Origin of the sequence: Frankia sp. CcI49 (assembly GCF_001983215.1) — a bacterium.
Taxonomy (GTDB): domain Bacteria; phylum Actinomycetota; class Actinomycetes; order Frankiales; family Frankiaceae; genus Parafrankia; species Parafrankia irregularis.
Genome location: NZ_MOWP01000035.1, coordinates 1 through 57,671 on the forward strand (window position 1 = coordinate 1; position 57,671 = coordinate 57,671).

A 57,671-nucleotide genomic window follows, 5' to 3' on the forward strand; every position below is an offset into this window, starting at 1 on the left:
CCGCCGACCTCGAGGTCGTCTACCAGCAGAAACATATTCTGATCAAGTCCGAGCACTCAAACGCATGAGCCTCCGGACATGCCGGGGCGATTCACCTCGACCTCTCGCATGGCAACGAACGATGYCGTCTCGAAGTCGCCTCGAAGGAACTGCGGCCGGACGCGGGCCTGTAGCTCGGGTAGGAGGTCGACGTCCAAGCGGTGGATCGCACGGAGCATCGGCAGGCCGTCAGTAAGGATCTGATCGCCAAGCCGGGTCACGAAGATCGCATGCGGGCTCTGCATCTGATCTGGATTCCAGGCAATAAGGCCATGGGAGCGGAGCCACTCCCCGGCCTCGCCTAGCGCTCGCAGCGCTGGCCCACGGACCCCTCGGTTCCGGAACTTGATCAACCAGTTTTGCAGGCTCCACTCGCCGGTCGACTTGAGGTTCTGGAGAACGCGGAAGGCGAGTTCGTCCACGGAAAGATCGACAACCTCTTGCTCGGAGAGCTCCCACTCGGTGGCCACAGACAGATTCTGACTGCCGCCACTCGCAGCTCTCGGGCCGCAGGCCGGGTCTCAACCTCCCGGGGCGCAACGAAGTACGTCTGAGCGGCCACGATCTTCGGCTTGCCGGGGTCGCCGCTCATCGTGACCAGGTCGGCTCGAAGCGGGAAGGACGTAGGCACCCACTACAAGCAGGGCTGCGCCTTCACCGGCACTGCCTCAACAGGTAGCCAATTGCCATGCCTCACAGAGGTGAACGTCTGTTCGATCTCTACTGTCGGCTCCTCAACCATCACCCGGGGGGAACCGATGCGTAGAACGATCTTTGCCGTGCCCGCGTTCGCACTGGCAGCCCTTGCCGCCGGTTGCAGCAGCTCCGACGACACCAGCAGCACGTCGCCCGCCGGAGCGGCTGCCGGCGGAGCGGCCCAGCAGGCCGCCGCCGGCCCGCCGTCCGCCGTCGACCTGATGACCCGCGCCGGCTGCCAGGGCGGGATCATCGAGCCGCAGCTCTACTCCCGCGAGGTCGGCCGCTGCACCCTCAACGGCGCCGAACTCGACGTCGCCACCTTCGACTCCAACGAGCTGCGGGACCAGTGGGCCCAGTTCGCACGCGACCTGGGCACCACGGTGCAGTTGGCCGACCGGTGGGCCGTGTCCGGGATGGGCGCCGCTGGGCCGGAAGCATTCGCCGCCGCAGCAGGCTGAGGGTCACCGGGCCGAGCTGAGGATGTTCGCGGCCGTCTCCCGGTAGTCACCGCCGCCCGGAGTACCTCGCCTTCGCCGCCAGGCACCCCGGTCTCCACCGATCCTTCGTGCCTACCCAACGGCAGCGCGGCGAGCCGCCAGCCCGATGGCGTACAACCTCCCCCATGGCGGACAACGGGGGAACGCGCCGGCGGACCGGTCGTCGCTGGGTGCTGTGGATCGTGGCTGGGATCGCCGCGGCTGGCGCGGTGGTGGCGGTGCTGGGGATCTGGCATCTGCCCGCGCGGATGTACCCGCACGCCGGTGATGCCGAGGCGCGGGCGGCGTTGCAGGGTGGGCTGCTGACCGCGGCCGCGGCGCTGATGGCGGTGGCCGGTGGTCTGATTGCGCTGGACGAGACCCGACAGGCGAACGCGAACACCCACGTGCGGGAGCTGTACGCCACCGCGATCAGCCAGCTCGGCGCGGACAGCCTCGACATCCGCCTGGGCGGGATCTACGCCCTGGAACGCATCGCCCACGACAGCACCGCCGACCAGCGCACCGTCGTGGAGGTCCTGTCCGCGTTCGTCCGCGAACACACTGGTACCGGCGACCCCCCACCACCCCGGCCCACCACCGATGTACAGGCCGCTCTCACCGTCCTGGGCCGTCTCCCACACCGCCGCGGCATCCCCCGCGCCGATCTCACTGGCGCCCACCTCGTCGGCGCCAACCTGATCGGGGCGAACCTCACCAGCGCCCAGCTGGGCGGGGTGAACCTCGCCCGCGCCGACCTGATTTCGGCGAATCTCAGCGGCGCCCGGCTGACCATGGCGAATCTCACCGGCGCTTTGCTGCACGGGGCGAACCTCACTGGCGCTGGGCTGTTCGCGGTGAACCTCACCGACGCCCGGCTGCCTATGGCAGATCTGACCCGCGCCGAGCTGGTCGCGGCGAATCTCACCGGCGCGTGGGAGCTGACGGCGCAGCAGGTGGCGGAGACCCGCGGGGACGCACGGACGCGGCTGCCCGACGGGGTGGAGCGGCCGGCGTCCTGGCCGCCGTACGACCCCGTTCCGGGCCCGTCGGCGGGCGGTTCCTGACCGTTCCAAGACTCAAGGCGGTTTACCTGTTTTCACTGGTCCGCCCGAGCCGGAAGGGAGGCCATCGGGCGGCAGCGGTACGGAGAGAGCAACGGGACCCGGAGGCCCCGCCCCTCGCCTGACGGGGTGGGGCCTCCGTACGCTCGGCGGTCAGGCTTTGTCTGGGCAGATGTGCTTAACGGCCAGGTCCACGATGGCGTAGTCGCGTTCCTCCACATACGGAAACACGGCGTTCCTGGTGAGTAGCGGCAGCATCTGCGCTCGCGCCGCCACACGGTCCGGCATGGCCTTGCAGACCGTGATCCCGGCCTGCGCAACGTTCCACGCGATGCCCTTGCCCTTCAGATCAGGGTAGGTCGCCCACAGTTCGTCGACGAATGCCTTGGTGCCCGCCACGCCTGCAATGTCATCCGCAGCAGCCTCTCGCGTGGGGGCGGCGGTAGACGTCGATTCCTCGGAACCTCCGCATCCCGACAGCGCCGCTGCCGTAGCGGCAATCGCCAGTATGGACATGCGTGTCTTCATGGTGGGGTCCCCCTTGTCGGACTTCGCACGCGCATGGTGGTTGACCTGCGCGGATCGTGCCTACTCCGTGCTGGTCAGAGGCCGAGCGAGAGCTCGAACGTCCACTCATCGGCGTCGAGCTCAGCAACACTCTTGGTGATCTTTCCGCGTCGGCTGATCTCGACCGAGTAGAAGCCGCTCTCGACCTCGATGGGCAGGAAGGTGAACGGGAACGTGCAGTGCGCGCTTCCGCCGTGTGTGCCGTTGCCGATGCGGGTCGTACTGACGATGGTTCCCTCAGCATCGGTGAGGGTCGCTTGCGCACCCCGGTGGATATCGCTGTAGCCGCCGCTTCCGTCGCAGCTTCTGACGCCGACGAGATTGGTGGTGGCTGGGAAGGTGAACGTGCCGTGGATGGCGCGCGTTTCGACCTCGTCAGCTCCACCGCAGCCTGCGGCGATGGCCGCGATAGCCGCGAGCGCGCATACGGCGCCACGTATCCCCATGTGTCCCCCCGAGTGAAGGGGACAGAATAGCGACCGTGCCCAGTCAGCCTGTGTCGGCGGGGTTGCTGGCCTTCCGGCGGGCAGCCCAGTCGTCGCGGTTGATCGCGTAGATGGAGTAGTCGGCTCCTTGGAGCGTCTGCGTGCGGTCGTACTTCAGGCCGAGCTTGCCCGCGACGTGGATCGAGCCGATGTTGTCTGCCGTCATGATCGAGATGATGTGATCGCGGTCGACGGCGTCAAAGGCGAACTCCAGTGCGGCGGCTCCTGCCTCGGTGGCCAGTCCTTCGCCCCACCGTTCCCGGCGGATCGTCCAGGCGACCTCACAGCCTGGCCAGCCGAGCGCCTCGTACAGCCCGGCGCGGCCGAGAAGCTCCCCGCTTCCCCGGTCCTCGACCGCCCACATGCCGTACCCGCGCAGCGCCCAGTGCCCGATCTGAAAGGCGGTCTGCGACCACGCCCCCGCCTCGGTGCTTGGCTGGGGCGTGTGGTCGGCCATCCCCTCGCCGGACACGATCTCGAAGTAGGCGGAGACATCGTCGGGGTGCCATCCGCGCAGCACCAGCCGCGGTGTGAGTACCGTCGGGACGCCCTGGGCGTTTGGCTGGCCGAGGGTGAGGGTCATCCGCTGCTGCTCCCTGCTGGTAGTGCCCGCCGGTGGTCTTGGAGCCGGTCGCCGAGTTCGACGACGGCGCGTTGCCCCTCCCAGCGTGCTCCCAGCTCCTGCCAGATCTGCCCGGTTCGCTGGATCACGGTGCGGGTCGGGCGTCCTTCGAGCACCGCCAGCGCGGCCGTGGCGGCATCCGCGGCCTGTTCCGGGTCTGGGTGGCGTCGGCGCAGGTGGGCCTGAGCGAGCGCGTTGTAGGTGCCGCCGATGTCCTCGTAGCCTCCGCCGGTGGTCTGCAGGATCGCCAGTGCCCGGCGGGCGTGCGGCTCAGCTTGCTCGCCGTCTCCGAGCCGCCCGGACACCACCGCGACGAAGGTGTGCATGAGTTCTTCGCCGAACGGTTCGGTGCCGACCATTGGCTCGCCCACCCAGACCGCTTCCTGCATGTCGCGCAGGGCTTGGCGGGCCTGGTCATGCTGGCCGGCGGCAGCGCGGGCACGGGCCTCGTACGCGGCGAGCCTGGCCCGCAGATAGGGGTGGGCGCCGACCCGGGCCTGGGCTGCGATCTCGGCCGCGGAGGTGTGCCGGCCGGTGTAGTAGGCGATCGAGGTTTGCAGGGTGGCGACCGAGCCGGTCAGCAGCGGGTCGTTGGCGTCACGGGCGTAGAGCTCGGCGAGGGACGCGAAGCGGCGGGCTGCCGCGTCGTCGCCCAGGTTGAATGCGAGCCGGCCGCCGTAGAACGCGAACTGGCCAGCAACGAGGGTGAGCCGGGCCCGGACGCGGCTGGAGAGCCGGCTGTCCAACTGCCGTTCGGTGTCCTGCCATCCGCTGATGATCAGCGGGGCGAGGGTGGTGTGCGGGGTCATGGTGTAGACCGCGCCGATCTGGTCCAGCCGCTCGTCGAGCTCGTCGAGYGTCAGGGGGTCAGGGTCGCCTCCGGCGATGCGCCGCGAGACCTCGCCCGCAAGTCCTGCGGCGACGGTCAGAACACCGAGCTCGACTACTTCGCGCCGGTCCGTGGTGTCTCCTTCCCGTGCCCGCGGGATGCCGGGCAACTCCTCGTCCAGGCTGCGTGCCAGATCTTCGAGTTTCGCGTCCTTCCACATGCTGATCAGCTCGCCGCGGGTACTCAACACCCGTTCCAGGCTTCTGATCAGGTTCGCTGACGGTATCTGCTTGCCTGCGATCGCCTCGCTGATCTGAGGCCGCTTGTAGCCGGTCGCGTCGGCGAGGGTCTGGCGGCTGTGGCCGCGACGCTCCATGAGCTCGCCGAGATGGCGTGCCAGGCGGCCACGGGCGTCTATGTCCTCGTCAGAGTGCATCGAGAATCCCCACCCTCGGCGCCGTAACCGCCCGGCTTACGGCCGTAACAGAAGTTGCGGGCTGTCGTGCTCCTACTGCGGAGTGTGTCATGAGACGTGCGCGGCGGGAAACACGCCGGCCACTTCCCCGGACCTGCAAAGGAGCGCACGTGACGACAGCAGATGCGCCTGGCGGGTCCGCCGGCCGGAGGTCCGCCGCGGGCCGCTCGCCCCACCGGAACGCCCAGCTACGCGCACAGCTGGGGGCGGGCGAGGCGGCCAGGGTGGGGAGGGAGCCGGTCATTTCGCGCGTTGACAGTGCTCCCTCCCCGCCTCTCCCCGTGCGGGTGCCGCACACGCATTGGCCTGGTCGCAGCACCAGGGGGACGTCGGCGCCGTCACAGCCGACGATCCCCCGCCCACGCCGGCAGAACTGACGCCGCGCCGCCGGCTGGCGGCCCTCAAGCGTCACCCCGCCCTTGTTCCGCATGACCAGCCCTGGGCGGGGTGGCTTTCTGACTTCCGTCCTGCCCGTCCTGGGCTGACGCATGTCCATCGGGCGCCAGCCCACACCCCTACGAGCGAGCCAGGAGGCTCCCATGAACCACGGCTCCGCCACCGCCGTCGCCACCCGGGAGGACGAGCAGGAGGCCCTGCCCGACCCGTTCGCCGTCGCGCGCCGCGCGGTCGAGATCTTCGACGCGATCCGGGCCCACCGCGAGTACGACCGGCTCCGCACCAGCACGCTGAAGTACCCCGACTGCTGGGCCACCTTCACTGGCTACCCGATCATCGCCGAGTGGGACCTTGACCAGGACGGCCCGCACCTGTTCGACGAGGCGTTGAAGGTCATGGCCATGAAGGCCGCGGTGTACGAGGAGACCGGCGACGAGCGCCTGGCCGAGCTCGACATTTCCGCCCCCGTCGACGAGATGGTGCACGCGCTCACCGCACAGTTCACGGTCCTGTCCCGGATGCAGGCCGGGCTGGGCCTCGTCTTCATCCACTCCACGGACAACGAACGCTTCCAGTACGACGAGGACGGCTACACCGACCAGATCTACGCCGCGGCGAACTGGGGTGTGATGCCTCGCCGGTACTGGATCGGCCAGGCCGAGACCGAGCGCCGGCTGAGCGTTCTCCTCGAGCACTACGAATCCATCGGCATCGAGAACGGCGGCCGGTCCCACAACTTCACGTTCAGCTACACCGCCGGCTAGCCGGCCGCGGCCAGCGCAGCCCGCAGCGCGTCCACCACCACCGCCGGCGGGAACCTGCTCGCCGCGGCCTGCTCGGCTGCGGCGAGCACCTGATCGACCTGCCCCGGGCCGGCGTGGCGAACCACCGCCGTCATCCACCCGGCGAGCTCCTCCGCCACGTCCGGAAGCGGACCCGGGGCAGGTCCCACCGGCGCGTCCACCGGCCACGGCTCACCACCGGAGGCGTACCGCCCTGGCGGGAAACCGATCTTCTCCGGGTGGACGCACACCGGCACCCCGGTCTCCAGATCGCAGCGGTAGCCGCGGCTGGTGTCGTACCGGCTGGCCGGCCCCGGCCCAGCTGCGATGTCGAACCTGCCTGGGTCGTGAACCTGCCCGGGACATACCGCGCACAGATCATCCTCATCCCAGGGCGGATCCATGTCGTTGCCATCGGCCGTCACCGGCCCATCATCACCAGCTGACACTGTGGAGCCGGCGCCGGCTCGGCGATCCGTTCTCGCGCCGCCTCGGGCGCCGGTGGTCGACGCCGCCCTGGACATCGCGCGGCGATGGTGCGCAGGCCACGTGATCGACGGAGCGCCTGCGCTCGCCCACGCGGTCCAGGTCGCGCTCACCCTCGGCCAGCATGTTCCCGACGCCGCGCCGGAGCTGATCGCCGCGGTCCTGCTGCACGACGTACCTGACTACATCGACCCGGAGAAGGTCGGAACCGAGATCGTGGATCGATGCGGCAGCGAAACCCTCGTCGCGCTCTGGTTGATCCACGGCGAACACATGGCGATGCAGCTGCACCGTGAGAACGCTGACGAGGCCGCTCGCCGGCTGGCCCAGCTCCGCCCGGACATCGCGGCTGCTCTGGCCGCGGACAAGGTGGTCAGCATCAGCTACGTGCTCCGTGGCGCCAGCCAGGCCGCGAACCTCCGCGCCTACTGGGCGGACCGCCGCGCGTTCCTCCTGAGCGTCCCGTACTTCCGTGCGTTCCTGGCGGCCACCGCCGAGCGGCTCCCCGAGGGCCTGGCCGACGAACTCGGAGGGCTGGTCCGTGAGGCACGTCGCGCGGTTGTTCTTGCCGCCCGGGAACCGGCGCATCGACCACATCCGGTGCACCCTGCCTTCACCCAGCCCTGAAAGGACTGATCGTGGTGTCGACCGCAACCGCCGCTCCCGCAGAGGCCGCCCAGGTTCCGCGAACCCTCGCCCTGGAGGTCACTGGCAGGTGTCAGCTCGAATGTTCCCCGTGCTACGCGGGGTCGGGGCCCAAGGGCGACCACGGCACCATGACGGTCCTTGACTGGTGCTCGCTGATCGACGTCGCGGCGAGGGCCGGGATTCCTCGGGTGCGGTTCATCGGCGGGGAACCGACCCTCTTCCCAGGGCTGGCCGACCTGGTGCGGTACGCGCTCGACGCTGGTCTCAAGGCCGAGGTGTTCACGAACCTCGTGCGTGTCACCGCCGGCCTGTGGGATGTGTTCGGTCTGCCCGGGGTCCGGGTCGCGACCAGCTATTACAGCCCCGATCCGGCCTGGCACGACCGGGTCACCGGCCGGCCGGGGAGCCACGCCCACACCCGCGCGAACATCATCACGGCGCTGGAGCGAGGGATACTCCTGCGCGTGGGGCTGATCAACACTGGGACTCAGGCCGACGTCGACGCCGCGCACGCCGAACTCCTCGCGCTGGGCGTGAAGACCATCAGCCGCGACGACGTCCGGCCTCTGGGCCGAGCCGCGCACGGGGCCGAACCGAACCCCGCGGCGCTGTGCGGAGGGTGCGGCATCTCCCAGGCGACGGTCCTCCCGAACGGGGAGCTCGTGGCGTGCGGGATGGGCCGCTGGCTGTCCGGCGGCAACGTGCGGGACACCCCGCTGAACGAGCTGTTCGCAGGCGAGCGGTGGCGGGAAGCGCTGGCTTCCATCCCGCGCCCCATCGACGCGGAGAAGAAGTGCATCCCGAAGCTGGACGGGGAGGACTGCGCACCAGCGGAAGAGGCCGCGTGCGGCCCGGACTACCCGACATGGTCGTGAGCGCATCCGAGAAATGGCGTGCCCACGCCCGCGCCCTGGCCGGCCAGGTCACCCATCCCGGGTCACGCTGGTACCAGCAGGTGGCCGAGGTTCCGCGGCATCTGTTCGTGCCGGCCTGGTGGGACGACGACGGCGGTGACGGATGGGAGCTGCGCCGCGGTGACCTCGCGGGGGCGTACGCGAACCAGTCGCTGGTCACCCGGATCGGCCCCCTGCACGCCGACCATGCCGACGCAGACGACGAGCCCCAGGGGCTGCCGACATCGTCATCAACCCTCCCGTCCCTGGTCCTGACGATGTACCGGTACGCCCATCTGGCTCGGGGCCTGGACATCTGCGACGTCGGCACCGGGTCCGGGTACGGCGCGGCGCTCCTCGCCCGCCGCTACGGCTCCCAGTGGGTCACCAGCTTGGACGTGGACCCGTATCTGGTGGCCGCGGCCCGCCACCGCCTCGGCCAGCTCGACCTGTCGCCCGCCGTCACGACGGTGGACGCCACGGGGCCGCTACCCGGCCAGTACGACCGGATCGTGTCCATGATGTCCGTCCCCAGCATCCCGCCGAGCTGGCTGGCCGCGCTGCGCCCCGGCGGCCAGCTCGTCACGACGATCCGCGGCACCTGGATGATCCTCACCGCCACCAAAACGGCTGACGGGGTGTTCGGGCAGATCGAACGGGACTGGGCCGGCTTCATGTCCGCCCGCACCGGCCCGGACTACCCGGCAACCATCCCCGTCACCTGGAGTGTTCTCGCCGAGCAGGACGGCGAGAAGGTCACCCTCGGCCGGTATCCGGTCCTCGACATCGCGAACGCCTGGGAGCTCTCCACCATGCTCCACCTCGCCGCCCCGGACATCGAGCACCGCTACTGGCACGAGGACGACGGCCGGCACACCGCGCTGATGGCCCACCCTGACGGGTCGTGGGCGAGGGCAACCGCTGTCGGTGTCGAGCCCCCTACCGTGCATCAGGGAGGACTCCGCCGACTGTGGGACATCCTCGACGGTGTGCGGGACGACTGGCTCAGTCACGGCATGGCCCCGTTTCTCGGCGCCCGGATCATGGTCCGTGAGGACGGAGCGATCGCACTGCGCCGCGGAACCTGGAGTGCGGTCATCCCCGCAGCCCCAGGCCCGTAGTGGTCCGATCGCCGGGCTGCGCCGCGCCAGCCTCCGCCGACCGCTACCGTCCCGGCATCCATGCACGTGCGGGAGGCTTCATGACAGTTGACGCGCTGTACGTCCTCGGCTGCCCCATCTGCCGGCGGGAACGAGGGCAAGCCAGCCGTCGGGCAGGCCTCGGCATACGGGGCCTGCCACCGCTGACCGTGCGCACCGGGCCCCCACCGGAGCCCGGCCGCTGCCCCCACGGCAAGGTCCACAAGCGGGTGGACAGCCCGGCCAGACCGGACGACGCGGGGTAGGCCCTCGTCCCTGGTCGCCCGGTCTGGCTTCGTCAATCACTGGCATAGCCGCAGGCGCAACGAGGCCCGGGTAGCCTCTCCGGGCTATGGGAGATTCACCCGCCGCCCCACGTGTGATCGGCTACGTCCGCACCAACCGGCACGGCGAGGACACCGCTGCCCGCCTCGCCGCGCAGCGCGCCACTCTGGAAGCCGACTGCTCCCGGCGAGGCTGGGCTCTCGTCGAGGTGTTCAGCGACGTGGCTTCCGGGYGGGGCCTCGACCGTCCAGGGATGGGTCGTGCGCTCGCCATGCTCGACGGCCAGGCCGGCGAGATCTTCACGGCCGTCTCCCTGGACCGGGTCAGCAGGGCCGCAGGTGACATCGCAGCGCTGCTCCAGCGGGCAGCGGAAGGCGGCTGGAACCTTGCCACGGTGGACGGCACGGCCAACCCCGCATCGGAGGGGCAACTGGACACGCTTCTCGCTGCTGGAGCGTGGTCGACTTCGAGGCCTGGACGGTTCGGCGCTGCTGCTACCGCTGGAGATCGAACCGGTCGAACACGGGGGCTGCGGCCAGCTTCCACCGGTTCGCCTTCAGCCGGCTGCTGACGGCGTCGGCGCTCCTCGCCGGCCCCAAATGCCCTTGTGGGCGCGACCGACGGCGGAGACCCTGGCGACCTTGCACAGCCCGGCGTGGCTGCCAGTGCGGCGGTTGCGAGTAGCTGACCGGGCGAGGACGCGGGCAAGCGGGTCAGCCGCCGCGGATCACCCGCTGCATCTCCCGCATGACGGCGTCGGCTTCCTGGTCGTCGGTGGTGGTGTCGGGCTGGCGCCAGCCGTCGATGACCGTGACCTTGGCGGTGGCATACCAACTGTGATGGTCGCCAGCGCGGCGCGCCTGGTCTAGGCGGAGCGCGAGGTCGTCGTCCGCGTCTTGGGGAGTGGTGTGTAGGTCGTCGAGGATCTCGGGTGGTTGGCCAGGTTGGCAGTGGAGGGTCACGTACATCTCAGTCGGCGGGGCCGGCTCCAGCAGGTCAGCCATCGGTGGGGTCCTTGTCTGTGGTGGTCGTGCTTCTCGTTCCCACAACCGCTACACCAGCCACTGTGAGTCGAACCGGTCGGGATCGAACACAGGGCCGCGGCGGGCCGCGCGGTTCACGATGATGTGGGACACGCAGGCGGTGACGATCGCCCGCCGCTGCGAGACGTTCCGCGCCTCCCACACGGGCAGCATCTCCTCGTAGTTGCCGTCCAGCCCTTCCAGGGCACGCAGCGATGGCACCGCAGCGAGCTTCCGCCGGTTCGYCTCCAGCCGGGCGGTGACCGTGTCCGCCATCTGAAGCCAGCGGGCGCGGCTGATCCGTCCTGCAGTGCGGTCCTCGTCGAGCTCGCCCAGCAGCCGTTCGTCGTTCTTCACCGAAGTCCGGATGGCCGGGTCTATCTTGGCCCGCCGGTGCAGCCGTTCGCGGAACTCCGGGCTGTCGAGGGCCAGGAGCACCGTGTCGCGGATGTGGATGTCGGTGCGGTCCATCCCCATCGTCAGCCGGCCGCACGAGGTGGAGCCGGGCGCGCCGGGGCAGTAGTAACGGCGGCCTCGACCAGTGTTGTGTCCGCTGATCCGTCCCTCGCAGATGCCGCAGCGCAGGATCCCGGATAGCAGGTAGACGCGGCCGGTCGCCCCGGTTGTCCGCCCGGTTCCTGTGCGGCCCAGGAGGGCGCGGAGCTCGTCGGAGTCGGCGGCGCTGATGATGCCCGGCCACACCGCGTCGGACACGATCTCACCGATGATGGCCGTCGACGACTTTCCGGGCCGGTGTTCGCGCCGTCCGGAGACGCGGGCCGAGCAGAGCATCTGCCGCAGGGTGAGCGGCTGCCACCAGTTCCCGGCCGAGGTCCGGACATCACGGGCCTCGAAGTCACGGCAGACGGAGGCGATCGTTTCGCCTGCGAGGACACGGTCGGCAGCTTCGCGGATCAGCTCCGCTTCCGGCTCGCGGATCGTCAGCCCGTCCCGCTCGTAGCCGAACGCGCGGTGCCCTCCCCCGGATACCAGGCCCTTCTCTGCCGCCTGCTGCTTCTGCCTGCGGAGCCGTTCCGCCTTCTGCTCGGACTCGTGGCGGGCCATGGCACCAACGATGCGGGCAGCGGCCCGGCCGGTCGCGGTGGACAGGTCGACTTCGCCTGCGGTGACGGTGGCGAGGTCGACGCCTTTCCGCTCCACCAGGTTGATGATCATTTCGAGTTCCATGGGCTGGCGGGTAAGCCGGTCCGGGTGCCAGCAGACCACGACGTCAACGTGTCCGGCTTCGATGTCGCCGATGAGCCGCTCCCAGGCGGGCCGCGGCTTGCCCGCGTAGGCGCCCAGGTCGTTGTCGGAGTACACGTCGATGACGGTCCAGCCGCGCCGCTCGCAGAGGGCCTGGCAGTCCTCGGTCTGCCGAGCGACGCCGTGGCCTTCGCCTGCCCGGTCCTGGCTGATGCGCACGTAGATGGCCGCCCGGAGCACCTGCTGCCGTGTCGCCCGGAGTGCCCGCACTGTCCCCATAGGTCCTATAGTCGCATAGTCGTGAACACGAACCTTCGGATCGCGCTGCGGGTCACTGATCCGACCGAGAGCACGGATGTGCTGGGGCTTCCGGACGCGGCGCGGCTTCCGGTGTCGGCACCGGGCCGCGCGATTCTTCGAGTCGGGCAGGACCCTCCGGTTGTCTTCCAGACCGCCCGGATCGGAGGCGCACGCCGACGCGACGATGCACCGCCCGCCTCGCCTTCGGCTTCCGCTTCGGCTTCGGCGGAGCCCCTCGTCATCGAGCTGCCCTGGCCGCCCGCCGACGAGGTGCTGGCGTCGGTCATCCGGGCCGAAAGCGAGGCGCGCTCGTCACGCCAGGTGCTACTGAACCCGCCTGCGGCGGACGAGCCGACGGACCTGCGCCTGCTGGCCGACGCTCTGCAGGAGGCAGCCCGGGTCTGCCGCCTTCCGAGCCCGCGCCGGCCCTGGCTCGCACCGCTGCCCATCCGCACGACCATCGCCGCACTGCCCCCGATCGGCGCGTCGGACGAGGGCACACCGGACGGAACCACGCCCGAGGTGGGCACGCCGAAGCGCAGTGGCCTGCGCGTGCCACTCGGGCTCGCCGACCTGTGCCGGGCGCAGGCCCAGCCCACCCTCGCGCTCGATCTCGAAGGCGGATCGCACCTGCTGGTCCTCGGCGCGCCCCGGTCCGGGCGGTCGACGGTGCTGCGGACCCTCGCCGGATCGGTCTCGCTCGCCGCGCCGCCAGCGGATGTCCACATCTACGGCCTGGACTGCGGGAACAACAGTCTGGCGCCGGTCGCGGACCTGCCCCACACCGGAGCCGTTGTCACCGTTGCCGAAACCGAGCGGGTGCACCGTCTGCTGGCTCGGCTGGCAGCGGAGGTGGCGCACCGGCAGATCCTTCTCTCCCAGGGTGGCTTCGCCGACCTGGCCGAAGCGCGGCAGGCACAGCAGGCTCGGTGCACCCACGGGGCAGCATCCTCGGCCCTGCCCTATCTCCTCCTTCTCCTCGACGGCTACGAAGGCTTTCTCGCCTCCTTCGAGAACCTGGACGGCGCGGCGGCCATCGACCGACTCCTGGCACTTGCCCGGGACGGCCCGGCGGTCGGGTTGAGAATCGTGGTCACCGCTGACCGGCGCGGACTCACTGGGCAGCTGGCGTCGACCATCGATCAGCGCCTGGTGCTGCGCATGGCGGAACGCGCCGACTACGGCCTCGCCGGGCTGGCCGGCCTGCGCGTTCCCGAAGCCCTTCCGCCCGGAAGGGGATATCTGATCGGCGGGTCCAACGGATCCACGGAGCGTGTCTGGGCCGAGTCAGACGGTCCGGTCGAAGTCCAGGTGGCCTTGCTGACCGACGATCCATCCGGCCCAGCGCAGGCTGGCATGCTGCGCCGGCTGGCGGCCGCCAGAGCAGGGCCGGCGCGCCAGCGGCCAGAACCCGGCGGTACGCCGTCGGACGCGGGTTCGCCAGGGCCGCAACCGGCCATACAGGCCGGGCCCGCCGTACAGGCCGAGCCTCGCCCGTTTCGGGTCGACGGCCTGCCTGCCCGGGTCGGTCGACGGGCCCTGCGGACCCTGAGCGGCTCCGAGACCGGTCGCGCTGTCGACGGGCGACGACTGCCGATCAGTCTGGCGGTCGGGGGTGACGAGCTGGCACCCGTCAGCATCGACCTCGTCATGGATGGACCAGGCTTCGTGATCGCCGGGCCGCCCCGATCCGGTCGCAGCACCGCGCTGCTCACCATCGCGGGTGAGCTACACACACATGGCTGCCGCACCGTTGTCGTCAGTCCTCGGCCGTCGCCGCTGCGGGACCTCGCCGGAGAAACGGCCACGCAGATCGTGGTGGACGTCTCCGGTGCCGATCAGCTGCGGTACGGGGAGGCAGCGCCGGCCGGTTCCCAGACGGTCTTTCTCGTCGACGACGTCGAATCCGTCASCGGTACTCCGCTCGGCGAGGAGCTCGCGACTCTGCTGCGTGACGACCGTGCCGACGAGAGTCGACTTGTCGCCGCCGGTACCACCGAGGATCTGGTCAACCAGTTCCGCGGCCTCGTGGTGGACGCCCGTCGTTCCCGGTGCGGTGTGCTGCTCACCCCGACCGGCCCCGCGGACGGCGATCTGTTCGGCGTACGGCTGCCTCGAGCGCTGTGCGGCCCGGGCCCACCGGGAAGAGGGCTCCTGATCCGGCGCGGCGAAATCACGCCAATCCAGGTAGTCAACCCACTACTTGAAGGATAAATGATGTCCACACCTTAAGAAAATGCCTCATATCTAGACATCGTCGGTACGGACGGTAGCATCCCCCTGTCGGCTGGTTCACCTCCCGGCTACTGACAGGCTGGATCCCGCCGCCGGTGCCTCCGACCCCTGACCCCGGACGGACGGACCACCCATGCGCACGGTTACCACTCCTGCGGCCCAGAGTGCCGCCGGTCAGATGAGCCATCAGCTCACCGATCTTCAGAGCACGACAGCCAGTCTCGTCGCCCGCGGGAACGCACTCGCGGACCCGGCGAACTGGGAGGGGCCGAAAGCCCAGCTGTTCCGCACCCAGATCTGGCCCGAGGTGCAGAACACCCTGTCAGCGCTGCAGACGAACCTGGCAGACCTCGCTCGCACCGTGACCGAGGTCAACCAACGCACCGCACTTGCCGGCAGCTGACGGCGTGCCGGGGCGGCACGCCGCCCCGGCACGGCTTCCACTGCCCCGGAAGAGACTCAGCTTCAGGAGAATGCGATGACGACTGGATCAGGTCTGACCGTCCGGGCCACCCCACAGGCGTCGGCTGCGGTCGACGAGCTCGCCGGCCTCATCAACGGCCCACTTCTGACGCACTTCAACGGGCTTCGCGCCACCGCCCGGATCCTCCTTGAACCGGAGAACTGGGACGGCCGGACCGCCGCGGAGTTCCGTACCTCGATCTGGCCCGCCTACGAACGAACCCTGACCGATCTGCACACCCAGCTGGACCGACTGCGGGTTCGGCTCGCCGAGATCCAGATCGACATCCAGGCAGCGGGCTGACCCGTTGTCAGAGCGGTGGCGGGACGGCACGGCCCAGCGTCCCGCCACCGGCCCCCACGGCACTGGCACTCAGGCCGCCGCACCCGCGGGAAGCCTCATGTCAGGCCTGTGGGCCTCGTCCCGCATCGGGTTCGCGGCCTGCGGTGTGATCGCCGTCCTGGTCGCGGGCATGAGCTAGATCACGCTCGTGCTCGTGCCGATTCAGGTGATCGTTCAGCAGGGCCACGACATCGGCGGTGTCCAGCTGGATGCACGCGGACCTCGTCCGCACCGTGGCCTCGGCGAGATCGAGCTCCAGGAGCATCCACACGCTGCCGAGATCGAGCAGGTCCGGTGTCGGGTGCCGATCGGTGAACGCCTGCGCGAGCTCCGAGACGGCCCCGCCTGGCACCGGCGCGACCCATCCGGCCAGGGCGACCGAGACCCATTCACAGCCGTCCGCTGACACCGGCCCGCAGATCTGGAACCGGCAGGCCTGGTCCTCGGTGCCCAGCAGGCGTCCGACCGAGAACGGGGCCAGCATCACGAGGCGGGTGGCCGGGACGGCCGCGAACTGCTCGAACAGGTTCGGTTCCGCCGGAACAGGGCCGGCGTGAGTGGCCCCGACCGGCGCCGGATCGGCCATGACGAGGTCGGCGGGGACGGCGTCCGTGGGTGCGGCCCCGCCAGGGCCCGGGTCGTATGCCCCCGGCCGGAGCGTGGACATCCCCGCGGAGGCGATGACCGCGAAGCGCAGGCCGTGCACCAGGCGCCCACCCCACAGGACAAGGCTGCCGTACGGCGCGACGCGGACCAGCTCGCGCGCTGCCCGCCTGGTCGCCGCGAGGACGTCCACAGGCCCCTCGCCCCACGCCCCGTGCGTTGCCCCGGGCCGATCAATCGTGCCGTCCGCCACCTGCTCCACCACCAGTCGATCCACTATGGTTAGGTTTGCCTAATTTAAGGACACCTAACCTAAAGGAGGATGCGGTGCGCCACAAGCCCGTCGCCAAGCTCAGCCGCAGCATCGGGATGCCGCTGACCGACAAGGCGGCCCGCTACTTCGAGAACCGGCCCTACCCGCCCGGCCCGCACGGCCGCGGGCGCAAGACGATGTCGCCCTACAAGGAGCGGCTGCGGGAGAAGCAGCGGCTGCGCTTCCAGTACCACATCAGCGAGAAGCAGCTCCGGCGGGCGTTCGACGAGGCTGATCGTGGGACGGGACGCACCGGCCACCTGCTCATCGAAGATCTGGAGACCCGCCTGGACGCGGTCGTCCTGCGGGCCGGCTTCGCCAAGACGATCTACCAGGCTCGCCAGTTCGTCAGCCACCGGCACATCCAGGTGAACGGAGCTCGGGTGGACCGTCCCGGTTTCCGCGTCCAACCCGGCGATGTCATCACCGTCACCACCCGCAGCCGCACCATGGCGCCATTCCGGATCGTGGCCGAGACCCAGCCGGCCGGGGCGCCGCCGCCCGCGTACCTCGATGTCGACCGCGGCGCGCTGGTGGCCGTGCTCAGCCGGCGACCAAGCCGGCCGGAGATCCCGGTGGTCTGCGACGAACAACTCGTCGTCGAGTACTACGCACGCTGACGAACCGCATCGCGGTCACGGCATCTCGTGGACGAAGGTGAACGTCGCGGTCACGGCGTCGAACAGGTCGTGCAGCGCCACCGCCAGGGCCGTGTTCGGACTGGCACAGGCGATCACCGCTATCCGGTCATACCCCGGGACCGGGACCGTCGTCCGCATCACCAGGTGGGAGATCTCCGCGCCGTCCGTCGACCGCTGCGGCTCGAGCCGCACGGTCCGGGTGGCCAGGCCGACAGCCGGCAGGTCCACGGCGCCGACGCGACGCCAGCGCCGACGCTCCCCCGCCTCGGCGTCGTCGGAGGCAGGACGTTCCTGCCGAGGGAGGTCGGGTATGTGCCGGTCGGTCGGCAGGACGCAGACCATGACACTGGCGGACAGGCCGATGCCGCGGACGTCCTCGATCATGACGGCGCAGTAGGCCGCCCCGGCGCTTTCGGCGCGGGTCGCGGCGTCATGCAGAATCCGGGCGACGGTGGGTTCCCGCCCTGCCAGCAGTGGATGGCCACGCGCCCGCTCCGTGGCCATCCGGGCGATCGCCGCCGTGCTGCGGGCGGCCTGGGTATCCAGCACGAACCAGCTGTCCGGCACGGCTATGGAGAAGCGGGGAGGTTTCCCCCGCCGCCCCGTTGTATGCCTCTGCACCCTGGCCGTCCTGCCCTCTGCTCTGCCCTGACCTGCGAGTCGGTACCTGGGTACGTACGACTCTTGCGGGATCCCGACGCTCGGAACACTCATCTGCATTGGATTCGAACTTCAGCACGTCGGCGTCAGCCCCGCGACTCAAACGATCCAGCTGGCAAAAGTATGCATAATCACTACAAATATGGACTATTCGGACAACGGTTGACGCAGCGGCACATCCAGTGCCTTCAGCCCCAAGAGTGCGTATCGCCTGCACACGGTGCGCCAGCACGCCGCAGCGACGAGTCGCCAGAGTCAGCAAGCCTGTGTCATTCGTGTGAACGCCGCGCCCAGCAGAGTGAAATATGACCTGTAGTGAGACCAGACGTGGTGGACTGTTACAGTGTGGGGGAGACAGGCAGTTCGCGACCACCAGCGAGCCGTGCTACGGGCCGTGTAGCAGGCCACGCCACGGGTCATCCAGCAGGTCATGCCACGCGCAGTCCGGCAGGCGGCTCAGCCGGCGCCGGCGCACGCCGGGGCAGCGGTTCGGCTGCTGCGCTGCTGCTGGCTCTCGGTATTGGCGTGCCCGTCCTCCTCCTCATACTCAGCGGCACTCCGCTGTCCGCCGCCTTCGGTGATTCCGGAGCGTTCACCGGTGAGTTCGGTGCGGCCAACCTGCTGCGCCTCATGGTTCTGGCGGCATGGCTGATCTGGGCTCATTTCGTCGTGTGCGTCATCGCCGAATGGCGGGCCGAGCGGCGGGAGACGGGCCTTGCCCCACGCATTCCGTTCGGTGGCGGCAGCCAGCTCCTGGCCCGCAGGCTGGTAGGTGACCTGCTACCGCTGGCCACGCCACGCGGCGCCACACCACGCAGCACGGCACCCCCTCGCGGCCGCTCGGCTGCCCGGCGCGGCGCCGCGCACCGAGGTGCACCCAGGGTGGGAGGGCCGGCGCCCGAGCTGCCCCGTCCCGACGGTTCCGGGGCTGGCCGGCGCGGCCGTGGTTCCGGCGATGACCAGAGCTCGGTGTCGGCGGCGCAGGCAGCGCCGGATCAGGTGACGGCGGGGGAGGTGGCRGCGGCGACCGGCCGGCTACGCCGATCGGATCCGGCCGCGATCTCACGGCTTGCCCGTGGCCTCACCGCTGCCCAGCCGAACCGGAGCCATCCGACGACGCCCCAGGCGCGCCCCGCGCTGCCCGCAGCCGCACCCGCATCGGCATCCGCGGCCCCGGTGGCTGCGGCTGCGGCAACCCCCTCGTCGACCTCCACGTCACCGCCCGCGCAGAAGCCGTCCGCGCAGCCACCGGCATCGCGGCCGTCGGTATCGCAGCCGCCCGCTTCGCGGCCGCCGGCATCGCCACCCGCGGTGGAAAACGCAGCTGGCACCGGGGACGGGCACAGCCGGCCGAGGAGCGGATCCGGATCACTCGCCCCCCGGAGCCGCGCCGTCGTCAGCACCACCGGGTCCGCCTACGCCGCGACCACCGGGTCGGCCTACACCGGGCCCTCCCCCGCTTCGACCGGGCCGATGCCGATCACGCAGCGCCCGACCGGTGCGGTGGCCGGGGGCCCCGCGTCCGCCACGGTCCCGGCGCGGCGTTTCCGGTGGGATGAGCATGCGTCCGCCCCACGCGAGCTGACCGCGGGCGAGGAGAGTCCCGCCGATCTCTTCCCGGACGGCGTCGACGTCAAGTTCTGCGAGGTTCGCCCGGCCGACGGGCGCCAGCACGACACCCTCTGGGCGATCGCCCGGCGGTTGCTCGGCGACAGCCTCCGCTATCGCGAGCTCTTCACTCTCAACGAGGGTCGCATCCAGCCGGACGGGCAGGTGCTCAGCGCGCCCTCACTCGTGGCCCCCGGCTGGGTGCTGCTGCTCCCCCCGGACGCCGCGGGCGAGGAGGTCCGGACGATCCGGGTCCCACACCGCGAAGCCTCCTGGGTCCAGGAGGTCCATTCTCATTTCGCCGCCCAGCGCGAGGCCGAGACGAGCCAACCGACGGCCCACACCGGGCCCACCGCCCCGGGTACCAGCGGCAGTGGTGCCGGGCGGGCTACCGGCCCCCAGCAGACCGAGCCCATGGGCACGGGCTGGCCGGGCGCCACGGCCGGCGGGGCGAGCACCGCGGGCGGCTGGACCGGCGCACCAGGTCCGGCTGACCATCGACCGGGCCAGCACTACGGCCCCGGCTACGAATCCCAGACCGCCGGCGCCGGCGGAACCACCGCACCGGCGGCCTCGACCGGCCCCACAACCGCACCAGGATCAGCGGGAAGCGCGGGAACGAGCGGGCCCAGGGGCCAACGCGGCGGTCACGACGACCGAACAGGTCCGGCATCGGCCTCAGCGGCCAACCGCACGGCTTCGGGCCGGATCGGCGGCGGGCGGGGAATCAGCGGTGCCGCACTGCTCGCCGCCGGCGTCCTCACCGCGCTGACCAGGCGCAGATCGAGCGACGYCAACGCCGACCCGTTCTCCGCCGAGGTCGAGCACGCCCTGCGGCTCGCCGCGGACCTGCCCTCCGCCCGATTCGTCGACCGGTCGCTTCGGCTGCTTTCCGCCGGGCTGACCGCCCGCGGCCGAGAACTGCCACCTGTGTACGCGGCGATCCTCACCGACTCCGCTCTCGTCCTGCACATGGCGCCCGCCGTCGCCAAACCCCCGCCGAGCCCCTGGCAGGTCGGCAACAACCCCGGCTCGTGGCGCATCGAACGCAACCCCGACGCACCGGACGGGCTCCCCTTCGAGGCCAGCGCCAGCCTGTCAGCGGACGTCCCGGCGCCCTACCCGGCACTCGTCACCGTCGGGCGTGACGACACCGGCTGCCGCATCCTCGTCGACCTCGAAGGCGCCCCCGGCATGATCGCCCTCACCGGGGATCCGGCGGTGGCCAGCGAGGCCGCGATCTCCGTCGCGGTCGAGCTGGCGACAAACATCTGGTCCGACGACCTGCGGGTCTGCCTCGTCGGCTTCGCCGACGACCCCAGCCCGATCGCGCCGGGACGGCTGCGTACCTCGTCCAGCCTGGCCGACATCCTGGACGAGCTGGAAGCCCGCGAACCACGGGACACCGCCTGGGGCGCCGAGCCGGGCGCCGCCCTGCGTGGGCGGCAGTCGCCGACCGCCCCGTCGGATTGGTCGCCGGACCTGCTGGTCCTGGCCGGCCCGCCGGCGCCGGCCCACGCGGAGCGGCTGGCCAGGCTCGCGGGCGGGCGCGACCACACCGTCGGTGTGCTGATGGTCGGTGACAGCCCGGCGGCACGCTGGCGCTTCGACGTCCGGCCCGACGCCCGGATGTCGCTCGGCGTGCTCGGCGTCGAGGTCAACGCCCAGACTCTTGCGGCGGCCGAGTACGCGGCGATGCTGGCGATGTTCCGCATCCAGGCCGGAGGATCTCGCGGCACCGCAGTCCCGCGCCCGCCCTGGGCAAGCACCCCGTCCTACAGCCCGGCCGGCTACGACGACTACGACGACGACCACGGCGACGGCGACGGCGACGGCGACGGGCCAGCCGGCTACGAAGACCACGGCCACGGCTACGAAGACGGCCACGACGACGGGCCGGTCGACGACGGCTCCGGCGAATACGACGGCTACGACACCTACGACGGCTCCGGCGGTTACGACGGCTCCGGCGGTTACGACAACTACGGCGGCTACAACGACGACCGCCGCTGGCCGGCGTCCGACCCCGGCACCGGTGCGCACCTCACCCCCGCACAGCACCACGGGCACGCCACCGGGCCGGTGCGTCTGCCCACCCCAGGCGCTGCGCCGACCTCACCTGATGCCCGCACCGAGCCCGATCACCCCGAAAGGGCCGCGACCGCCTTCCCGGTGGCACCGCCACCGTCCTCAGCTACGCCTCCCCCACCGACGCCGGTCCCACCCACACCGGCCAGGCCGGCGCCGCCTCTGCCGCCGTACGCTCCGACCTCCGGCCCGGCCACCGGCCACGGGAGCACAGGCCCCTACCAGGTGCCCGCACCCGCGCCGACGCCCTCACCTCCGCCGTCTCCGTCTCCGTCAACGCATCCGGAGGGCACCCGCCCACCTCGGGACGCCGATTCGATCCCCGGCCCCGTGCCGTGGGTGCCTCCGCCGAGTTCGGCGCCTTCCGTCATCCGCATGCCCATCGGCCCGCGCCCCGGGGACGACCTCGCCGCTGCGCACACACAGCCGCCTGCCGCCCCGCCCGTCCCACCTGCCCCGGACAGCTACATCCCAGATGGCCACGTCCCAGATGGCTACGTCCAAGCCGGATACGTCCCGGATGGCCGTGATGGCCAGGTCCCGGACGGCTACATCCCGGCCACGCCACCGTCCTCGCCTCCGGCCCCGCCCGCACCGCCATCGCAGGGACCGACCTGGCCCCCGCCCCCGGCGCCGGCGCCTTCGGCGGCGATGCCCCCACCCGCACCACCTCTACCGGCGCCGGCGGATCATCCACCGGCCTATCTGACGCCGGCGGACCAGCCGGTCCTGCGGCCTACGGACGTCCCGAGGGTTCCGCGGACGCTGCTCGTCCCCCCGCCGCATGGCCAGCAGCAGCCGGCGCCAGGCCATCGCCAGCCATCGGCTCAGCCATCGCCTCCCAGCCCCGAGGAGGCCGCGGCCCAGCGACCGCGGGAATACCAGGAGGCCACCGAAGCCTGGGCCGAGGACTACGTCCAGTGGGGCGGTGGTTCGCCACCGTCGCCCCCGCCCCCGCCTCCGCCTCCGCCGCCACCGCCACCGAACGAACTTCCCACCCACCCGTCGACGCACCCGCACGCCTACTACACCGAGCCGCCCTACGGTGCCGCCCCGCCGAGTCAGCCCGATCCCGCGAGCCAGACCGCGGGCGCGAGCCAGACCGCGGGCGAGGCCGGGAACATGGGCGGGAGCGTGACCGGGGCGGCGCAGCCGCAGGACGCGCACTTCCCCCGGCCGGACTCCGCCACCGATGTCCTGGCGACCCTGCCGCAGCTCGAACCGCACCCCGCCGGGCCCACGGAGGCCGAGGTCCATGTGCTCGGCTACCCCTACATCGGCGCACCCGGACCGATCCAGCGCGAGCAGGCCGACCTGCTCACCGAGATCATCGTCTTCCTCGCACTGCACCGGGACGGCGCCTATCCCGAGGAACTGCGCGACTTCCTCGGGCTGGCGAACCCATCGGACCCGGCGGACGGACAGACCACACAGGGGTCAGCGATCCTGCCCGCGCTGATCGCCGCCCGCAGCTGGCTGGGCGTCGACGCCGACGGCCGGCCCCGCCTGCAGCCAGCTCCGGACGGACTCTGGACACTCAGCTCGGACGTCCGCTGCGACTGGGAACTCTTTGTGGCCTACAGCCACCGCGCCGCTCGCCCCGACGACGCCAGCAACCCCCAGGCGGACCTGCGCGACGCCCTGAACCTGATCGGCGGACCACTGTGGTCCGACCGAGCCGACGGCAGATACCAGTGGGTGGAGACGACCCCGGTGGCGCGCACCATGCGCGGCGCCGTCATCGACGCGGCGCACCGCCTCGCCGCCATCACCCTCGAACGAGGCGACACGATCACCGCGATGGCCGCCTGCCGCACCGGCCTGCGCGCCGTGCCGACCGCCGAGGCCCTGTGGCGTGACCTGCTACGCACCGTCGCCGCCCGCGGTGATCGCAAAACCCTGGAAGCCGTCGCCGGCGAGCTGTACCGGGCCATCGCCGCTCCGCCAGGCCGCCCCAACCGGGCCGCTGAGCCGGAGACCGACGCCCTCGTCCAGGAACTCCTCCCCGGCTTCCGCCGGCGCCGCCACTGACATCCCCGTGCCTGAGCCCAGACCGCACGCCCCGCCACTCACCGGACCGCACGCCAGATGACTGAACAGCGCAGGTGGCCGATCGCGCACCGGACCGTGTTCAGGCGCGGGCGACCTCGCGAAGGCCGGCGCGATCGCGAACACTGACTGAATGCGTCTCGTTCTGCTGGCTGACACGCACGTCCCGGCTCGGGCCCGAGACGTGCCCGCGCAGGTCTGGTCCGCCGTCGACGAGGCCGATGTCGTGATCCACGCCGGCGACTGGGTCAGCACCGACCTACTGCATCAGGTCACCGCCCGCGCCCAACGGCTCGTCGCCTGCTGGGGCAACAACGACGGACCCGACATCCGCGCCCAGGTACCCGAAGTCGCCAGGATCACCCTGGACGGACTGCGCTTCGTCGTCGTCCACGAGACCGGCCCGGCCACCGGCCGCGAACGCCGCCTGGCCGCCGCCTACCCCGACGCCGACGTGCTCGTCTTCGGCCACTCCCACATCCCCTGGGACACCACGACGCCACGCCCCGACGGCGCACACCCCCTGCGACTGCTGAACCCCGGCTCGCCCACGGACCGCCGCCGCCAGCCCCACCCCACCTACCTGACCGCGACCATCGCGGACGACACCCTGACCGACGTCGAACTGCACCAACTCCCGACCGCGACATCGACACGCCCCCACCGAGAGCCCATCCGACGATCATGAATGCCAGAACGTCAGGGATCAGGAGGCCGCGGTTCGTAGCACCCGCTCCGCGTGCTGTAAGCTGGCGAAGCCGAACACGAGAGTGGTCGGCAGGCGCTCGTAGCTCAACGGATAGAGCATTTGACTACGGATCAAAAGGTTGGGGGTTCGAGTCCCTCCGAGCGCACGCACGGTTGAGACAGGCCAGAGCCCCGCAGCCCCCATCCAAGGCTGCGGGGCTCTGCCGCATTGCGGGTCAGGTACTGCAGTTTGTACGGCAGTTAGAAACGATCAAGCCTCGTCAGTCGGACCACCTTCATTATCGTCACGCTCCGTATCGGTTGGGTGTGGCATCGCTGAGACAGCCGACCGGGTGGCTGCGGTGTGGGCGGGACCGTCCTTCATCGGCGCATTCGACAGCGATCATGGTGACCCGTCCGACGGGGCAGACCAAGTCCCGTTTGACACCGACGGTCCTGGGGCTGGCCCCAAGAACGCCGTTCGGCCCGATACGCTGATCAGCCGGATCCCATCTCGGTCGTGGCGGAATCTCCTCGGGAATTTTGAAGATCACGCTCCAGTTTCTGGACGCGTCGGCGCGCGCTTGCCACCTGGCGTTCGTGGCGATCGAGGTTTTCTCGGGCCTGGGTTACCGCCGTGACCAGCCGCCGCTCTTCCGCGATGCGGCGAGTCTCAGTGGGAGGTAGCTTCTCGGCGTCGACGATGCCACGGGTCTGGCCGCACTGCTCGCAACGAACAACCGACCGCGAGAACGTGGTATTTGAAGAATGCTGGGTGACATCGGCGATGTGTTCACAGGTCAGTGACAGCCGCCAGGTGTCCAGCTCCGCCGGATTCGGCGTACCGAAGCCTCTGAACAGCTTCGCCAGATGGTCGATCTGCTGGTCACTGAGCGGATGAGGGGGACAGCAATATCCACAGTGTTGGGTTCGCGAGCCTGACACGGTCCATCGGAAAGCGTGACAATCCGCGTGGCGACTTCGGAACTCCGCCTCGCCGATTTCATATTCCTGACGTTCGGACTCGGTCATCTTCATGAGTGGTGGTTGACTGCCGAGACCGTCGAGAATCGGGAGCCCGCACCCACGACAAGGAACCCCTGCCCTCATTTCAGCGTAAGTTAGAAGCATTCCTTTCTCCCGCCATTCACGTTGCCGGTCCTCGTCCCTGATCGCGCGTTCTTCGGCCTCGACCGCGGCCTTACGTCGCCGGTTCAACGCTCGGCGGGCCTTCTCCTCTTCAGACAGTCCGGGCACCTGCCACCTCCCCAATTCCGAGACAACAACCATCCAGCAAGAGGCAAGATCGACATAGGGCAGATTATGCGCTTTGCCGACTCCGCGACCCGCAAACAGAAGATTTTGTGTGATCTTTCGGTGGCACGGCACAGCGATTCGCCACATGAAGGGCTGGAAACGCCTTGCAGCTGCTACGGCACGGCCGACATCCCGGCATCACCGCCACGCGAGACCGGACGGTACGGCCATGACGCAAGACGGACATCGCGGGCTATCAACGGTGGACCAGTGTCCACGACACCCGTCGGGCCACATGAACTTGACGTTGTATTAACTGGAGGTCATACTCGGAAGGTGATCGTCGACTGGACGGAGGAGTTCGACCGCTGGCTCACCCACGCGGAAGAGCAAGGAGGCCGCCTCCTCACTGTCGCGGTCGCGCTGCTACAGGCACTCACGGACCTCCCCGCCAAGCCCGCCGAAGAATCCGCGACCTTCAAACGGGTACGRCAGGCCCGCCGCCACGAGCTGTGGCGGGTCGCCCACCCCTTCGACCCGGCCGTCGCCGTCCGGATCATCTGTTGGTTCCCCACCGACGACCACGCCGTGATCGCGCTGATCGGATTCGACAAGAAGACGATCGGGGAGGTCTTCTACACCAGCGCGACGGCACGAGGAGAGGCGCTGGTCGATGCCTGGCTGCGCCAGAAGGGAGGCCCCGATGACAGATGACGTCACGTTCATCCGTGGCGACGACCGCATCCGCCAGCTCGCCAACCGGCCCGACATCGCCGCCGACGTCGCCCAGGTCCGCCAGGACATGGCCGAGGCAGACCGCACCCACGCCATGGGCCTGGCCGCGCTGCGGCGGGCCGCCGAGCTCACCCAGGTCGAACTCGCCCGGCGCATGGGCGTCACCCAGGCCGCCATCAGCCGGATGGAACAACCCCACGATCTGTTGTTGTCCACCCTCAACGCCTACCTGGCAGCCATCGGCGGACAGGTCAGCATGATCGTCCGTTTCGCGGACGGGCACGAAACAGTCCTCGACCTCGCCCAGATCGCATAGTCGAGATCCACCGGTTGGCCCGACGCCGGGCGAGGCCAACACCAGGGATCGAGACGCCCTTCGTCGCCCGCTGCTCGCCGCCGAGAGCAGTGGACGCAGAGGGCCAATCGTGATCTTGTGATCCCAGGTCCATCGGGTGAAGCAACGCACTGTAACCGCCGCTCTCGTGGCGGTGTACTGCAGTTGTACTGCAACCGGGATGGACACCCGTGGACGTCGGTGTACATCGCCGAGTCCGTGACCTGCACCGGCGGACGTCGGTGGACGTTCGTGGACGGTGCGCCGAGGGCTACGGATCAAAAGGTTGGGGGTTCGAGTCCCTCCGAGCGCACCCGGGTATTCATTGCGCGAACCGTTCCCTTCGGGGCTGTTGTGGCTGGTGGGTGGGCTGCGACGGCGGTCAGGGTGGGTGGCTGGTCGTCGTCGGGGTCGGGTTGTGGGATGCGGAAGACGGGTATGAGCCGGTCGGGTCCGCTGATCTTAACTTCGGCGATGAGTGCTTCGATGAGTGCTTTGCGTTGCTGGTTGGTGCCGGTCTTGATGACGATCGTGATGTTCACGGCGATGGCGTCGAGGTCGGTGGGGGCGGGTGTGACGGGTTCGCGGGCGATCTGATCGGTGAGTTCGGTGTGGCGCTGGCGGAGCTGTTTCTGTTGGGTGCGGAGTTTCGCGAGGCGTTCCCCGATGGTTTCTTCGTCGATGGTGCCATGTTCGAATGCGGTGAGGTAGCGGTCGATCGCCCGGTTGGTCTGGGTGAGTTCGGTGTCGACGGTGGTGAGTTCGGCGCGTAGGTCACCGCGGGCGTTGCGGTGGGCCTGCTGGGCCCTTTTGATGGCGTCGGCGATGAGGGTGTGCTGCCGGCGGTAGAAGTCGGCGAGGGCTTCGAGGACGGCGTGGTCGATGGCGTCGGCGTCGAGGCGGGGGGCGTCGCAGCGGTCGGAGCCGTAGCGGTTGCGGGTGAAGCAGGTGTAGTAGCGGTATTTGCGGCCTTGGCGGCCGGTGGCGCGGGTCCCGAGCATGGTTTTGCCGCAGCGGGGGCAGCGCATCCGGCCGGTGAGGTGGTAGTCGGAGGCGTTGGAGGCCCGGCGGGAGTGGGCTTCGCTACGGGCGGTGAGCAGCCGCTGAGCTTCGTCGAAGATGGCCCGGTCGATGATCGGCTGGTGGGTGTCGACGACGACGATGTCACGGAACGATGACTCGCCGAGGTAGACGCGGTTGTCGAGGTAGCGCAGGACCTGGTGGCCGGTCCACTGGTTACCGCTGCGGGTGCGGTGTCCACGGTCGTTGAGGGTGGTCGCGATCGCGCGGGCGCCGAGCCGGCGGCGGGTGTAGAGCTCGAAGATCGCCCGGATGATCGCGGCTTCGGGTTCGTGCGGGATGAGGGTCCAGGTGGGCTTGTCGACGTGGTAGCCGTAGGGGGCTTGGGTGCTCATCCAGCGGCCTTCGCGGGCTTTGCGTTCCATGCCGGCGACGACGCGGTCGATGATGGTGTCGCGTTCGAACTGGGCGAACATGGCCAGCATCTGCAGGAGCATGCGGCCCATCGGGGTGGAGGTGTCGAACGGCTCCGTGGCGGACCGGAACACGACGCCTGCCTCGTCGAGGTCTTCCAACAGTTGAACGGTGTCGCGCAGGTTGCGGGAGAGCCGGTCGACCCGGTAGACGAGCAGGACGTCGATGAGCCCGGCACGGGCGGCGGCCAGGGCGCGGTGGAGGTCTTTGCGGTCGGTGCTGGCGCCGGAGGCGTCGTCGGAGAACCGCAGCGTGATCTCCCAGCCTGGCTGGGAGTCGACGTACGAACGGAGCCGGTCTTCCTGGGCGTCGAGGGTGTAGCGCTGGTGGTCGTCGTCGGTGGACCGGCGCAGGTAGATCCCGACGCGGACGGTGGCGGGCAGGGTGCTGGCGAAGGCGTCGCGGGTGCGGGGGCTGGTGACGCGGCGGGCGGTGGAACGGGGCATGGCTGGGCGGCTCCAGGGGTGAGACGGGTGGGGTCAGGCGTGTGGCCGGGTCGGGTCGTGCCGGTGGTTCTGGGCGGTGCACGTGTCGGGCTGGTCGGGGATGAGGTCCCAGCCGGGGTGGGCGTCGAGGAACGTGCGAATCCGGTCGTACTGGGCGTCGAGGGAACCCGGGCCGGCGGCGTCAGGCCGCTGCCGCTGGTAGACCCCGACCCACAGCGGACCGGCGGCGGGCCGGCGCCGCCAGGGCAGGTGTGGGTGTGGGTGGGTGAAGGGCATGGCGTTACTCCGCGGGGTGTTAGGCGGCGTCGTCCTCGGCGGGCGGGCCGGACCGCTGCTGGTGCTGCCAGTAGGTGATGAGCGCGGCGAGCGCGCGGATGGCGGCACGTTCCTGGTCCTCGGTCATCGGTTCGGTCTCGATCCGTTCGATCTCCACGTGGCGGGCCGCGTCGCGGCCGATGTCCCGCAGCGGCACCACGCCGCTGTCGTCGTCGGAGTCGTGAGGGTGACCAGGGGTGGTGCCAGCCGGCATATCGCCTCCAGGCGTCGGGAAAACGAGGGGTGCGCAGGGCAGGGGTGAACAGCCGCTGCCGGCGGGGCACGGAGCGGTGTCCGGGGTGGTTCTGGAAAGAGTAACGCCATGCCGGGCCGGATGATGCCCAGGAAAGCAGGGAAAGAAACCCGATTCGGGATCGGATCGTGGACAGAGGAACACCGGAGCCGGGTCCGGATTCCCCTCGCTGGGAAAGCCCGTGGTCGGACCGGGAACGGGTCCGGGTCCGGACCCGGACTCACCCCCGGGTGTTCGTGGGGAATCCGACCGCGGCGGCGGGTCGACCGCTGCCGCCGACGGCCCCCCGGGCGGCACGGGCCGCGGCGGCACGCCGCTGGTCTCCTGTGCTGCAGGTGATGCGGGACGAAGAGCCTGCGGCGGGTGCGGGTGCGGGTCGGGTGGGCTGGTGCGGTCGGGATCGGGGTGGGCCGGGTCGGGCACGAGGCGGTCTCCTCCACGGGCCGAAAATTGCCGTCGTAGAGGAGACCGGATTCTGGGCGCGTTTTTGCCACTCACGCCCCAACTTTATTGATAGATCTTTTTTATGGGTCGCATGCACGGTCCCGCTGCGCATGCCCAGCGGGACGCTGTGCAGCACCCGTTCTTGCCGCTGATTAGTTAAGAATGGCGACCACCCACCGGACCACCAGAGGTAAAGATCGATATGTGCCCTGACGTGCATTCACGGCAATTTCTAGTTCGCATGACCTAGTCCATGTGAACCATGATCGCTGGGCGTGGCAATCACGCAGATGGAGATCGCGACATGCCCTGACAGAAGACGCGGACCGACTCCGTCTGCCGCCGGCAGACCGCAAGCTCCACACCCTGCCGTCGGCCCGCCGCGTGCCGGCTGCTCGGCCGGCCTGCCGGTCGAGCCCATACCCCAAGACTGCCCGCGCACCGTTCCGACCGTCCGAGAGTACGAACGGGATCAGCATCATCATCCGTGGTCCGCACCCCACCCCGGGGGTCCGGGTCCGGACCCCCGGGGTGGGGTCGTAGACCGAGCCGCATCCCGACTGGCCAGGCCGACCACAAGTCGCCCGTAGCCGTCAACTCCGGACCCGCCCGACCGGGACCGGACGCCACGCGGAACACCCGAGCAGGCCAGGCCGGACCAGCGCGACCGGCACCTGACCAGAACCGCAAAGACCAGCGGGACCACCGGAACCAGCGCCACCGGTCGGACCAGCCGGACCGGCGCGACCACCGCCACCGACCCGAGCGGCGCGACGGACATCACCAGCAGCTGCGGCCGGCAAACCAGCGGGACAGTGGTACCAGCCGAGCCAATGCGACCGGCGAGACCGCCGGAAGCGGTGCTACCGGCGGGATTGAAGGGCTAGCGCCTCCGAGCACGATGTTCGGAAGCTCCGCTGGGGCAACTGATCGTGTCAATCGTCGGTGGCGCATGTGACTTCGGATAGGGCGTCGGACTAACCGTCCACGTGGTCCGCTACGCGAGCCAATGCTTCCCTTCAGCAGTGATGAGCTGCAGGTCGCAGGCGACCGGAGATAGGGTGTAGCCGCCCCAGCAGCGCATATCGCGTGTCGGGGACGGCTTGGTAGGGGGTGACGGTCCGTGCAGGGGCTGTCGGATGTTGAGGTCGGGGAATTCGCAAATGCCTTCCCGGACCTTGTTTCAGCTCGCCAGGTATTGGAGGATGCGGGCTGGTCATCGGCGAAGCTTCCAACGTGGAATATATCTACATCGGAACAGTTTTGGCACGAGGTGTCAGATCTGCTGATTCGAGGGCTTGTGACAGGCGGGCGTCGGATGCTACTAGCCGCCGCAGCGGCCCGCTTCCCAGCCAATCCGGTGTTTACGGACGGGGTTGGCACATTTGTCGGTCCATCTGCGCCTAGCCGCTTCGCATCAGATCTGCAGGAACCTATGTGGTGGCTGCCCGAGCTGACAGGCGAGGAGGTCGCTCGTCCAGAGCTAGCAGATCAGCTGACCAAGTTGCTAGAAGCGCCGGAGTTCGGATCGGCCAGAGTAGCGGCATTGCATGGGACCGGCGGAGTCGGAAAGAGCACGTTGGCGAGTCTCGTCTGCCACCGGCCAGAAACTCGCGGGAAGTTCCCGGACGGGATGCTGTGGATTGACGTCGGACAAGACGTGACGGGTGCCGCATTGGCCGAAAAGATTAACGCTCTGGCCCGACGGCTGGGCGATAATCAACAAGGCCCCTCAGAYCCTCGACAGGCCGGCATGAGGCTCGGGGAGCTACTCGCAGACCGAAAAATTCTTCTGATCGTCGATGACGTGTGGTTCGACGAACAAGTCACCCCGCTGCTGCATGGTGGGCCAAGATGCCAACGACTGATTATCACTCGACACCGACGACTTCTCCCGCCAAACACATCGGTTCTTCAAGTAGGAACGATGACGCCTGCACAGGCACGGCAGATGCTCACCGCCAATCTTCTGGCGACGACTAAGGCCGACGACCTCGCGAAAAGATGTGGCTACTGGCCTGTGCTGCTCGGTCTCGCCGCAGGCTATGTGCGGCGAAGCATCCGTTACAACGCCGACCCCGACGACGCTGCTGCGGAGGTTGCCCACGGACTAAGTGAAGCAGGCGTCGTGGCCTTCGACGAAATCTCCTTCAGTAAAGAGGAGATTCGCTCGCGTGCGGTAGCCGCTACAGTTGAGGCCAGCCTTAACCTACTTGATCGCCCTGGCCCCGCCGGGTCAGGCCATCTACTGGATCGCTTTTTGGAACTGGCGGTTTTCCATGAAGACGCAGCCATACCCAAAGCTACATTGGAAATACTCTGGGGGAACACGGCCAACTGGACAGCATGGCAGGTTCACCAGTTCTGTGATACGCTTGTTGATCTTGCGCTCGTCCAGCCCGCGAGCGTCTCGTACGCAGCAATAGCGAGTTCCCGCCGAGAAGTATCGTTGAAGGTGCATGACGTGATCCATCGCTATCTGCGTGTCCGACTCGGAGATAGGCTTCCACTCCTGCACTGCCGGCTTCTCGACGCTCATCGTCGCCTGCTGCCCTCAGATCACAACCGGACATCTTGGTGGGAGCTTTCGAGAGCCGATACCTATCTATGGAACAACCTTGCCATGCATTTGCAGAGCGCCGGTTTGCATGGCGAGCTGGCCGACCTTGCGCACGACCTGCGCTGGACAGCCGCAAGAATAAGAGCATCTGGTCCCGTTTCAGTCGAAGCCGACATGGCTCTACTGGTCGGTGACCCGCAGGCGGCGGCAATAGGCCACTTGGTTCGCCAGACCGGCCACCTTTTCTCAGCCGACGACAGTCTTGGATTGACAATCTCCACTATCGTCTCATATTCCGCCGAGAGTAGCCAACTCGCAAACTCGATTGCCGCATTGTGTCGTACTGCGGCACGGCCTCGGATCATTCCTACCAACTCCGTATTGCCCGATCAGCCCCATGAGACGGCGCTTCACCGCACGCTGGCCGGCCACACTCGGCAGATTTCTGCTCTCGCTGTAGCACCTGATGGCTCCTGGTTGGCCTCCGCAGGCCGTGATCGTGTCGTACGGATCTGGAACCCATACACCGGTGTCCAGACGGCAGTGCTGTCCGGCCACACCGGCGAGGTATCCGCTTTGGCCGTATCACCAGACGGTGCATGGCTCGCCTCTGCCAGTGCGAACCTGCTCGGCGGTGGTGATGGAACCGTGCGAATTTGGGACCCGTACACCGGTGTCCAGACGGCAGTGCTGTCCGGCCACACCGGTGGCATTTCCGCTTTGGCTGTATCACCAGACGGTGCATGGATCGCCTCCTCCGGAGGCGATCTACTCGGTCGTGGTGATGGAACCGTGCGAATTTGGGACCCGTACACCGGTGTCCAGACGGCAGTGCTGTCCGGCCACACCGGTCGTGTATCCGCTTTGGCTGTATCGCCAGACGGCGCATGGCTCGCCTCCGCGGGAAACGACCGAACGGTGCGGATATGGAATCCGAAAACCGGCTTTGAATCTGCCCTCCTGACTGGTCACACCGGCGGTGTATCGGCTTTGTCGGTCGCTCCCGATGGCTCGTGGCTAGCCTCGGCCAGCGGAGATCTGATAGCCAACGGTGACGGTACGGTGCGGATTTGGGATCCACTCTCTGGAACCGAGCGCGCCGTGCTGTGCGACCAAGTCGGATCGCTATCGGTGGGTGCCTTGGCCGTGGCACCGGACGGCTCCTGGCTAGCTATCGCTGGTGGCGACGGGACGATTCGCTTCTGGGATCCTTCAAGCAGGGATATGATAACCGTACCCACTGGCCAAGCTCGCTCCGTCTTTCATTTGGTGGTGGGTCCGGACGGCTCCTGGCTGGCAGCCGCCGACGGACAAATTCTCGGCCGTGACGCGGCTGTGTGCATCATCGACCTCGAAGCCGGCGACGAGATGTCTGCGCTAGCCGGTCATCCACACGGTGTGGCAGCGCTGGCGGTAGCGCCGGACGGCTCCTGGCTGGCCACTACAGATGGCGACCTCGTGGGCCACGGCGACGGAATCATACGGGTATGGAGCCTAGCCGTCGCGAGGGAGGCCCGCACGAAAGGTAATGCCACCGCGGCCGCATCAATATTGATGCCAATTCCAAAAAGCTCCCTGATGGCGTCCGCCAGCACAAGCGTACTCAGTCGTGGCGCTAGCGCAATCCGCTTGTGGGACACGAAGGCCGGCGTCGAGCTGGCGGGGCGTACCAGCCACACAGGGAACGTTTCTGCCTTCGCCGCGGCACCAGACGGCTCGTGGCTGGCTTCCGCCGGCAGCGACAAATTGATCCGCTTGTGGAATACAGCGATCGATGACGAACCGTCGATACTGACTGGACACTCTGGAGGTGTGTCCGTCCTCTCGGTAGCACCAGACGGCTCGTGGCTGGCCTCCGCTGGGAGCGATCTGGCCGATGGCGATGGCACGGTTCGGATCTGGGACCTGGCGACTCGGACCGCTAGGACTGTACTCGTCAGCCATACCTACCTGGGGGTGGCGCTAGCGGTTGCCCCGGACGGTTCGTGGCTCGCCACCGCCTCCGGACTCCTAGCCGGCAACGACGGACCAGTCCGACTGTGGGATCCAACGACGGGCGCCGAGCGTGCGGTGCTAAACGGCCATACTGGTGCGTCCGTGTTGGCTGTAGCACCGGATGGCACCTGGCTCGCCACCGCTGGTCACGACGGCCCGGTCAGGTTATGGGATCCCGCAAGTGGGAAGGAGCTTGCGACGTTGAGCGGACACATCGGCGGCGTATCAGCGTTGGCTGTTGCGCCCGACGGCTCGTGGTTGGCATCCGCCGGCGGAGACCTTCTCGAAGGAGGTGATGGGACTGTTCGCTTGTGGGATCCGGCCGCAGGAACAGAGAGGGCAGTTCTAACCGGCCACTCGGGCAGAATCTCGGCATTGGCCGCAGCGCCGAATGGTTGGTGGCTCGCATCCGCAGGCGGCGGAGGTGGCGGAGGTGGCGATCGAACACTGCGAATTTGGGACACTTCGATCGGTAGTGAAAGGGCAGCCGTCCGAGTTGACAGCCCGCTTCTTGCTTGCACATGGGTGTCGCCGGAGAGGATCGCAGTCGGTGGCACGCGAGGCCTATATTTTTTTGACCTCCTGCCTTTCGAATCGAAATAGTCCCAATCTTCAAATACTCCACGATCGCCATAAGTTGCCGACAGCCGGACACTGGCCGGTGTGGACGATGCGTGTTGCAGCAGGTGGTTCGACTGATGTTGTCAAGGTGGATGATGCCTGCGTCGGTCGCGGGCGAGGGTTGACGCGGAGGATCTTCCTGGTGTTCAGGCCGGCGAGGAGCTGCTAGACCCAGACTCAGGCAACCTGAGCGAGGACAGCGCGGTAGAGCGCGCTAAGGTTCCGACCGGCGGCGGGGTACAAGCCGGACGACTGTGCCGGCGACTACAGCTCGCGGTCAAGTTGTCGTATGGAGACGATCTGCGGGGCCCTTCTATGGGGAGGGGCGTGCGTGCATATAGCGTGAACGTGACAGTCCGAGATGCCTGCGTGACCGGACGTACGTCGCAGTGGGTGTTGCGAGACCGATAGGGGGCGGTAGGGATGCGAGAGCATCAGCTCGCGCGGGTGAGTGCACGGTTGGAACGGTTCTTCCGTAACCAGGATTCGGCTGCAGTGTTGGATCCGGAAGCGGTGAGCGAGGCGGACGCTCTGCTACAGTCCGTGACTAACCCTGCTGCCGATGTCGAGGTGGCCCGAGCGGTCGGATGGCTATACTATCTACGCTATCTTCTTTCCGATCCTGACGAAAAGCCGCGGGCGCTAGCTATTGCATTACCTTTGTTCGTTCCGGTGTATCAACTCCGGCCTGATGCGCTTCCTGACGACGTACGCACTTATTTTGAAAGGGGCGGAGCTTCCTCCCCTGGCACACCTTGGATACTCGAAGCCCTCCATATCTCGTTGCTTCGTCGAGCGATACGGACCGGTGACCTCGCGGCGTTGGACACCGCGATAGAATTACTGCGATCCGACTTGGACGCTACTCCGTCCGATCACCCGAACCGTGCTCCACTGCTGGGCAACCTCAGCTTCGCCTTGCGCGTTCGGTTCGAGCGGACGGGCTCACAGGTCGATGTGGACGAGGCAGTGAACGTCGGGCGCGCGGCGGTCKGCGCTACTGGTAGCGAGCACCCCGACGCCGCCAGATACCTCTCGCATCTCGGCACCGCACTACTTTCTCGGTTCGGGGAGTTTGCAGCACAGGCGGATCTGGATGCGGCAGTCGGCGCTAGCCAAGCCGCAGTTGAGGCCACTCCCACAGACCATCCGGATCGTGCAGGATATCTGTCGAATCTCGGTGCCGCCCTGCGGACACGCTTTGAACAGACCGGCGACATGTCGGATCTCGATACTGCGGTAGAGGTCGGTGAAGCGGCCGTCCGCGCCACCACGGCCGACCATCCGAGCCGCGCAGGGTATCTGTCGAATCTCGGTGCCGCCCTACGAACTCGGTTCGAGCGAAGCGGCGCCAAACCCGACCTGGACGCTGGGATCGCCGCCACTCAAGCCGCCGTCAACACTACTCCCGCCGATCATCCCCAGCGCGCGATGTTCCTGTCCAATCTCGGCTTGGCGCTCCGCATACAGTTTGAGCACACTGGGGATCAGAACAGTCTGGATGCGGCGATTGAGGTAGGGCGGGCTGCGGTCGATGCTTCTCCTGCCGATCATCCCCAGCGCGCGATGTACCTATCCAACCTCGGTCTCGCCCTGCGGACACGCTTCGAGCGGACCGGGGATCAGAACGATGTGGATGCGGCGATTGAGGTAGGGCGGGCTGCGGTCGATGCTTCTCCTGCCGATCATCCCCAGCGCGCGATGTACCTATCCAACCTCGGTCTCGCCCTGCGGACACGCTTCGAGCGGACCGGCGTCGGGTCGGATCTAGACGCGGCGATCGAGGCAAGCCAAGCGGCCGTCGACGATGCCCCCCTCGGCCTCCCCCAACGCGCCGCGTATCTGTCCAACCTCGGAATCGCTTTGGCTGCCAGGTTCGAACGGACCGGATCCCGATCGGATCTAGACGCGGCGATCGAGGCTGCGCGAGCGGCCGTCGATGGCACTCCCGCCGATCACCCTAGAGCCTCCGTGTACCTGTCCAACCTCGGGCTAGCATTGCGCGTCCGTTATGAGCGAACAGGCGTGCGGGCCGATATAGACGCAGCGGTTGACGTAAATACGGCCGCTGTTAGGGCCACCCCTGTCGACCACCTTCAACACGTCGGCTCATTGATCAACCTTGCCGGTGCCGTGCTAGTTCGTTTCGAACGAACAGGACTCCTAGCGGATCTGGATACGGCCGTCGATGCGAGTACAGCTGCCGTGAACTACAGCCCTGAAGATCACCCTAGCCATGCCGTGATGCTAACAATTCAAGGTGTAGCCCTGCRCATCAGGTTCGAACGAACCGGAGACCAAGCAGATCTGGATGCAGCGGTTGACGCGAGCGCGGCCGCCGTAAACATCACGCCCAGCGACCACCCTTACCGTGCGGGGCGACAGCATAACCTTGCTGTCGCTCTTCGCATCCAGTACGAGCGACACGGAGCGTTGGCCGACCTTGACGCGGCCATCGAGGTCGGACGAGCTGCGGTGAACGGATCTCCTGATGACCCCAACCGTGCCATGTATCTATCCGGCCTAGGTTATGCCCTGCATATCCGATTTGAACGGTCTAGGTCATCAGCCGATCTAGACGCGGCGATTGAGGCTGGCAGGGAAGCTTCTAGGGCCGAAGCTTCCTCGCCGCGGATGCGGGCGCTGGGTGCTCGTGGCTGGGCGCGTTCCGCCGGCGCCGGTGGTCGGTGGCAGGAGGCGGTGGCAGGATTCGAGGCGGCCTCCGCCCTGCTCTCGCGCGTGGTGCCGCGCAGTCTTGCCCGTGCCGATCAGGAACACCTGTTGGTGGAAACAGCTGGACTTGCCGCTGACGCGGCGGTGTGTTGCGTGCACGCGGGTTCACCTGAGCAGGCCGTGGAACTCTTCGAACAGGGCCGCGCTGTACTGCTCGGGCAAGCTCTGGATATTCGCACCGATGTGACCGCACTTTCCGAAGCCGATCCCGAGCTCGCGCGACAGTTCACTGAACTGTGTAAGGAATTTGATCGAGTCGATGAGGCCACCATGTTCGCGACGCCGTCGTGGCATGAGCCCGGCCACACCACGATTCTCGATCCGACGGGCTCGATACACGCGCGGGAGAGACGGRAGAGGGCGACAGCGAATTTCGACCAGGTGATCACCCGTATTCGGGCCTTGTCTGGATTTGAAGGATTTCTCCAACCGCCGGCGGCGGTGGAGCTGCAGTCGGCGGCCTCGGATGGCCCAGTCGCAATCGTCGCGGTTTCCGTACTTGGCTCACACGCGCTGATCCTAACCCGAGAAGGGGTCGACCATGTCCCTCTACCTGGATTGACTCCACAGAACGTCTTCCACCAAGTCATCGAATTTCTCAATGCCCTTTCTGGGGCAGGGGCCGCAACAGAGCGGAAGGTGGAAGAGATTCTCGGTTGGTTGTGGGATGCACTCGCCGAACCGGTACTTGACAGATTGGAAATTCACGGTCCACCGGAGGACGGGTCGACATGGCCGCGGATGTGGTGGTGCCTGTCCGGACTATTGTCGTTCCTCCCGGTGCACGCCGCCGGCTATCATCACACACGCTTCGACCCGGCGCCGAGCACACTGATCGATCGAGTACTGTCCTCCTACACCCCCACGATTCGAGCACTGACCCATGCCCGTCGCGTACCCTCCGCGACGACGGCCAGCACTAGATCTCCGGTGAACGGCAACGATCCGAGGGTGCTCGCAGTTGCGATGCCCCACACCCCTTCTGCCCGCGCGTTGCCCGGTGCGCGAGACGAAGCCGAAGGTCTACAGCGCCGCTTCGGTGAACGCGTCTGCATACTTCTCGAAGGTGAGGCGACTCGCGAAGCGGTACTCGCTTCCCTACCGCAGACCCGATGGGCACACTTCGCATGCCATGGCGCCGCTGAAATCAACGACCCCTCGAACAGTCGGCTGTTGCTGCATGACCAGCCACTCACTGTACTCGACGTCGCTCGTCTCCAGCTTAACGATACCGAACTGGCCTTTCTGTCTGCCTGTGAAACCGCCCGCCCCGGAGGCCAGCTTACCGACGAGGCGATCCATCTGGCATCCGCTTTTCAACTTGCCGGTTATCAACACGTCATCGCCACCCTGTGGCCGATCAGTGACTACTACGCAGTCAAACTCGCTGAGCACATCTATAACGAGCTCGCGGACAGCGGGGATGTCACCAGCGCCGTCCACACCGCCACCCGCACCCTGCGGAATTATGCCGCCCGGTATCCATCGGTGTGGGCGTCCCACGTGCATGCCGGTGGCATGAACCCGACCACAGTGGACACCCCCACTACCGAATGTAGGGAAAACCGATCGCCGATGGGTTCCGACGACGAAGTGGCGGAGGCGGCGCGCGTGATCCGTCCCTATCTTGCCGATCTCCTTGGACCACAGGATGCCTCTATTCTCGACCAGCGCCTTGCGGAGCAGATCACCAACGACGCGGAGCCATCCCAACGTGCCTGTGAGCTTCGCGCAATCTTGGAGGAAAACTCACTAACCCGCCAGTTCCTCGTCGACGTACTGGCGCACCCGTACCTTCATCCGCCGTATATACAGGATCATTTTCGTAGACGGCCTCTCGGGGATGCTCTGCCGATTGGGGAAGCTAGCCCAGTCCTGGCAGACCGCTATATTTGCCCCGACCCTAGCCACGATGTCATCTGGTATCGGCCCGATATCGGCACTCCAATTCCTAGATGTAGCACCCATGATCTAATGCTGGTCCGCAGCTAAGATGGTTTCCGCGTTCTGGCAAGCTATCGGTGKAAAACTCGCCGACCGGGCTGCAGCTGTCTCCGTTCCCGCTCTGATCTTCTGGCTTGGTGGACTGCTCGCCTGGATCCGCCATGACGGTGGAGTCCAATCGCTCGCCCGCTCTACCCGCTGGCTTGACCAACAGACCTCTGCTGTTCAGGTCACCGCGATCCTAACAGTATTGCTTGCTATCGCGGCGTCAGGAATCATGGTTAGCCGCGCCGCAACTCCGACACTCCGGCTTCTCGAAGGCTACTGGCCAAGCTGGGTCGACCCGTTGCGCACCTGGTTGAGTGAACGTGCGGCATCCTGTGCCGCTGCGGAGGAGACAGCCTGGCAGGTTGCCTACGCTCGGGTTCACCCCCCGGCGACCCCCACAGCCGGCGACCTGGCCGCTTACACCCGTATCGAGCAACGGCGGCGACGTCGTCCACCTGCTGGCGCCTCCGGGTACTTCCTTCCCACCCCCATCGGCAACATTCTGCGGGCCGCCGAACGTCGCCCCTATGACAAGTATGGCCTTGACGCCATCATTCTGTGGCCCCGTCTCTGGCCAGCGCTCCCGGATGCTACCCGCGCGGACCTCATCGCTGCCCGTATGAGCCTAAACACCGCGACGTCCAGCGCGCTTTGGGGGCTGTTCTACTGTTCCTTTGCCCCGCTCACGCTCCTTTCAATCCCCATTGGCCTTACTGTCTGCGCCGTGTTGGTCGTTTTAATCATCCCTAGCCTCGCCCAGATGTTCGGTGATCTCATTGAGGCCGCCTATGACCAGCACCGAACTCTTCTTTACGCCCAGCTCCGCTGGCCTCTGCCCACAAATCCCCAGCAGGAAAAAGATGCGGGCCGGCTTCTCACCGCCTATCTATGGCGCGGCTCGGATGACACCATCCCTCACTTTACCCCGCCCGCGTAAATGCCACCGCGACCGCTCTGTGCCCGATTACACGGCCCGAGCCGGGCAACGAAAATTTCGATCACTTGGCGAAGAGTAGCCCGAGGATGCACCGGCGTTGCCGATGCCTACCGACCCTTCCCAACCCCCTTTGCGACGGTCGACGGTGTTCCCGCCGCAGTGGGCCTCGGTGATGTAGCGGCCGACGGCCAGGTCCTCCAGCGTCAGGCCGATCATCTGGCCGCAGGCCGGCCGGGACGATCGCACGCAGCTTCTGAGCCAGGCCGGCTGTGGCCCACTCACTCAGGCGGCAGCGGATGGCGCGGTCAGAGCCGGCCGGGAGCGGCTATGTGTCGTAGGACGAGCCGTGCGCCAGCGCGGCTACGACTGCCATCCCCCCGAGGCTGTGGCGGAGGGAGGCAAGCGTTGGTCTCCTTTCATACCTTCGAGGCGCAACGCGATGAAGTGAATTAGACCGACAGGTGGGCGTTCATGGCACGGGCCTGCTCGCCAAGCTCAGGCAGTTCCACGACCGTGACGCCCGCTTGGGTAAGGAGTTCGTAGCCTTGGCAGTCGGCGACGAAGAGGCTGGGTTCACGCCAGGCGATGACCACCCGCGGGATCTTCGCCTCCAGGATGAGCTGGGTGCAGGTACGGGGCCGGGACTTGCGCTGCGAGCAGGGTTCGAGGGTGCTGTAGATCGTCGCGGTGGCGAGTCGCGGGTCGTCGGGGTCGATCTTCGCGAGTGCGGATTCCTCGGCGTGCACCGCGTCGTCGACCTCGCGGGAGAAGCCGAAGGCGATCTCCTCGTTGTTCTTGTCGACGATGACGGCGCCGACCGAGTAGGCGCCGGTGGCGGGCGGGCAGCAGTGGGCGAGTTCGATGGCCCGGGTCATCCAACGGTGGTCGTCGAGCTGAGGCATGGAGCGGCTCGTCCTTCCCTGGGGCCGGTCCCTGGTGGAGGCGGACCGGATAGCCGGTGGCGGGATGGTAGTCAGACGGTGATGGCCGTGGGGACCTGGTCCATCGCCTGGCGGAACTCGCGTACCTGGGGGACAGTTTGCCATTCGGCGACGGCGTCACGCAGAGACCGCAGACTGGTCATGATGCGTCCGGAGTGCGTGCTGGCGCCCACCGTGAGTGCGTCGAGACCGAGTGTCGCGGCTTGCTCTGGTTCGCGTGCTCCTGCGTGCGCAAGGGCTTCGCGGGCGAGGTAGACACCGCGGTCGCGGTGGAAAGCCGAGGGGAGACCGTCGATCGCAGTCCGGAACCCGGTAGCTGCAGCAGGGTAGTCACCGAGCGCGGCGAGGCTGTGTGCCCGCTGGACTTCGATATAGGCGGGGCTGAAGAACTCGCCCCAGGGGTCGGTGTCGGGCCCGGCCTGGTCGAGGATGTCGTGGGCACGGTCGTAGAGCGTCATGCATGTGATTTTCTCGCCGCGTAGTGCGTGGCCGTGCGCGCTGTAGGTCGCGGCGATGGCGGCGAGACGACCGGTTGGCTCCGCGCTAGTCAAGGCTGCGTCTGCGACGTCGACGGCTTCATCCGGGTCGCCACGGTCCGCGGCGAGTTGGCTTTTGCGGGCGAGGATGAACACGGTGGCCTTGGGGTCACCTGCTCGGTGTGACCATTCCAGCGCTCGGTCGAGCCAGTATCCAGCGGTGGCGTGATCGCCGCTGTCTTGATGGAGCCAGCCGAGGAGATCCGCGAACTGCGTTTGGAGGTGGAGCAGGGTCTGCCGTTGGGGGCGCGAATTCGTGCCGTGGCGGAGATGGGCGGCGATGAGGCCGGCCTGTTCCTGCGCTGTGGTGATGACCTGCCGCGGTCCGAAGAGGTTGTCGTTCTCCGCGAGCACGGCCCGCAGGCGTGCGAAGTGATCGACGACACGTGGGTCGATGGAGGACGATCCTGGTGGCATCGTGGCGAGCGGGCTGAGGGCTGCGCCGCTAGCGGCGGTGAGGCCCAGGCCGCTCAGGAAACCCCGGCGATCGAGTGGCATGAGGACGATCCTCCCATCCGGGGCGAGTTGCGGAAAAATGATCACGTTGTCTTCGTCTGCGGGACCGGCCGAGTGGGGGGCCGGTGCTTGCCCAGCTCTGGCGGCGCTGAAGGCGACGTCAACTGGTCGTTCGGTGGTCGTTCCCCATGGTTTCCCCGCGAGTGTGATTGGAGAGGCCGTTGATGACGCGGCCACGCCGTCCGGCGGACGGCGCATGCCGTTGATCAGGAACACGTCTGCCGGAGGGAGGTGTTCGCGGTCGTCCACATCGACGAGGGCGTGGAGATCGCATCCGTACACCTCGGCAAGCAGGGCGAGGATCTGCGGGGTGGGACGTCGCCGGGCAGGGCGAGGCCAGTTCTCCACCTCCGATAGCCGCGGCGCGGTCATCGGGGCGGTGCCGTCGGGGTCGAGGCCGGCACGGACGGCGTGGGCGTTGATGCGGTCGGCGGCCTGCTGCTGTGTCCAGCCGTGTGCGACACGGTAGGCGGCGCGGGGGCGTAGCCGGTAGCGGCGGGCGAACTCGATCGCGATCTCGTGGTGGCTCATGCCGGTCGCGCGCATCCGAGTCCGCAACTCGTCCTGCTCAACCCTTTGGCTGGGCTTGTTCATGGCGACGTCGCCACCCCTTCCAGGTCAAGGATGCCCACTGATCCAGCAGCTACCGCCACCGATCGATTCCCGATCGGAACCCGCCCACAGTAACCGGTCCCTCACTGTCGGGGCCGTAGCGGTCAGGGCGCCAGCTCGCCGCCCTTGGCGGTCCCTTTGCCGCCTGTCCGTCCAGACGCCGGCCGATACTGATCAACCTGCCGAGATGTCGTGCAGGAACGCGGGCGACAGGCGTCCCGAACCGGAGCAGGTGCGTACCGCTAGTAGCGCAGTACCAGGCGGTTCTCCGGCTTGGTTATGATCTTGCCTTGCGTCTGGTTCGGGATCGGCGTGCCGGCCGGGAAGGCGAGGATTTCGGGGTCGGCAGTGCGGTCGTGGTCCCAGGCGTCGATCTGGTCGACGATCCGCGAGGCGAGACGGTGACCGAGGGGGCCATGGCCGATGGCGCCGAGCTGCCAGCGCCCTGGGGTGTCGGCGCGCCGAATGGTGAAGTAGGCCAGCGAGCCGTCTTTGACCAAGGCTGGGCTGCGTGAGGTGATCGCAGGTGTGCACAGCCCGTCGGCGACGGCCCGCTGGTCGGCCTCGATACGGACCGTCCCGTCTTCCACGGCGCTGAGATGCAGCCAGACACGGTCGAAAGGTTCCTGGCCGTGCACGGTCACGTCAGACCAGACCGTGGACTTCTCCCGGTCGAGGACACCGCGCAGGGCGTCGGTGTCGATGGGCTGGTCGAGATCGTGGTGCAGGGCGGCGAGGCCGTCGGGGTGGATGACGCTCCTCCGTTCGCCGGGCTGGCCGAGCATGGGCACGAAGCCACACAGGAAGACCCAGTCAGACTTCCAGTGGTTTTCCTGCCTGGTGAGTGCGACAGCGCGGGTAGTGCCGCGCCAGCGCAGCGGGAGGACGAGGYGGCCATCGGGGGCGAGCTGGTCCCACCAGGCGTGCGGGATGTCCCAGGCGCCGACCGTGACGATGATCCGATCGAAGGGGCCGTCCTCGACAGCGCCGTCGGCGCCGTCGCGGGTGAGGACGCGAACGTGGGGAAAGCCGGTGTCGTCAAGGTTGCGCAGTGCAGTGGCGGTGACGTCGGCGTTGATGTCGATGGTGGTGACCTGGCCGCCGGTTCCCACGAGGGTGGCGAGAAGGGCCGCGTTGTAGCCGGTGCCGGCGCCGATCTCCAGGATGCGCTGGTCGGGCTGGACGTCGAGGGCGGTGAGCATGGCGGCCACGATGGTGGGGCCGGAGGCGCAGCTGAGGTGGGTGCCGTCGGGGAAGGTGTGGGTGATGACCGCCTTCTCGTCGTAGGCGTCGGCCAGCGGCGCCTCAGGGACGTAGCGGTGGCGTTCGACGGAACGCAGCGCTGCTTCGACCCACGGGGGCAAATCCTGGCTGGTGAGGATGCGGTCGACCATGCGGTCGCGCAACGCGCCTGGTGATGTGGTTGCGGTGGTGTCCATCAGTCTCCTTCACAGCGGCAGGGGGCATGCTGGTGACAGCGACCTCGGCCGGGTAACCAACTGCTAGTTGATCAACAGGCAGCGGTCCCAGTCTGGCAGCGCCGAATCGGATGTGATCTTCAGAGCGGCATGGGCGAGTGCGATGCCGGCCGCGCCGTCTAAGAAGCCCGGGGCGGTGGGGTCGCTGTTGCCGCGGAGGTACCGGTGCCTGTGTGTTTCGGCGGCGTGCAGGGCGGCGGAGAGTTCGCCGGTGGTGGTATCGGCCGCGGCCCGATGAGCGGTCAGGAGGAGGCCCGCCCAGCCGTGACAGAGTCCCGCACCGGTCAGCTGCGCGGGCTGGTGATCGTCGGTGAGGCATCTGATGAGGGTCTCGACCGCATCGAAGGCTCGCTGTTGGTCGCCGAGGGCGAGGGCCGCGAGGTGTTCGGCTCGTGCGGTTCCGGGACTGCCGTAGCACCAGGACGGTCGAGGCGGCCCGGGGCGGGCTGCGCTGCCGGTACGCAGCTCGTCGTGGTCGATCACCTCGGGCCACCAGCCGGTCCGCCCCTGCCCTCTGCGCCACTGGTCGAGCCAGGCGATGATGTTGTGGAGCGCGTCGACGTGTCCCGCCACGGTGATCCCCTGCCGCATGGTGATGGCCAGGAGCGCCAGCGGTCCGGCGATGCCGTGGGCCATGCCGAAGCCGGCATGGCCGGCGTTCCACCGGGCGGAGGCCCGTCGGTCGGGGCTGCCTGTCGCCCACCAGCCGGGCAGGTCGCGGTCGGCGACGCGGATCGGCTGTGTCAGCCGCACCAGGTATGCGAGCACGTCCCGGAGAAGAGCGCTTTCGCGGTCGCGGTGTAGGAGGAGCGCACCGAGGCCGGTGATTCCGTTGATCAGGTCGTACTCGCCGGCGTGGGGCAGCTGCCCGTGATCGATGCGGCAGTGGGCGGCCTCCAGACGGCGCCGGATGACGGTGGCGATGGCGTCGTCGAGGGTGGCGAGTGCGGTGTCGTAGGCCGGATGGCCGGCGATGCACAGGGTGTAGGCGACGGCCGGTGCACCCTGGTACAGGCTGGCGGTGTCGGGATGGGCGTTGAGCGGGCTTCGTGTCATCGCCGTCGCGAGGCGGTGCACCGGTTCCCAGCCGTCGAGGCCGGCGCGGGCACGGGCGATATGCGCCAGTGCGATCCCTGGWGCTCCGTCGCCGAGGGACTGGGCCCAGCGCGCCGATTCAGCATCGCCAAGGTCCGGAACCGCCGGGAATCGGGACAGCGTGGTCACGGGCTGTCCGCAGTCGTGTGTGCGCGTCGGGTGAGAGCGATCTGCCGGGCCAGACGCCGGCAGATGGCCTCGTCGGCGCGATCGATCAGCCTGGTGCGATTGTGGTGCATGTGCAGGAGCGCGGACAGAACCTGATCGGCGTCGGCGTTCCCGGGGAGCGCGAGCCGATAGCGGGTCAACGCTTCCCGGCGGGCCTGCCACGCCTGCACGAGGGCGGCGTGCAGGGAGGTATCGCCTGGCAGGGTCCTTCGGGCTGCCCAGTGTGTGACCTGCTCGGTGACTGTCCGGTCCGCGCTGGGCGCAGCTTTGGCGGCGAGGTGCTCCAGCAGCCAGGCGTTCGCGCGGACGGGGTCGGCGTGGAACCCGTCGGCGATGTCAACCATGCCGATGGCGGCGAGCGCCATCGGATGGACCGCGAGTGGCGTCGGGAGCTGGTATGCGGTCGCGACCGCGTGCGAGTCGGCCGCGAACACCGCTTCGGCGGCGTCCATCGCGGCCCCACTCCCGTAACGGCCGATCTCGGGATGGTAGGTCGCCAGGGTCAGCCTGGACGCCGCGCCCGCGTCGCAGAGCTGCTGCCCCCACTGGCCAACCGCACGGGCCACCGCGGCGTACTCCTCGGGGCCGACCGTGCGAATCCGCAGCCGCAGATGATCGGTCTCACGGACGCTGCGATAACGGGCGAACCAGTACGACCGGTCTCCGTCGAGCAGGGCACGCAGCCGGGGCAAGTGCGCGCGGAGGATGTCGTCGAGACGTTCGGGATGGGTGAAGATCTGCGCGTAGAGCCAGGCGGCGTGCGGCGAGGCCGGCCGGTGTGCGGCGTTCGCGTTGGTTACAAGCGGCAGGACGCCGGTGACGAGGTTCGGCGCCGCCGGCACCGCGCGGACGAACGGCAGGACGATCTCGTGGACGTGGCCGCCGATCCATCCCGTGTCCTCGACGGAGTCGGTCTCGGTCAGCGTCGCGCGGCCGTGTTTGTCCAGGTGCTCACGCAGGATCGCCAGGTGCGCGTCCACGGTGAGATCCAGGCGCAGTGACCGGTGGTCGTCATGGAGCTCCACGATGTCCGGGCAGGTCCCTCGCTGCCGCCACCGGGCGAACGCCTCCTCCCAGGGGTCGCCGTCGGCGCGTAGCACGGCGTGGTCCGCGGTGCTGATCCGCCACGCCGCGGGTGACAGGATCGCGCGCCGGTAACGCACCCGAGGCGTGTAGGGCAGGCAGGATGCCAGCGGTCCCCAGTCGAACTCGGTGAAACGGGCGAGAAAGCCCCGGGTCAACGTGGCGAGGAACCGTGCCAGCGGCGGGGCCTGCTTACGCAGCGCGAGCGCGTGGAAGACCTGTGGTTCCACGACCTGGCGCCGCGAGATGCTCACCAGGTGCAGCCCGTCGGCCACCGCGACGATCCCGAGATCGTCCAGGCGGATCACGGTCGACTCGTCCGTCCGGTGCTCACCGACCGGCAGCACGTGGGGTAGCCAGCGGGGAACCCGGGAGACGTTCTCCGAGTGCGGAAACAGCGGCGGGAACGACATCTGGACCGGCAGCGCGCCCTCGACGGCAGCAGGCGCGCCGGCGAAGACGGTGTCCAGGCCGGCGCGGCCCACAGCGGAGCCGAACCGGCAGGTGAGCGTGCCGAACGCCCACGCGGGATGAACGCCGAACGTGTAGTCCCCCGCCGCCAGGGCCTGGACGCTGGCTGCGTGCGCGCGGGCGCCCAGCTCGACGTGCGGCGGAATCCACCGTGGGTCCACCGGTCTGTCTGCTGTGATCGTGGCGATAAGGGAATCGGTCAGCACGAGTTCGTGATGTCCAGCCGTGACCGTGTCCCAGGCCAGGCGCAGCAGCTCCTGGTCACGACGGCTGACTGTGTCCTCGGGTTCGGCCAACATGCYGCCCGGGAAGCCAGCCGGCCAGCCGATGCCCGTATCGGGATGCACCGCGTCCAGGACGGGGACCAACGCGCCCGTGCCGTAGCGGTCCCAGAACTCCCGGCACCAGTCGTTCCACGCCTGGTCCGGACGCGGCTGGCGCGTGAGCCGGAGCAAGGCACCCACCGCGTGGGCCATCTCGTCGGCGAGGCCTGCGGGAACAGCGATGTCGCAGTCGAGGTGCAGGTCTCCGGCCAGTGATGTCCGGCCGGCTGGCGACAGGCGACGCATCCGTTCCGATGCCTTCTCCCGTAGCCGTGCCTGCGTGCCCGGCTCGACGTGGTCGTCGTTGTGTGCCCGGATCAGCTGCTGGGTGGCGCGGAGATTGCCCAGCATGGCGGCGGTCGCCTCGCCGTCGCCGACCGTGGCACGCTCGACGGCCGCGATCACATATGCCAGCGGGTCAGCGACGGTCATAGGCGCACGCAGACCCGTGATCAGGATGCCCTGGGCGACCAGGTCGCTGAGCACACGGCGGACATCTGTGGCGGGGGCGGTAGGAAACGCGAGGGCGACCTGGTCGAGTAGAAGGTGGAACGGGATGGGCTTGGCCGCCAGGTCACGGACGAGACGCATCACCGCCGTGTTACGTACCGTTACCCGCCCCGGTCCGCGAGGCATCTCGATCCGGTCGCCGCGTTCGACCAACAGGTCGCAGACCACGACGTCCAGGTGAGTGAGCAGGTCGGGCAGCCTCTCCAGCTGCTCCACCACGTCGTCCAACCACAGCGTGTCCGCCCGCAGGACCAGCCGGTGGGCCGACCCCCAGCGCGCACGCACGTTCTCGCCGATACGGACACCGGCGACACCGGCGAACAAGCCGAAGGGAGTCGGTCGTCCCAGGGAACGCAACAGGTAGCGCACGACCGTCGACGTCACCCGTCGAACCTGCTTGCCGCCCGCCGCCTCGTCGTCGAGAACAGACTCGACCTGAGCGGCGAACGACCCGCTCGCATAGCGGATCGCGTCGGCAAACCCGGGCAGCGTCCATGCGGCGCGCAGCCACGACTGGCACGAGTCCGGATCTGACAATGTCGGCCAGTCCTCCGGCTGCTGGGACAGCGGAAGGACCGCCGCCCGTAGCATCGCACCGCCGGCATGGCGGTACAGCGGCAGCTCCACGTCGACCATCACACCTCCGTCGCACACTGCGGTCGCCGGCTCGCCGAACGGGCAGGACCGGCGAGCCGGCGCCGCAGCCGTCACTGGGTCAGTCGCTGGCGCACGCCGAGGCGCAGGTCGAACCACAGGTGTCGCTCGTGTCGCACGCCCGGATCGTGTATCCGGGCGCCGCCTCGACCGTCACCTGCACATCGAGCTGGAACTCGTCCAGCAGGCCGAGCGGTGTCGCCTCGGTCCGCTCCAGAACCGCACTCGCGGAACCACCAAGCGTCATGGTCATCAACCCCTTCGAAGGAGGAAGTAGAGCAACGCCCCGAGGGCGCGCCGTAACGATGCTCCGTCCCGGCCGGTGAACCATTCCCACCAGCCAGAATCTTTGGCTTCGCGCTCCGGGTGGCGCTTGACCTGCGATAACAGCGTCCGCGAGCCCTCCACGTTCGGCGAAAGACCGGAGATCGACGCCGAAATGTTCGTGAGCCACGAATCGTTGGGGCCCATCGCGGCACGCGCGCCGGCTCTCACCCCTCGCAATCCAGGGGAGCTCCCGTTTACCGGCGCCCAGGAGCGATCAGGTTCCCGGTCGTGGGGGCGACGACGCTGTTCGCACTGCGGCGGGCATGGCGGCGCGTTCCCAGGGCCCGGGAACCGCAAGAACGGGCCGAACGCGCACCCGCGGTGCCTCTCAGGCCGGCCGCTCATCCTGACGCGGACGGTCGGGACCTTCGGCCGCCAGTCTTAAAGGTGAGGGCAGCGCCCGCGGCTTATCGAGTCGGATCAGGAGAGCGCGCTGCCGTGCACGCGGAGTCCGAGGAGCTGGCCACTGGTCGAGAAGGTGATGGTCCTGGGGTGGCGATCCGACAGGTACGCGCCAATGATCGTCGGTCTGCGCGATGGGTGAAGCCTGTGCCTGGACGGCCACGGCATCCGATGCCAGGGCTGCTACGTGGTCGGCCAGGGCAGGGACTGCGTTCGCGGTGTGCCAGCGGGAACGTGCAGATGCCCAGCGTTCGATTCATGCCAGCGATCTTGTGGTTCTTCTGGGTTATATGGCGGTTCGAAATGACTAGCCGCTTATGGTCCGAATGTGTCAAATTGCGCTGGCGTGTCGTTCCGACTTGGAAGTTGGAACGGGCCGGCGCGTGTCCGGCAAGGCAGGCTGAAAGGGACGGTCCGTCGTATCGGTGTGACGGACCGGCGTCGGATGCTTGCGAGGTGGGCGTGGTGGCTCCTCGTTCGGATTCTCGTGGTCGTTGCTGGCCGGTGCGCGGTGTGGCCGTCGGGTTGCTGGCCGCGGGCGTACTCGTGGTCTCCTGCAGCTCGAATGACAACGCCGAACCGGCTCCTGGGCCGGCACCGCCGACGAGCCGCTCCCCGGCGCCGCGGATGACAGTGTCGCCGTCGCCGACGTCGCCGGCTGATGCTGCCGGGCAGCGGGCGGTGGCCGCATATGTCGGTCTATGGGAAGCGATGGCCGAGGCGAGTCATACCTCGGACTGGCAGTCGCCCGAGCTGACGCGGTACGCGTCGGGGGACGCGTTGCAGGCGGTCTCCGGCGGCCTGTACGCCGATCATTACAACGGGCTGGTGTCGCGTGGCGCCCCCGTGCTGCATCCGGAGATCACCTCCGTGGAGCCGGCCGACGCGCCGACGACGGTGATGGTGTTCGACTGCTCCGACAGCACGAACTGGCTGCGCCACCGTGCGGACGGGGCGCCGTTCACCGACGAGCCCGGTGGGCGGCGGGCGGTGACGTCCGAGGTGCGGCTGCATCAGGACGGGTCGTGGAAGGTGACCCGGTTCGCTGTCGAGCCGGTGGGCTCATGCAGCTGACACGCCTCATCCTCACCGGCACCTGCCTACTGGGACTACTTGCTGCGGGAGCGCCGGCGTTCGCTGACAGCTACGCGACCACGGACTGTGCGCAGAATCCGATCCCGGGCTGCGACCTGGCCGCGGGCGGCAACGGCCTCGCACCGGCACCTCCTGGCGGGCAGGCGCCGCCACCGCAGGATGGCGGGAGCGGTGGCTCGGGGCGCGGTGGGTCGGCCCGCCCGCCGGGTGATGTGGCTCTCGACCCGGCGGACGTTGCGCGCTGCTCCTACGTCCGCAGCGACTTCCAGCCCACTACGGAGGCGATCCAGCCGGTGCAGTTCCACTTGGCCCCCGACGGCGGCGGTCTGCGGGTGGTGGCGGCAGTCGACCGGTCCGGCCCGCTCCCCGCGCGGCCGGTCGCGACTGTCCCGGACGGTCGGCCGGGTGCCTGGTACGTCTACCAGTGCCAGACCGACGGGGTGCGGGACGCTCTGTACCGGCCGCCGGTATGGATACCCGACGGCCAGGGCAGGCCGGTGGCAGGAGGGCCGGATGTGGGTGGGCTGGCGGAGCAGGCCCGCAGCCAGCTGCGGCTGCAAGGCCCGGCGATCGCGCTGAGCCCGATCGGCCGGCAGTTGATCCGCTTGCCAACCTGGATGTGGCTGGACCCCGCCGGCTGGCGGACGGTCTCCGCTACGGCCGCCGCCGGCGGCGTGTCGGTCACCGCCACGGCGACCCCGACGGGGGTTGACTGGGTGATGGGCGACGGCGCCCAGGTCCACTGCACCGGGCCCGGCACCCCCTACCCGGACGGCGGTGACCCGAAGGCGTCGTCGCCTGACTGCGGGCACACCTACCAGACGGTCTCCGAGGATCAGCCCGGCGGTGTGTTCACCGTGACCGCGACGGTCACCTGGAACGTCACCTGGGCCGGTGGTGGCCAGGCTGGGGTGTTCGACGGGCTCACAACCGTCTCCACCGTCCAGGTCGCCGTGATCTCCATTCCCGCGCTTAGTACCGGCGGCGGCTGACCGCCCGCGGCCTCGGTCCGGCGGGCTGTCCGGTTCGACGAACGTGATGGTGGTCAGGGGTTCGTCGGTGTGAGCAGAGTGCCGAGGGCGGTGGCCGCGTCGAGGAGGTCGAGAACCTGGCGGAGACCGACGTGGACCCGCTGGCCCACGGTCTGGGTGGCGTGCGGGATTCGCGTGAGATAGCGGGCGTCGACGAGGCCGGCGTCGTGGGTCAGGACGTGTCGGACAGTCATGCCCTCGGTCAGGGTCGTCCAGCCGTTCCCGAGAGCGGCAGGCAGGTCACGGTGGAAGTGGTCCCGGTAGGGCGGCGGCGTCATCGAGGCGTTGGAAGACGCTCCGGTCTGCTTGGCAGTCTTCGACCGCCTCTGGGTTCGGGACATTGCGGTGGAAGACATCGCGGAGCAGCGTCTCCAGTGCGGCACACACGTCTTTGATCGCCGATTCGTAGATGCTGGTGAAACCGCCCGCGGCCTCCAGCCTGGCGCGCTGGCCATCGGGGAGACTCCGCCAAGGTCGCGATGACGGCTGTGAGGAGGGAACTTACAGCCGTTGGCGCCAGCGATGATCACTGTTTAGCGTGCGATGAGGTGGTCGGTGAGTTCGATGGTCGCGAGGTACCACCAGAAGATCCAGTCGAGGAACTCGACGCTGTAGTCGGTTTTCTGCTGTTCGTTCTGGTGCCGGATCGCGAACTTGTTCGCGATCGTGAAGAGGTCACCTTCGTCCTTGCTGAGCAGCTCATCTTTGATCAGTTGTCGGCGTTCTTCGAGAACGCCGCCGAGGACGACGACCGCGGATCTCTTGGTGTGTTCGTCGGCGTGCCGTGCCCGGTACAGGCTGATGGCGTGGCGGAGCCGGTCAGCGGCAGGGCTTTCTCGCTGGGCCATGCTGCGCAGGAGGTCCGAGCGGGCGGGATCGGTGCTGGTGACCAGGCGACCGACGTCCTCGCCTTCGTCCGCGAGGTGGAGGCCGAGGTCGCTTCGTTCGAGCAGCCCGTTGACGCGCCACCGGTAGACGACGCGGCCTGTGGCGGGAGAGAAATCGCGGTAGTGCCAGCCGCAGCCGTCGTAGTCGTGTAGTCCGCGAGATCGGGGGCGCGCTACCAGATCGTGGAGCACTTCGACCACGTCGCAGAACACGTCGATGTTCTGCGCGAGGCGGTCCGGCGTCAGCGGCCACAGGCCTGCGGCGCCGATGGCGCGCTCGATGACGGCCGAGGGGTCGATCTCGCTGGGGTCGTCGACGCAGTCCTTACCGAACGCCTGCTCGAAGTATCCGTGGTTGTTGAGATGGCTGACGATGTCGATGAACTGGCGGGCTGTGGCACGCAGACCGGCACGGTCAGGGGAGGTACCCGCCCGGCGTTCGGACCAGTACGGGCGGTACTGCGGTGTTGTGGTCTCGCGGAGCTGTTCGGAGCTGGACATCAGGTCGCGGAGGAAGGCCTGCCCGTTACTCAGGCCACGTGGAGGCGGGGACTGCGCGGCTGCCTGACGGAAGTCGTCCTGGGGAGTAGGGCCTGCGAACGCATGATCGAGAAGTAGTAGGCAGCGGTCATCCCAGTCACGGTGGATCCTGCGGTGGTTGAGCAGGTTGCTCGCTTCGTGGACGAACAGGTGCCGTGGCCAGACGAGTTCGTAGTCGCCTCCGTCGTACATGAGTCGTGTTCCAATCCGGGTCAGCGGCCGGCGAGAGTCGAGGACGAGAAAGATCCACGCAGCGGCACTGGTGATCTTTGATGGGAGCGAGCAACCCTGGACCAGCCTCGCGGCTGGCTACCCCCTTCTGTGCGTCATGGTCCAGTTCGACGCGGGTGGAAAGTGCCGGGGTGAGACCCAGGATGAAGCTGGTCGACGAGCATCTGCGCGAGAGCATCGAGCACCAGCTCATGCGAGGAGCGGCTCTCTGCGGGGTCGCGGCCGGGGACCAGTTGCGCCCAGTAGACCTCGCGGTCGGCGAGGCGGACAGAGACCCTCCCGCCGCGTTCGACGACGGTCGTCACGTCGAGGTTGGTCGTGGTGCGCCAGATCTCCTGGCCGCTCATGCCGCGTTCCCTGTGGTGGCGGGCCGCTTGTCGACGCTGGCCTTGTCGAGGTGACCGCTGACGCCGGAGGCCAGGTCGATGTGGATGTTGCGGCGGGCCTCGCTAGCGCGTTCCAGGGCGTCGATCTGGTGGTCGGGGCTCTGGTCGGCGGTGGCAACCTGCACGTATCCGATCAACACGGCCCCAAAATACTCGACACGGACGTCTCCTACCTTTGATCGTCGACGTGGGCTGTCGACGTCGTGATGCGGGTCGAGGGGTGTGGCTGGCGGGCATCGGTTGACGACTGTTTGCCGACTCTGTGTTCGCCGGGGTGGTTTCGAAGGCCCTGCGGCACAGGAGGATTCTGTACGTACCAGGATCTCGCGCCGGCTTCCGGTCGATGCGGGTGTTGTGCACTCATGGTGGGAGCTGTCGATGTTGATGAACCCTCATCCGCAGGTGCTCGTTCCTGACGGGACCACCGCGGACGGTCTGCAGTGGCAGCTGCGCTGTCCCTCCTGCGGAGCCGATACGGTGGACCGGGCGGATTTCGCCGAAGATCACAGGGCCGTGACGGTGTTCCCGGACCGCGACGACTACGCCAGCCCGATCGGTACACGGGGCGGATACGTCCAGATTGATCTTCAATGCCCGGTCGGGCATCGTTTCGCGCTGATCGTGGCCAACCACAAGGGGGCCGAGTTCGTGGCTGTGGTTCCCTCCAGCGCCGGCTGATCCGCGCCCGCCTGCTCTCCGTCAGGGCGGGAACATCTCCACGATGATCTGAGTCTGGTGTTCGCGGGCGGCGGTGAACAGCGTCTGCAGCGCGACCCAGCCCGGCTCGGTTGTGCTCAGCGACAGCCACCAGAGTCGGCTCTGGGCGTCGTAGACCGCCCCGCTCGCGCGGATGAGGTCGAGTTGTGCTTGCCATCTGGGTCCGGAGGCGGGCATGGGGATGATGCGAAGCCGTGGTGTCCTGCCGGTCGGGGCTGCGATGCCGGTGGCCGGATTGTCCAGGGTGGCCCCGATCGGGTCCGGTTCGTCGCAGGCCAGCGCCTCCAGCCAGGCGTGGGCGAAGGCGATGCCTTCCTGGATTGCCTGAGGGTCGGCTTCTCGGCGCCGCGCTACGCCCATCGCTTTGTTGACCCGGGCGTGGACGGTGGCGTAGGTCAGGTTGCCGGTGTGCACGATGCGGCCGATGAGCCGGTTGAGGTCGTCGCGCGGGTCGGATGGCGGTTCCCAGTCGGCGTCGGCCGCAAGTGCGTCCGCGTCCGCCTCGCCGCACCGGTCGCAGATCATCAGCGTCCCCGGGACCGGTGCGTGGCCGCAGGAACAGCACACATAGCCATAGCAGGTGGCGCAGGACATCATCGCGCCGTCGCTGTGGTCGTGGAACTGTCCCGGATGGGCCCTGTCCCAGGCGGCGGCTTCGGAGATGCAGTCCCCGGTGCACACCGGTGGGTCGCGTTCCACCATGGTGACCGGTTGTGGAGGGGGGATGCCGGCGGCTTCCCGGGCGGCGGCCTCGCGGGCGCGGTGTTCTCGGCTGGCCTCGTCGCGTCGTGCGCGTGCTTGCAGACACATCTCCCGTTCGGGGTCGGTCAGATGGGTCCAGCAGGCCACCGACCGGGGTAGGTCCGGCCAGTCGAGATCCGGTTGTCCGAGGCCTTGACGTTGTCCGGGCCATTCCGCGGCGTCTCGCTGGCAGCGTTGGCCGTCGCGCCGAGGACGTGTGCACTTCACGGTCACGTTCGTGATCTCAGCGGCCGGTCTGGCCCCGCCGCGGCGAGGCGGGGCGCGGTGGGGAGATGACGGCCCGGGTCGCGGCTGCCTCCAGGGCGTCGAGGAGTTCGGCGAGTCGGTCTGTACCGGTGAGGTCTGCTGCGACGGCGGGGAGCTGGTCTGCCAGGAGCAGGACCGGGTAGTCGTTGCGGCCCACCAGGCTCCAGCCGTCCGCGCTGGCGCGGAGGAGCCGTGCCGGGGCGGGCGTGGCGCGGCGGGACCGCACGCTTCCTGGGGCAGGGGCCGAGTCGGCGGCGAGCCGCCAAGCGGCGTTAAGGGCCTGTGTGACGGCGGGATGGTCCAGGTCGGCGAGCCTGGGCAGGATGTCGTGCAGGCGCATGCGGGGCTCGTCGAAGCCGGTATCGTCGTCGGCGATCAGGTCTTCCAAGGCGCCGGCGAGACGGTCGGCGACGCGGCGGCGTTCCGCGCCGGGCCAGGCGGTCATCTGCGGTGGTCGCAGCGGCGTCTCCACCCTGTTCGGATCATGCGGGTCCGTCTGATCCGCGAGGGCCAGGTGGCATTCGATGGGCCAGCCCGGCCGGTAGGCGAGCAGGCGCTTGGGGTTGGTGAAGATCCCAGTCTGCAAGCCGGTGTCCCACAGGGCCAGGGCGCTACGGGCGGCGTCGGTGTCCGTACTGACCTGGGTCCATCGGGCGCCGGTGGTGTCCTGGCCGAGAAGCAGTGCGTACCCGTCATACGTAACGGGCAGATCTAGGGCAGCGCAGGCAGTCGGATAGTCATCGGCGAGCTCGCCTGGAAACTCCTCGACCGTCAGCAGAACCACGGTCACCGCGGCGAACCCGGCCGGCTCCTCCTGCTGGCTCATGGCGGTCTCCTCATCAGGATTGTCCTCGGGGCTACGCAGAGCCCACGGGCCAAAGCCTTGGGGTGGGGGAAAAGGAGTAGCAGCCCAGAAAGTTAAGATGGGCGTTCTCGGACAGGGAGAGCCGGGCGACGTCGGTGTCGGGTCTGGCGTAGGACAGCGAGGTAGCGGGTGTTCCACAGCACGGCGGCGTTGAGGTCAGGTCGAGGGCGCCGGGCTGGTCCTCCTGCCCTTCCCGGTAGATCTGCCCGCAGCGGCCGTGGAAAATCACGCGGGCGAGTTTGTGGCGGGATTCCTGCACGGTGGTCTGAGTGTTCACCGCACCACCCGGCGATGGGTGTCGTCGAGAGGTTCCATTATCGCCAGCAGAGCCAGAGTCTTCGCGATGCGGCCGTACTCGGCGAAGGCCTGCCCCAGCGGGGTCGGGTGGCCATCGCGGCCGAGCATCCGCAGGAATTCTAGCGGCACACCTCAGAACGTAACCGTCGGACGCGCAGGCAGAGAGCAAATCGGCGAACCCAGCCACCCCGTGGTCTAGATCTGCCCCCGGAACGGGATAACGACCGCGTGCGGCCCCGCGTGCGACCCAGTAGCCGAGGTGAGCCACCGCCGCGGCGACCCAGCGGAGCGCCAGCAACGGTGTCCCCGCCGGCCACAAGCCCCACGCCGCCCACGGGGAACCGGACCGGCCAGCAGCGGGCGCTGGCACCGCCACGGCAACGCACAGCGAGAGGCCACAAGGCCGTGACCAGCGGATGTGCTACCCAGGCCGAGCCGCCAGCCACGTCTTCAACGGTGAGGGCAGTTCGCCGCCTGGACGCCGGCCGCGACATCGGCATACCCCCTTCTCATGGGGTATCCCCTCTGGTGCGCAGGCGGGTATCCCACTTGATGGGATACCCGCCTGCGGCGTGCTGGCGCAGGTCAGGGGCCCGCTGGCACCGCCCAAGAACAGCCCGACTGGCTACCAGGAGCCCTGGATGATAGTCGGGCCGCTCCAGGCCCACGGGTCCCGGCAGTCGCCATTCAGATAGGCGCAGTCAACTAGAATTCCACGAATACCTGAATTCCTCACGCGACCCTTCCCCTGCATTTCACTCGGCCTATTCTTTCGTGCTTGCGTTCTTTTTGTGACCCACATCTTTGCCGTTTGTCGACTTACGGGATTTGGTCTCCGACCTGCGAAAATAGGATTGCCGGATTGCCCAAAAAGCCTAGAAATAGTCGCCCGGCGGCATTGATTTCTTGGGTGCGTGGAGGGATTATTAGTTATCGGCGCGTTGCGCCCGGCGCGCGGCGCTAAATCCCCCACTCACATGGAGTCCTCCATGTCGCATGACTTCTTTTCCTCATTCCTTTCCCGGGACATTCCGTCGACCGTTCCCGCCCAGTCCGCCACGGCTGAGGACATGGCGCGTGTCACCGAAGCGGACTGGGCCGCGATCGTCGACCACGCACACCGCCACTGCCGGAAGGTCGACGCATCCCGCTCCCGCAAGCGCGCCAACGGCAGCGCCACCATCGCCCGGGACGGATTCGGCACCTACGGCAGCGACGACGTGTCCGACGACATCGCCCAGGACGCGGTACTGATCTACGCCCGTCGGCTCGGGACGATC

Annotated in this window: 49 protein-coding genes, 1 tRNA gene and 1 pseudogene (1 of these 51 running past the window's edge); 23 read left to right on the forward strand and 28 right to left on the reverse strand. The window is 68.3% G+C overall.

The features are described 5' to 3' along the window. Positions 1-56 precede the first annotated feature (56 nt). The gene (locus tag CcI49_RS30385; protein WP_076832195.1) at positions 57-509 is read right to left on the reverse strand and encodes a hypothetical protein; all 453 of its coding nucleotides are present in this window, start codon (positions 507-509) and stop codon (positions 57-59) included. A 309-nt stretch (positions 510-818) separates the two neighbouring features. Here CcI49_RS30385 and CcI49_RS40030 point away from each other — a divergent pair, with 309 nt between their 5' ends. Next, positions 819-1,196: a hypothetical protein gene (locus CcI49_RS40030; protein WP_083749818.1), complete on the forward strand. Its 378-nt coding sequence runs from the start codon at positions 819-821 to the stop codon at positions 1,194-1,196. A gap of 164 nt (positions 1,197-1,360) precedes the next feature. Next, positions 1,361-2,281 carry a pentapeptide repeat-containing protein gene (locus CcI49_RS30395; protein ID WP_076832199.1) on the forward strand — a complete coding sequence of 307 codons (921 nt, stop codon included), beginning with the start codon at positions 1,361-1,363 and terminating at the stop codon, positions 2,279-2,281. Between the two features lie 150 nt (positions 2,282-2,431). On the opposite strand, the gene CcI49_RS30400 is transcribed toward CcI49_RS30395, so the two are convergent. The 4 genes from CcI49_RS30400 to CcI49_RS30415 form a co-directional block, all read right to left on the reverse strand. Beyond that, entirely contained in the window at positions 2,432-2,806 is a 375-nt protein-coding gene (locus CcI49_RS30400) for a hypothetical protein (RefSeq protein WP_131831246.1), read from the reverse strand. Between the two features lie 74 nt (positions 2,807-2,880). Continuing rightward, complete coding sequence (locus tag CcI49_RS30405) at positions 2,881-3,291, reverse strand: hypothetical protein (protein WP_076832207.1); 411 nt, start codon at positions 3,289-3,291, stop codon at positions 2,881-2,883. A gap of 43 nt (positions 3,292-3,334) precedes the next feature. Beyond that, positions 3,335-3,913 (reverse strand): GNAT family N-acetyltransferase, encoded by a 579-nt coding sequence (locus CcI49_RS30410; RefSeq protein WP_076832210.1) that lies wholly within the window; start codon positions 3,911-3,913, stop codon positions 3,335-3,337. Beyond that, positions 3,910-5,217, reverse strand: a complete 1,308-nt coding sequence (locus tag CcI49_RS30415; RefSeq protein ID WP_076832213.1) for a helix-turn-helix transcriptional regulator — start codon at positions 5,215-5,217, stop codon at positions 3,910-3,912. Before CcI49_RS30415 ends, CcI49_RS30410 begins: the two co-directional genes overlap by 4 nt. 578 nt (positions 5,218-5,795) lie before the next feature. On the opposite strand from CcI49_RS30415, the gene CcI49_RS30420 reads away from it, so the two are divergent. Further along, the gene (locus tag CcI49_RS30420) at positions 5,796-6,416 is read left to right on the forward strand and encodes a hypothetical protein (protein ID WP_076832217.1); all 621 of its coding nucleotides are present in this window, start codon (positions 5,796-5,798) and stop codon (positions 6,414-6,416) included. Here CcI49_RS30420 and CcI49_RS30425 read toward each other — a convergent pair. Then, a complete protein-coding gene (locus tag CcI49_RS30425; RefSeq protein ID WP_241840328.1) occupies positions 6,413-6,859 on the reverse strand; it encodes a hypothetical protein in 447 nt (148 codons plus the stop codon). The two genes, CcI49_RS30420 and CcI49_RS30425, sit on opposite strands and share 4 nt — an antisense overlap. 124 nt (positions 6,860-6,983) lie before the next feature. On the opposite strand from CcI49_RS30425, the gene CcI49_RS30430 reads away from it, so the two are divergent. From CcI49_RS30430 to CcI49_RS41745, 4 genes are all read left to right on the forward strand, one after another. Next, a complete protein-coding gene (locus CcI49_RS30430; RefSeq protein ID WP_241840329.1) occupies positions 6,984-7,547 on the forward strand; it encodes a hypothetical protein in 564 nt (187 codons plus the stop codon). Positions 7,548-7,558: 11 nt separating this feature from the next. Next, positions 7,559-8,443, forward strand: a complete 885-nt coding sequence (locus CcI49_RS30435) for a radical SAM protein (protein WP_241840330.1) — start codon at positions 7,559-7,561, stop codon at positions 8,441-8,443. After that, positions 8,434-9,582, forward strand: a complete 1,149-nt coding sequence (locus tag CcI49_RS30440; RefSeq protein WP_076832234.1) for a methyltransferase domain-containing protein — start codon at positions 8,434-8,436, stop codon at positions 9,580-9,582. Before CcI49_RS30435 ends, CcI49_RS30440 begins: the two co-directional genes overlap by 10 nt. Before the next feature lie 80 nt (positions 9,583-9,662). Further along, positions 9,663-9,866: a hypothetical protein gene (locus CcI49_RS41745; protein WP_131831247.1), complete on the forward strand. Its 204-nt coding sequence runs from the start codon at positions 9,663-9,665 to the stop codon at positions 9,864-9,866. Between the two features lie 95 nt (positions 9,867-9,961). Here the strand turns inward: CcI49_RS41745 and CcI49_RS43710 are convergent, their stop codons facing one another. From CcI49_RS43710 to CcI49_RS30455, 3 genes are all read right to left on the reverse strand, one after another. After that, positions 9,962-10,315 (reverse strand): hypothetical protein, encoded by a 354-nt coding sequence (locus CcI49_RS43710; protein ID WP_241840331.1) that lies wholly within the window; start codon positions 10,313-10,315, stop codon positions 9,962-9,964. Between the two features lie 283 nt (positions 10,316-10,598). Then, positions 10,599-10,889, reverse strand: a complete 291-nt coding sequence (locus CcI49_RS30450; RefSeq protein WP_076832240.1) for a hypothetical protein — start codon at positions 10,887-10,889, stop codon at positions 10,599-10,601. Positions 10,890-10,937: 48 nt separating this feature from the next. Continuing rightward, complete coding sequence (locus CcI49_RS30455) at positions 10,938-12,383, reverse strand: recombinase family protein (protein ID WP_241840332.1); 1,446 nt, start codon at positions 12,381-12,383, stop codon at positions 10,938-10,940. Between the two features lie 30 nt (positions 12,384-12,413). On the opposite strand from CcI49_RS30455, the gene CcI49_RS30460 reads away from it, so the two are divergent. From CcI49_RS30460 to CcI49_RS30470, 3 genes are all read left to right on the forward strand, one after another. Beyond that, positions 12,414-14,627 carry an FtsK/SpoIIIE domain-containing protein gene (locus tag CcI49_RS30460; protein ID WP_241840333.1) on the forward strand — a complete coding sequence of 738 codons (2,214 nt, stop codon included), beginning with the start codon at positions 12,414-12,416 and terminating at the stop codon, positions 14,625-14,627. Positions 14,628-14,781: 154 nt separating this feature from the next. Then, positions 14,782-15,051, forward strand: coding sequence for a hypothetical protein (locus CcI49_RS30465; RefSeq protein WP_006538791.1), 270 nt, complete (start codon positions 14,782-14,784; stop codon positions 15,049-15,051). A gap of 75 nt (positions 15,052-15,126) precedes the next feature. Further along, a complete protein-coding gene (locus tag CcI49_RS30470) occupies positions 15,127-15,414 on the forward strand; it encodes a hypothetical protein (protein WP_054568054.1) in 288 nt (95 codons plus the stop codon). A gap of 100 nt (positions 15,415-15,514) precedes the next feature. On the opposite strand, the gene CcI49_RS30475 is transcribed toward CcI49_RS30470, so the two are convergent. Next, positions 15,515-16,321 (reverse strand): hypothetical protein, encoded by an 807-nt coding sequence (locus CcI49_RS30475; protein WP_235498075.1) that lies wholly within the window; start codon positions 16,319-16,321, stop codon positions 15,515-15,517. A gap of 62 nt (positions 16,322-16,383) precedes the next feature. On the opposite strand from CcI49_RS30475, the gene rpsD reads away from it, so the two are divergent. Then, on the forward strand, positions 16,384-16,989 hold the full coding sequence (gene rpsD / locus CcI49_RS30480; RefSeq protein WP_076832243.1) for a 30S ribosomal protein S4: 606 nt from the start codon (positions 16,384-16,386) through the stop codon (positions 16,987-16,989). Between the two features lie 15 nt (positions 16,990-17,004). On the opposite strand, the gene CcI49_RS30485 is transcribed toward rpsD, so the two are convergent. Further along, complete coding sequence (locus CcI49_RS30485) at positions 17,005-17,559, reverse strand: hypothetical protein (RefSeq protein ID WP_235498076.1); 555 nt, start codon at positions 17,557-17,559, stop codon at positions 17,005-17,007. Positions 17,560-18,195: 636 nt separating this feature from the next. Here CcI49_RS30485 and CcI49_RS42285 point away from each other — a divergent pair. The 3 genes from CcI49_RS42285 (at position 18,196) to CcI49_RS30500 (ending at position 24,269) form a co-directional block, all read left to right on the forward strand. After that, entirely contained in the window at positions 18,196-23,397 is a 5,202-nt protein-coding gene (locus CcI49_RS42285) for a hypothetical protein (RefSeq protein WP_076832246.1), read from the forward strand. 151 nt (positions 23,398-23,548) lie between these two features. Further along, positions 23,549-24,103, forward strand: a complete 555-nt coding sequence (locus CcI49_RS30495; protein WP_076832250.1) for a metallophosphoesterase — start codon at positions 23,549-23,551, stop codon at positions 24,101-24,103. A gap of 93 nt (positions 24,104-24,196) precedes the next feature. Beyond that, positions 24,197-24,269: transfer RNA gene (locus CcI49_RS30500), tRNA-Arg, on the forward strand. 331 nt (positions 24,270-24,600) lie between these two features. On the opposite strand, the gene CcI49_RS41755 is transcribed toward CcI49_RS30500, so the two are convergent. Then, entirely contained in the window at positions 24,601-25,359 is a 759-nt protein-coding gene (locus CcI49_RS41755) for a hypothetical protein (protein ID WP_158230839.1), read from the reverse strand. Between the two features lie 336 nt (positions 25,360-25,695). Between CcI49_RS41755 and CcI49_RS30505 the strand changes: the two genes are divergently transcribed. Together CcI49_RS30505 and CcI49_RS30510 are read left to right on the forward strand one after the other, a co-directional pair. Next, positions 25,696-26,073, forward strand: coding sequence for a hypothetical protein (locus CcI49_RS30505; RefSeq protein WP_076832253.1), 378 nt, complete (start codon positions 25,696-25,698; stop codon positions 26,071-26,073). Then, positions 26,063-26,410 (forward strand): helix-turn-helix transcriptional regulator, encoded by a 348-nt coding sequence (locus CcI49_RS30510; protein ID WP_076832256.1) that lies wholly within the window; start codon positions 26,063-26,065, stop codon positions 26,408-26,410. Before CcI49_RS30505 ends, CcI49_RS30510 begins: the two co-directional genes overlap by 11 nt. Positions 26,411-26,706: 296 nt before the next feature. On the opposite strand, the gene CcI49_RS30515 is transcribed toward CcI49_RS30510, so the two are convergent. The 3 genes from CcI49_RS30515 to CcI49_RS30525 are packed head-to-tail and all read right to left on the reverse strand — an operon-like array spanning position 26,707 to position 28,897. Further along, on the reverse strand, positions 26,707-28,368 hold the full coding sequence (locus CcI49_RS30515; protein ID WP_076832259.1) for a recombinase family protein: 1,662 nt from the start codon (positions 28,366-28,368) through the stop codon (positions 26,707-26,709). Between the two features lie 33 nt (positions 28,369-28,401). Further along, positions 28,402-28,644 carry a hypothetical protein gene (locus CcI49_RS30520; protein ID WP_076832262.1) on the reverse strand — a complete coding sequence of 81 codons (243 nt, stop codon included), beginning with the start codon at positions 28,642-28,644 and terminating at the stop codon, positions 28,402-28,404. Positions 28,645-28,663: 19 nt separating this feature from the next. Continuing rightward, complete coding sequence (locus CcI49_RS30525) at positions 28,664-28,897, reverse strand: hypothetical protein (RefSeq protein WP_076832266.1); 234 nt, start codon at positions 28,895-28,897, stop codon at positions 28,664-28,666. Positions 28,898-30,503: 1,606 nt separating this feature from the next. Here CcI49_RS30525 and CcI49_RS41760 point away from each other — a divergent pair. The 3 genes from CcI49_RS41760 (at position 30,504) to CcI49_RS30600 (ending at position 40,218) form a co-directional block, all read left to right on the forward strand. Then, positions 30,504-34,538, forward strand: a complete 4,035-nt coding sequence (locus tag CcI49_RS41760) for an NB-ARC domain-containing protein (protein ID WP_131831251.1) — start codon at positions 30,504-30,506, stop codon at positions 34,536-34,538. Positions 34,539-35,411: 873 nt separating this feature from the next. Next, positions 35,412-39,281 (forward strand): CHAT domain-containing protein, encoded by a 3,870-nt coding sequence (locus CcI49_RS30595; protein ID WP_158230840.1) that lies wholly within the window; start codon positions 35,412-35,414, stop codon positions 39,279-39,281. Between the two features lies 1 nt (position 39,282). Then, positions 39,283-40,218: a hypothetical protein gene (locus tag CcI49_RS30600; protein ID WP_076832273.1), complete on the forward strand. Its 936-nt coding sequence runs from the start codon at positions 39,283-39,285 to the stop codon at positions 40,216-40,218. Positions 40,219-40,667: 449 nt separating this feature from the next. Here CcI49_RS30600 and CcI49_RS30605 read toward each other — a convergent pair whose 3' ends face one another. The 6 genes from CcI49_RS30605 to CcI49_RS30630 all read right to left on the reverse strand — a co-directional run bounded on the left by CcI49_RS30605 (position 40,668) and on the right by CcI49_RS30630 (position 48,858). Next, positions 40,668-41,120: a deaminase gene (locus CcI49_RS30605; protein ID WP_076832276.1), complete on the reverse strand. Its 453-nt coding sequence runs from the start codon at positions 41,118-41,120 to the stop codon at positions 40,668-40,670. Positions 41,121-41,191: 71 nt separating this feature from the next. Continuing rightward, on the reverse strand, positions 41,192-42,805 hold the full coding sequence (locus CcI49_RS30610) for a helix-turn-helix domain-containing protein (protein ID WP_076832279.1): 1,614 nt from the start codon (positions 42,803-42,805) through the stop codon (positions 41,192-41,194). A 260-nt stretch (positions 42,806-43,065) separates the two neighbouring features. Further along, positions 43,066-44,262 carry a methyltransferase, FxLD system gene (gene fxlM / locus CcI49_RS30615; protein ID WP_076832282.1) on the reverse strand — a complete coding sequence of 399 codons (1,197 nt, stop codon included), beginning with the start codon at positions 44,260-44,262 and terminating at the stop codon, positions 43,066-43,068. 63 nt (positions 44,263-44,325) lie between these two features. Continuing rightward, positions 44,326-45,525 (reverse strand): lanthionine synthetase C family protein, encoded by a 1,200-nt coding sequence (locus CcI49_RS30620; RefSeq protein ID WP_076832285.1) that lies wholly within the window; start codon positions 45,523-45,525, stop codon positions 44,326-44,328. Further along, entirely contained in the window at positions 45,522-48,587 is a 3,066-nt protein-coding gene (locus tag CcI49_RS30625; RefSeq protein ID WP_076832573.1) for a lantibiotic dehydratase, read from the reverse strand. Before CcI49_RS30625 ends, CcI49_RS30620 begins: the two co-directional genes overlap by 4 nt. A 79-nt stretch (positions 48,588-48,666) precedes the next feature. Further along, positions 48,667-48,858: an FxLD family lanthipeptide gene (locus CcI49_RS30630; RefSeq protein WP_239340351.1), complete on the reverse strand. Its 192-nt coding sequence runs from the start codon at positions 48,856-48,858 to the stop codon at positions 48,667-48,669. 1,103 nt (positions 48,859-49,961) lie between these two features. Between CcI49_RS30630 and CcI49_RS30635 the strand changes: the two genes are divergently transcribed. After that, the gene (locus CcI49_RS30635; protein WP_241840334.1) at positions 49,962-50,408 is read left to right on the forward strand and encodes a hypothetical protein; all 447 of its coding nucleotides are present in this window, start codon (positions 49,962-49,964) and stop codon (positions 50,406-50,408) included. After that, complete coding sequence (locus CcI49_RS30640; RefSeq protein WP_076832292.1) at positions 50,399-51,421, forward strand: ATP/GTP-binding protein; 1,023 nt, start codon at positions 50,399-50,401, stop codon at positions 51,419-51,421. Before CcI49_RS30635 ends, CcI49_RS30640 begins: the two co-directional genes overlap by 10 nt. A gap of 53 nt (positions 51,422-51,474) precedes the next feature. Here the strand turns inward: CcI49_RS30640 and CcI49_RS30645 are convergent, their stop codons facing one another. The 4 genes from CcI49_RS30645 to CcI49_RS42765 form a co-directional block, all read right to left on the reverse strand. Beyond that, complete coding sequence (locus CcI49_RS30645) at positions 51,475-51,738, reverse strand: hypothetical protein (RefSeq protein WP_076832295.1); 264 nt, start codon at positions 51,736-51,738, stop codon at positions 51,475-51,477. 255 nt (positions 51,739-51,993) lie between these two features. After that, positions 51,994-53,079 (reverse strand): hypothetical protein, encoded by a 1,086-nt coding sequence (locus tag CcI49_RS30650; protein ID WP_076832298.1) that lies wholly within the window; start codon positions 53,077-53,079, stop codon positions 51,994-51,996. Between the two features lie 134 nt (positions 53,080-53,213). Beyond that, the gene (locus tag CcI49_RS30655) at positions 53,214-53,465 is read right to left on the reverse strand and encodes a hypothetical protein (RefSeq protein WP_076832302.1); all 252 of its coding nucleotides are present in this window, start codon (positions 53,463-53,465) and stop codon (positions 53,214-53,216) included. After that, complete coding sequence (locus CcI49_RS42765; protein ID WP_198955681.1) at positions 53,462-53,644, reverse strand: hypothetical protein; 183 nt, start codon at positions 53,642-53,644, stop codon at positions 53,462-53,464. Before CcI49_RS42765 ends, CcI49_RS30655 begins: the two co-directional genes overlap by 4 nt. A 238-nt stretch (positions 53,645-53,882) precedes the next feature. On the opposite strand from CcI49_RS42765, the gene CcI49_RS30665 reads away from it, so the two are divergent. Next, positions 53,883-54,182 carry a hypothetical protein gene (locus CcI49_RS30665; RefSeq protein ID WP_131831252.1) on the forward strand — a complete coding sequence of 100 codons (300 nt, stop codon included), beginning with the start codon at positions 53,883-53,885 and terminating at the stop codon, positions 54,180-54,182. 21 nt (positions 54,183-54,203) lie between these two features. On the opposite strand, the gene CcI49_RS30670 is transcribed toward CcI49_RS30665, so the two are convergent. The 3 genes and pseudogenes from CcI49_RS30670 to CcI49_RS43715 all read right to left on the reverse strand — a co-directional run. Then, positions 54,204-55,031 carry a hypothetical protein gene (locus tag CcI49_RS30670; protein ID WP_158230841.1) on the reverse strand — a complete coding sequence of 276 codons (828 nt, stop codon included), beginning with the start codon at positions 55,029-55,031 and terminating at the stop codon, positions 54,204-54,206. A gap of 175 nt (positions 55,032-55,206) precedes the next feature. Further along, positions 55,207-56,055 carry a hypothetical protein gene (locus CcI49_RS30675; protein WP_076832311.1) on the reverse strand — a complete coding sequence of 283 codons (849 nt, stop codon included), beginning with the start codon at positions 56,053-56,055 and terminating at the stop codon, positions 55,207-55,209. A gap of 31 nt (positions 56,056-56,086) precedes the next feature. Beyond that, positions 56,087-56,511: pseudogene (locus CcI49_RS43715) on the reverse strand (Tn3 family transposase); the annotation flags it as partial. 869 nt (positions 56,512-57,380) lie between these two features. On the opposite strand from CcI49_RS43715, the gene CcI49_RS30690 reads away from it, so the two are divergent. Next, positions 57,381-57,671 carry the 5' end (the start) of a hypothetical protein gene (locus CcI49_RS30690; protein ID WP_076832582.1) on the forward strand. It continues 528 nt past the right edge of the window, so only the first 291 of its 819 coding nucleotides appear in the window; it begins with the start codon at positions 57,381-57,383; the stop codon falls past the right edge of the window.

What these genes read in the sequence shown, in the direction of transcription:
- CcI49_RS30665 (WP_131831252.1), top strand. Translation starts at nt 53,883, where the DNA reads ATGTTGATGAACCCTCATCCGCAGGTGCTCGTTCCTGACGGGACCACC.
- CcI49_RS30525 (WP_076832266.1), bottom strand. Translation starts at nt 28,897, where the DNA reads ATGCCGGCTGGCACCACCCCTGGTCACCCTCACGACTCCGACGACGAC.
- CcI49_RS30400 (WP_131831246.1), bottom strand. Translation starts at nt 2,806, where the DNA reads ATGAAGACACGCATGTCCATACTGGCGATTGCCGCTACGGCAGCGGCG.
- CcI49_RS30520 (WP_076832262.1), bottom strand. Translation starts at nt 28,644, where the DNA reads ATGCCCTTCACCCACCCACACCCACACCTGCCCTGGCGGCGCCGGCCC.
- CcI49_RS30675 (WP_076832311.1), bottom strand. Translation starts at nt 56,055, where the DNA reads ATGAGCCAGCAGGAGGAGCCGGCCGGGTTCGCCGCGGTGACCGTGGTT.
- CcI49_RS30610 (WP_076832279.1), bottom strand. Translation starts at nt 42,805, where the DNA reads ATGAACAAGCCCAGCCAAAGGGTTGAGCAGGACGAGTTGCGGACTCGG.
- CcI49_RS30515 (WP_076832259.1), bottom strand. Translation starts at nt 28,368, where the DNA reads ATGCCCCGTTCCACCGCCCGCCGCGTCACCAGCCCCCGCACCCGCGAC.
- CcI49_RS30655 (WP_076832302.1), bottom strand. Translation starts at nt 53,465, where the DNA reads ATGAGCGGCCAGGAGATCTGGCGCACCACGACCAACCTCGACGTGACG.
- CcI49_RS30495 (WP_076832250.1), top strand. Translation starts at nt 23,549, where the DNA reads ATGCGTCTCGTTCTGCTGGCTGACACGCACGTCCCGGCTCGGGCCCGA.
- CcI49_RS30395 (WP_076832199.1), top strand. Translation starts at nt 1,361, where the DNA reads ATGGCGGACAACGGGGGAACGCGCCGGCGGACCGGTCGTCGCTGGGTG.
- CcI49_RS30650 (WP_076832298.1), bottom strand. Translation starts at nt 53,079, where the DNA reads ATGTACGACGGAGGCGACTACGAACTCGTCTGGCCACGGCACCTGTTC.
- CcI49_RS30410 (WP_076832210.1), bottom strand. Translation starts at nt 3,913, where the DNA reads ATGACCCTCACCCTCGGCCAGCCAAACGCCCAGGGCGTCCCGACGGTA.
- CcI49_RS30630 (WP_239340351.1), bottom strand. Translation starts at nt 48,858, where the DNA reads ATGACCATGACGCTTGGTGGTTCCGCGAGTGCGGTTCTGGAGCGGACC.
- CcI49_RS30670 (WP_158230841.1), bottom strand. Translation starts at nt 55,031, where the DNA reads ATGTGTCTGCAAGCACGCGCACGACGCGACGAGGCCAGCCGAGAACAC.
- CcI49_RS30640 (WP_076832292.1), top strand. Translation starts at nt 50,399, where the DNA reads ATGCAGCTGACACGCCTCATCCTCACCGGCACCTGCCTACTGGGACTA.
- CcI49_RS30470 (WP_054568054.1), top strand. Translation starts at nt 15,127, where the DNA reads ATGACGACTGGATCAGGTCTGACCGTCCGGGCCACCCCACAGGCGTCG.
- CcI49_RS30605 (WP_076832276.1), bottom strand. Translation starts at nt 41,120, where the DNA reads ATGCCTCAGCTCGACGACCACCGTTGGATGACCCGGGCCATCGAACTC.
- CcI49_RS30635 (WP_241840334.1), top strand. Translation starts at nt 49,962, where the DNA reads ATGACAGTGTCGCCGTCGCCGACGTCGCCGGCTGATGCTGCCGGGCAG.
- CcI49_RS41745 (WP_131831247.1), top strand. Translation starts at nt 9,663, where the DNA reads ATGACAGTTGACGCGCTGTACGTCCTCGGCTGCCCCATCTGCCGGCGG.
- CcI49_RS30465 (WP_006538791.1), top strand. Translation starts at nt 14,782, where the DNA reads ATGCGCACGGTTACCACTCCTGCGGCCCAGAGTGCCGCCGGTCAGATG.
- CcI49_RS30450 (WP_076832240.1), bottom strand. Translation starts at nt 10,889, where the DNA reads ATGGCTGACCTGCTGGAGCCGGCCCCGCCGACTGAGATGTACGTGACC.
- CcI49_RS30645 (WP_076832295.1), bottom strand. Translation starts at nt 51,738, where the DNA reads ATGACGCCGCCGCCCTACCGGGACCACTTCCACCGTGACCTGCCTGCC.
- CcI49_RS30405 (WP_076832207.1), bottom strand. Translation starts at nt 3,291, where the DNA reads ATGGGGATACGTGGCGCCGTATGCGCGCTCGCGGCTATCGCGGCCATC.
- CcI49_RS30510 (WP_076832256.1), top strand. Translation starts at nt 26,063, where the DNA reads ATGACAGATGACGTCACGTTCATCCGTGGCGACGACCGCATCCGCCAG.
- CcI49_RS30440 (WP_076832234.1), top strand. Translation starts at nt 8,434, where the DNA reads ATGGTCGTGAGCGCATCCGAGAAATGGCGTGCCCACGCCCGCGCCCTG.
- CcI49_RS30420 (WP_076832217.1), top strand. Translation starts at nt 5,796, where the DNA reads ATGAACCACGGCTCCGCCACCGCCGTCGCCACCCGGGAGGACGAGCAG.